Below are 57671 nucleotides of genomic sequence, written 5' to 3'. Positions count from 1 at the left end.
GCATCATTTAGGGATTTAGCATCGATTTCTTTACCACCGAATTGTTGAACGTGTGAACCCTGTTCACTAGCGAAAGCAAATAAACCACCTGTTGAGCGTGGTTGTTGTCCTGAACCGATATATTTACGTCCGTAGATCAGTGAATTGTTAGCTTCACGAATTAATTCTTGTAATCGTAAGTTAACTTGATAATCTAACTCGTCCTCTACGCCGTAAGTATTGACTTGTTGTTGTGTACGAGATACAGAAGCGTATCTAGAGAAGATTTGCGAGAAGTTGAACGATACTAAACGGTCATTAATTTCATTTTTACGGAAAGTATCTTCGCCTTCAGGACGTGGTCTAGCGATTACTTTTAATTCTGCTTTAGCTGTAATTGCTTCAGGTATTGTAGCATCATAACCACGTTGAACAGTGATCTTATTTGTTAATTCATCCACTGATACGACACGTAATACCTCAAGACCATTTTGTACTAATGCATTTTCTGTAAATTTACGTGCCTCGCCTGCTTCTAAGACTAATTCTGTTACATCTGCTGCTGCGGCTGTTTTAACGATACCTGTGTCACTATTTAAATAATCGTTCTGCCATTCGAATTTTGTTTGGGTAAGTGCTTCACCCGTTCCAATAAGACCGAATAACACCGGTGCTTTCGTGAGAATTAAGTCTACGTTCGCCTGCATTTGGCGAACCTGTTGTTGGAAATTATAAGTATTTGCTACTGCCATTTTTGATAGCCTCCTAATTGTTTTTTAATATAAAAAAGCCGTCGGTTTGGAACCAACGACTAATCTACTTCTTCGATTTTAATTCGAGTATTTTGTTATATAATTGCGTAACCTTACCAGCAAGCTTTGGATTTTTTAACGCTTCAGCCTTCGTTTCTGTTAATTCTTTTTCTAACGCTGATAATTCGTTAGCTTTCGGATTGGTTACGGGATTAGAACCGCCTGACGCATCTACTCCGATTACTTGTTTGAACATCCACGGCTTACTTGCTTTTAAAGACTCAACTGCTGACTCTACGCCTTGGATGTTTCCTTCTTCATCGACTTTAATTTCTGACTTATCTAATAGCGCTAACACATCGTTTGGATCATTTGCATTCAGAGAACGTGCAACACTCTTAATTTCCGTATTCAAGATTCGAGCGTTTGCCTTTTCTTGTGCTTTCTGCGCTAATTCCGAAGCTTCAATCGCTTTTTTAGCCGCTTCATCTTTTTCAGCTTGCAAACGTTCCACTTCAGTCATTTCTTGTTTCTTTCGTTCTTCTTCCGCTTGCTCAAATGCAACTAATTTCGCTTTAATATCATCATAGTCTTCGTATTTTTTGCGCTCACGTTCAAGTCGTTTAGTAACTACTTCATCGACCTGTTCTTGTGTAAGAGTTTTCGTATCTTCCTTTATATCTGTTACTACAACATCCTCTTTTACTACTTCACTCATGTTATTGCCTCCAACCGTTTTAAGCCCGTCGGCTATGGTTTTATTCATCCGAAAGTTTAATGCCATTCCGTAAGGCCTATTTACATCACTCTTTATAAGGGTCCTGTGTTTGTCTTTTAAGTTGACGTTCTTGAATAATCTCCATAAACTTCTGTTCTGCATTTTCTTTACCACTTCGTGTAATAGCGCCTTTAATAGATTCAATTTCGTTGGATATTTCTTCTCATAGCTGTTCTATTAGTGCTTTTTGATCTTGCGGTAAAGGTAATCCGAAAATAATCTCGCTAGAGTAATAGTCGTCTATCTTTGCGAGCATTTCCTTATCGTACTTAAAACGTGGGTGCTCTTGTCTCGCTTTCATATATCTAAGGATATATTCGTTTAATGTCTGCAAACGGGATTGCCATATTACCCATGAACGTTGAGTCTTCGATATAATCGAACTAAACATAAGTTGAACGGCCATATCGTTAATACCTCCTGTGTTCATGTCGGCTGTATTTACGATTGGTACCTCCGCTTTTTCATGTAATCGTTTTTGCAAACGGTCAAGATATGCTTCAATTGTTTCCTTAAATTTAAATCCGCTTTCTAATTTACTTGCACTCGGTACTCCGCTTTCTTTATCTCCATCGCCGAGATTCCATTTCGCACCTGGAGCGATTTGTAACGGATTCTTCGGGTCCTCGTCTACATTAACAAGTAGATTAATAGCGAACATCTCAAAACGAATCGCGTCCGAGTAATCCGACATCTTACGGTCAATCTCTTCCGACAGTTCAATCGTTTTTTCTAATTCACTGTAACCGGTAGTTCGACCGCTTAGTTTCTCGGTAGGAACGTGCACTACCGGAATAAAATCGAGACCCATTGATGAACGCTCAACCCTCGACTCCTGTACGCTTAAATCTCCGTCATGAACGGCCTCTTCAATTTCGCAATCATATTTTCCAGCTTCTTCGTGCCATACCAGGTAATACGAGAGTTTCCACAATCGAGTCTGTTCATCGTCAAGCCATGCAATGAAATGCACAGCATCTAACTGATCCTTATCCCATTCGTTGTGTACCGCAATAACTTCCGTTGATGGATGCCAAATGATTTTAAACTCTCCACGTCGGTTATCGAAATGAATACGTGCGTAAACACCCGTTCTAGAAATCGAACGGTCTTTTGCTGCGGCTAACAGCTTTTCGTGCATTCGATTATCGTCCCAAACCCACGTTAATAATCGCTCTTTTGCTTTTGCTCGACTATTCTCCGTCTGCTGCTCTTCACTAGGGGTATAGCCTGGTTGAATCATTAGTGCTGGGTCGTCTAAGACATCGGGTGGGACTGTTACTTTCGGTTCCTTCTCGAATTGCCAAGCCGCAATCGTATCGACTATCTTTCGTGGGTAATTAAGTTCTAATTTCGTAGGCTCATAATCTAGTTGTGACGGCTTTGTATAATCAGACCAAACATTCAAGTCCCCGTCATATCGTTGATATAGCCTGATTTCATCAAGGATTCTTTGCCATTCGGTGTCTCCTAATGCTGTACGTATAGGGACAACATATTCGATTGGATTCATTAGATTTCTATCAGGGAAAATTCGCATATGATACCTCCTTTCTTTAATATCGATAGTTACCCGCGTTCCCAGCTTTACGTTTTGATCGTGAACCACCTGCTGAAAACGCCATGTGTAAAGCATCAGGCCCGTCGTCATAGTTGTGATTCGGATACATTTCAAGCATTTCTAATAATAAGCGTTGATCTCGTTTGAATCTGATACGTCCAGATTGAATATCCGGTAATAATGATTCAATACGTAATGATTTACGAGTTCTTTGTTTTATCTGTTTCATACGCGTAAGAGCTGGATAACCCGCTTTCCTTAAAGCTTCAGATAACTTATCGGCGAACCATTCCTGTGCTTGCTGGGCCTCTACTGCTATTCCCGAATATTGATACTGCAGCGATTTCTCTACCGCTTTTTGCAATAAGATATCTGGATGTACTCGTTCGATAAACGTATCAACGACATAAAAAATACCGTTAGGTGACCGCCCAACGGTTAAAATAACGGAATAATCGCCTTTTTCCTTGCCCATGGCGAAATCAATCCCGCAATAGTATTCTAATTGGTTGTTTTCTATATCCTTATCAGTCCAGTACGTGAAATATTCGGGTTTGAACACCTGCGATTCCTCATCGACAGGATTTCCGAGATATTCTTGGTTGAATGCTCGAGCACCCATCGATTCGCGTTTCTCCATGAAATACTTATAATCATATGCTTGTGGCCATAATACCCGCGTCCCACGTAGCATCTCATCTTTATTTGCTTCGTAAAAGGTGTTGGCTTGATCTACCGCATCTTTTTCGTCTGCATTGTAGATCTTTCGCCACTCTTCCCATAAATCTTCCCGCTCTGACCACGATAAGATAGCCGGGAATTTACGTGATATAAAATCTTTACGCTTGGTTAGTACGTGGTTCAGCAACGAATCATAATGAACAATAGTACCCATGTAAACGCAAATACCACCGAAACCCAACGCTTCAATCATCTCGGAACGGAACCAATGTAAGTTCTTCGCTCGTAACTCTGGCGTATTCGTATTTTCTCCACTTTCTAAGTCGTCCAATATGAAAAGGCCTGGGCGTTCAGATAAATGACGCAAACCACGCATCTGAGTCCCGATACCTTTCGCTTCAACTTTCGTACCAGTAGACGTAATAAATTCATATTTATTATCGACTTCATTCATAGACGGCTTTGGATGTAATATTTCACCGAAATCCTTACGTAACTTTTCATTAAACTTGAGCTGGTTTACCGTCCACTTAATGAAATCACCTGCTACATCTGTCGTTTCGGAAACTTCTACGATATATTTCTGCAATCGATAAACAACTTGGTGACACAAATAAGAATTCGAAAGGTAAGCGGTTTTAGCATGGCGACGTCCTACCGACCAACCTACGTTACTTTTCGTTACTCCTTCAGTGATATCGTCAAGTAAAGAACAAAGCGTTACGTGGAAATCAGCTGCGTTTTCTAACGTCTGTCCCACCGGAATTAAATTCGATTCGTTATCAGGGTTTAGCTCGTCGGAAAAGTATTCGTAAGTAAAACGTAGTACGTCGTGTTCGCAGTCGTGTACTCGTTGTAACTTTTCTAATTCATCCTCCAACACTTCCCATTGTGTGAGATCGTGCTCTAACAAATCGCCTTTTAAAGCGAGTCTTTCATATTCTTTTCGTAATAATAAACGATCATTTATCGCTTGTTGGCGTTCTTGCCTAGCCAACCATTTACCATCAAGCCACGCCATTACTGACCGCCGCCCGTACGCTCTTTTAAGCGGGCAAGACGTTCTTCCATCGTTAAGCCGCCATCCGCTGATTCCGTCTTAACTTCTTGTTTATCGACTAGTAAGCCGCCGAATTTATAGAATAACTCAATACCTTTCATCGAACCTTGGCCCTTTAACATCATATCAAGATGTTTTTGCATTACGTCAGGTAGATGCGACATAAAAGCGTCTGAGGAAAGTAAATTGACGTACTCAATAAAGTTACTATCACGATGACGCCACGTATAAAGTTGGCGCGTGCTGATGTTCGATTTTTCAGCAATTTCTTCGAGGTTTAATCGAACTTGTCCGTTTTCTTTTGCTCTCGCTAATTCCTCCAGATCATCAATTGTATTTGGTTTCGGTAAGAATTTATTAATCGATAATAAAGTTGCTGCCATAATTTGTTCACGAGTAAGTTGCGTCTCAAGGCGTCGTTTTTTATCGCTCATGTAACGTCCTCCTTTCCGTTTTAAACACAAAAAACGTAGACAAAACTCTAACGTTTCGACTACGTAAATTAATTGTATTGTATTTGTATTCGTAATAGATTACGCTTATAGATTCCGAGTAAGTTATCGGGCACTTTCGTTAGACCCGAGGTTTTAAAATTTGTAAGAAATCGTTCGGGACCTGCGCGCCGTCGTTCATTTCGAACGCCCCCGGGCTATTTAACCCACTTCTTTTTATGCAATATTTCATTCATTGTTAGTTTACATAATTCACGTTATATGAAGTAATCAACTTGGTTACAATTACGTATAAACCGTGTCATATCAACGTTCGTACTACTAACCGTAACTGTATACTATTTATATCGTTTATGCATAGATTACAAACGTTGATATCATGCGGTTTATTCATCGAGTAAATAAAGGAATAATGAATACGTTATACAACATCAGGGTCGATGTTTTCGAGACGCCTCCGTCGTGAAGGCGTCGACTGGTAATTCGGAAATACATAGCGTCCTGTTGACGTAATACTAACTGAGTTTCTTCCTATTATATATAACGTAAATGTACCGTTTTATATTAGCTTCCGATAAACGTAATACCACACCGATAGTAATCCATTTAAAAGACTCAGTTTGGACCGTATCTTATCGTTAAATGAACGTATTATATTACGCTTATAATAACGTTAGTAAAAAGATAAAATACATAAGACCTTGCATCCGACTTTTCCGCTTCGCTCCAAAGTCGTCTGCTACTATCCTTTTATTACTTCACCGATAAAGTATCTATTATCGATAATATAATTAATAAGAATAGTAGCGACGAGTGGAGGCGATAGCCGGAACCGAAGTCGCAAGGTTTTATCTTTTACGTTTTTATAAACAACAAGATAAAGAATAGTTTTCCGTTCAAAACCACCTCTATCTATTGTGGCTCTAAGGCTCATGACGTTTTCAATAGGTATCGTTTAGACCGCATATTAGCCCGAAAAGGTATCGTTTAGACCGCATATTAGCCCGAAAAGGTATCGTTTAGACCGCATATTAATCTCTTTTTGCATGTTGTTCAAACATCTTACGTACTGACCTCGTCCAATCTGTCTCGTACTTCTGACGAAACATGACATCGGGGTGTACTAAATAACGGACTGTGCGACCGCTTTTAGTCGATAAGATAGCGCCTTTTCTCTGTAGTTTATTTACGGAATCAGTTACCGTATCTACATCGAGGTTAACTCTCTCTGCTAACTCTTCTCGTGTTAAATGCTTGATTACTTGTGGGTCTTCTTCGTTAGGATTGTCACACAAGTAGTATTCCGTAAAGTGAAAGAACGGTAATATTTTATATAATAAGCCGACTTCGTGTAAGTCCAGATCAGCTACAATATCTCTTGTTTTTACACGATACAACTTCGTAAACTTCTCTCCGTCTCTGACGTAACCCATCGTATGGAAATTAGCGCTGATATAGTACGTATTACTACGTCCTTCTCTAATAACACTAATAACTCCTAACTCTTTCAGACGTTCAAGTATCTTAATTGTAGCCTTCTTACCGCGTTTAAAGATACGTTGGATATCGGCTTGCTTTAATGGATTACCATCCTTAATTAATTTACCGTCACTTTTAAAACGCAAAAAAGGCAAGAGCTTTATGATTGCTCCTGCCTCTGTTAATGTTAATCCCGTAGTGAGTTCTCTTATTGGGTCGTTATAGCTTGCTACCCAATCCCTATCTTTCGTTAATGCACGATATCTCTCCGCCTCAATGACTTGCTTATATCCTTCGGCTTGCTTACGGTTAACTAAACTATATTCTTGTGTACGGTCTTCGCCGGTATTTACATCGATAATTCTTAAAGTAGACATTTCGTTTTCCCCTTCCGTTATAAATACGAAGGGTGGACGGAGCTTACCCGTCTCATTCGTTTCCCTATTAAGTATCCACTTAATAGGATACAAAATAGGGTAAAAGTTAGTAGATAGAATAAAGGATATTAAAAATTAACTCTTATATAGTTGTTATTATTTTTCAAGCAACTCTTTTTCCGTTCTATCAGCGATTGCATCCATAACTTTATGCTGGAACTTTTCCAATTTAATAGCGTATTCTTTTGGATTTAACCACCCCAAATCAACAAACTGTTTATCTTTAATTAAATCATTATACTTTTCTTGGTATTTTTGATAGAACACCCCAATTTCATGATTTTGATAACTTTCTCTAAGTTTTGTTAGGTCTTCTTGTATAGATTGCATTAATAAATAACTATAATCTTTATAAAATTCGTTTGATTCCTCCATTCTGATATGGTCCTGTTCTTCTTCCGAAAATTTTTGATAAACTTCTTCAGCACTCTTAGAGTACTTCCTCAATTCTTCAATTTCCTTGATTGCAATCTCATTCACTTCTTCACTTAAATGAAGTTGTATTTGATTTATGAACTGTTCGCTTTTATACATATAGAAAGAAACTTCAGTCTCTCTTCTGAATTCGTTCAGTAATTCTAAACGAGGGCCGATAGTTCTGCCTTTTTCAATTTGCCACCAATCTTTTTTCACATCGTCTGTAACAAATATAATAGGTTTTTTGTCACTCTTTGCTTTATCAATAATTTGCTTCCAAACAACTAAATCCCCGAATTCATCTGAATATACAATACTATCATACTCTTTTGTTTTATCCTTTTTATCTTTTTCGTCTTCAAAACCAGGTGGAATTTTTTTCTTATAACGCTCTGCTCCTTCTTCGTAAACCTTATTCAATTGTTCTTGTGTATACGGTTCCCCTATTTTACTATCGTATAACTCATTTAATGAGTCTCGTATTTTGTCCTCACTTAATAAATTGGGATGTTTTTCTTTGTCTTGCTTTAAACCCATAATGATTTCATCAAACGACTGTTGCATCTTTTGTGCTATAGTATCCACATTTATCTTAGGATGCCTATTGCTTAATCCTTTTTTAAACTTTGAAATAAACTCTCCAGCTTGCAAATCTATTTTTTCACAAATACTGTCATACGCTAACTGCTGCTCTAAGATAACATTCGCTCTATTAAAATGGTATTCTACTCCTACTTGGTAAGGCATCCATAATCTGTCGCTAATTTTATCTAATATTTCTAATAATTCTTTCACAGTTGTTTCTGAGTATCTGTATAGATTTAATAAGACATTTGTATCAATTACAAAATTACATTTATTAAAAATATCTTTTAATTCTTCTGAATCGTATTTATAAAACTCAGGAAATGCTTTTTTCATAGGAACCTCCAACTTCTAGAATATTCATATATAAATTTATAACATATAACCAAATCTATTTCCATTATTATCAATTATACAACTAATAATTGATAAAGTTTTATACATAACAAAAGAGACCATCAAATTGACGGCCTTAAAATGTCATAACTATTATAGATATTAACAGGCTGTATTTTAACAAATTCACTATAAATACGTTTCTGTTCTTTATTTCTCGACTTAGCGCGATCGCTTCGTAACATTTCATTAATTGTACGCTTTCTTCGTCTAGGTATGCCGTGGTTAAGCGAATCAGCCGCTAGACCAAAAGCCGCCTTTAATGGAACTTCACTACCATTTCCCTTCCGCTGACGAGTACCTTCCTGCCTACGTTGTATTTGCGTATCACTTAAAATCGGATATTCATTGTTTCGTACTTTCATACGATCCGTATCGTGCAACTCTTCGTATAGCAACAAATCTGCTAGTCGTTCGAGTTGTTTCGGTTCAGGTCGTTCTCCTACCGTCCCCACATAAGCATCTGTGAGCGATTTAATTTCTTCCGCACGTACATCCCTATTACTAATCGCGTCAGAATCGCTTTCTCGGATACTAGTAATTAACGTATTTACGTACGTTTCAAACTGCGTTTTGTAATCACCGTTTATATCGAAGATGTATTTTGTATACTCCGTCTGCTCCATTAAGCGACCGCCTTCCTTTCCGCACTTACTATCGTCAATTTATAACCTTCATCTGACCAGGCCCATCGTTCAAACACTGCCGCTACCTTTTGCGCTAACAACCGCTTATACAAATTAACCGTCGGTGCCGTAATACCAAGCGAGATTGCCACGTCCCGCTGTTTCATATCCTCGAAATATACTAATCGCAAGACTTGACGCTGCCTATCCGTCAAGTCCGCTTGTGAGATTGCCGTCTCTAAATCTAGTAATACAATACTCGCGTCATAATCACCGTTGTATCTTCGCTCTTCCATGTATGGTAAGTGTCGTAATAATAAATCGACTGACCTCGGATTATCTAGCGCATAAGTATGTTCTAGCATTCTTTCATTAATTGTAAGGTCACGTTTAACGCTACCCATTTACTCACGCTCCTTTTCTATTCAAAACTATCAAACGTACATGGCTTCGCTTCTAAAATCTCTCGCAAGTGTTCATGCGCATTTTCAACCGTTACATCAATACCCGTAAACTCTTTTATTTCCTCACGTATCTCTTCCGGAATCATTTCGATCAGTACTTTTCCGTAACCAAGATTGTGTACCATTGCGCTGTATACCTTTGGGTAATACAACCGCATCCATTGCATATAGCCGTATTTCACCGGTATCGGGCACATCATGCACAACTTATCTCGTATTTCTACGAGGGTTGGACTATATCTTCGTCTCAGTGAGACGCTTTGCGCTTCGAGAGGAAGCCCATCTTCCTCTCTACTCCTTTCGGATAGTCTCTACACCTCTTCATTTCTCTTTTCTCTTTGGCAACTTCAATTCATTACGCCGTTTCCCTATCGTTTTGACATCGACTTGGTATTTACCAGCCATTTTCATGAGTGACATTCCGTCCATGTAATCCGTGATAAATTCCTCACTATTAAATGGCTTTTGAATACTAGGTCTTTCTTTTTTCATGCGAGTAGGTAATTTTAAGCGATTTCTTTCTCTAGTTACGGTCTTTACATCTACTTGGTATTTTTCAGCTATATCTTTTAAAGGCATCCCAGATAGATAGTCCTTAGTAAATAGTTCTGTATCGAGGATTGATTTATTATTTCTTCTCTGAACACCATGTTTCTCAAGTGTTCTTGTAATAGTTCTCCAACTAACTTCATATTCATTCGCGATCCTCAAGGACGATGCGCCTGATCGATACTTCGAAATTATTTCCTCTTCATCTATTTCATGAAGGTATTTCCCATCGCCACCAGGAGTGGAGTTGTAACCATTTTTAAAAGAATTAAACTTGGAAATATAATAAATTTCTCTTTCATCAATCTGTTCACTAGATATGTTTTCTTCTAAAATCTCCAAGTAAAAATTTTCAACCCCATATTTACGCATTGCGCTGTATATTTTATATTTTTTAGTCTTGTCTCGACTTCTTCTAATATGAGATTTCCATCTCTCCTCGATATCTGTTAGCGTCTGCCCTATATAAATTTTTTCGTTAATTAAATTTTTGATAATATAGATAGTCCCTACTCTCAAGTTTATACCTCCCTCTTATTAACTTATTGTACCAAAATAAGAGGCTATTATTGTAGTTGCAATAAGAGAAATGAATTTGGCACGGTATTGCCAGTAAGTTTCTACACAACCTACTACGGTTTCACCGTTAGCCCTCAATAGAGGACACCGCTGGGCTATAGCGTTCACAAAGTAATAATCTAACATGTTGCCACATTAGACGGCTGCTTTCCAACCAGTACGTGGAGTAAACATTTTAAATCCGATTTTCTCCAAGAAGATTGCCTGTCTTCTCGTCACCGTTTGCGTCTGCCTATCACGCAAACTATCGATATCTAAACCTACCGTTACGATCGCTAATTCATGCTCCACAATGATCTCACCATGATCGTCGGGATATTTCTGTACCAAATTCTTTCGGTATAAATCGTTATATGGGATATCTTCTTGTTCAACGTAATCCCATACGTCTTCTTCATTCCACCAAAGGATCGGTCGTGCTACTAACGACTTCCACTCAGCGATTGAATAGAAAAATTCACCATCACGTAATCCCGCTAAGAGTCGTTGCCGCGACTCATCAGCTCGTAATCCGTTTATAACCAAGTCCCACTTATGTTCTTTTATTGCTCGCTTCATTGGTTCGTGTTTTAATGTACCGCAACACTTTTCCGATAATGGCTGCCCGTTTCGACGGTCGCCCTTCCTTGCGGTGAAATAATCCGAAGATATTCCGCCGTTATCGTCGATTATTCTTTTCAGTGATTTCTTAGGTTTCGTAGTAATTAACCGTAAATTCCAATCGGTTGTTAATTGTTTCCCATATTTCCTCACTTCAGGAAATTCGTTAACTGTATCGTTCCAAATGACGCCTATATCAGAAGGATCACGTCCTAGCTCGGTTAACGCTTTTCGAACTAAGTAGATTGTTAGAACGGAATCTATTCCGAAGCTACACGATACAACTGGATTCTTCGCCCTACTTAACGTCATTTTTAGTAAATCAATCGTACGCCTTTCCTTTTCAGCTAAATCGGTGTGATCCGCTTTATCAGCTTCGAAATGTGCGTACCGTGTAGGCTTGTCCGCCCGTGTCCATTGCCACTTACCGTGATCGTTCTTAAAAGGTCGTACTTGTATGTCGTAAGAATTAACTACGCTCATTGAATCGCCTCCTATAAATGTATTTAAGGTGTTAACTTGCCCGTATATATTTATTAAGACTGACATAGAAATGCTTCTAGTTTTCTGTATTGTACTGTCTTTTAAAAAGGAATATTATGACTTATAATAGTTATTCAAGAACTACTGGGAGGGGTTTTCAAATGTATAAATTTTTACCCGTTGATCACCATGCTTGGAATTTAGATTGTCTCCTTAGATCCTTAGATATTCAAAATTCAAGATATCAATGGTCTCATATATGCAATTGGCTGCACATGGCTTCTAGTATAGAAAGTGTCACTTTAATAACAGAAAAATTCGATAGTAGTTTAGACTTTTGTTCATCTGCCCGAGCTTATGAAAAATCAAGAAGTGCCATGCTATCTCAGCTAGCAGTAAAATTAAGCACCTTCAACTTTATTTGGGGAGCTTTTGAATCACTAATCGAAACCTTAGAACCCCTAATTCCCGGTTGTAACATTAATAAATTCGGAAAAATAAATACTGCACGTTACATACTTAGAAAAACATCAGTTAAAACTATTAATGGATATAGGGCCTCCCTAGATATGTTACTTAACTTATACAATGCCACTGTACGTGATTGCGTAGATCATGCAAATATCAAGTTCAATGAAAAAGGAATATTTATCGTTTATAAGATACGTAATAAATTCGCACATGGAGCTTATGACCTTCCTCAGATTCCAAATGAACCTGAAGATCTTCAAGTGAGTGATATACCTTTAATTGATATTAGCTCTACTATAGTTTTACTAACTATGCAAATGCTCTTAAATTCATATTTTAAAAATCAAAATATCTATTTAACTGAACTGTTTCTCTTCAATGAATTCTATGATGAAGAATCAATTCCGTTAATCCCCTTACTAAGATCTATCCACCTGGAAGATTACGTTGAGATTATTATGCATTCATAGATTTTAAGTGTTACTCCGCAACATAAATTAAGTAAGTCTAACCCTCAGATTAATTTACATAGGGATAATTTTGGTATATGGGTAGATAATAATTCCCATATACTTAATCCCCTATTACAACATAGACTTTAGATCACCAAAAACACCTTCCATAATATCCCTATTACTAACCAGCTGCACTCCGATATCTCGCATAATCGTATCGAACTGATCGTACATATCGCCGATAGCCCCAACGTTATTAATCTCGTAATCTACCTCGAAAGTATCGATATGACTTTCCGTATCATGCACTAAATCAGCTTCAGTAAACACATCGCCCTCTTCTTTCGCCCTAGCAATACGTAAGTCATCCGATGCGTTTACTCGGATAATCACAAAACCTTCGTCCCGTAAACGGCTAAATTCATTCGGTTGTCTCACTCCGTTTACTAACACTTTCGGCTTATGGTTCACTTTGTTTAACGCATCTTCAAAGCAATATTTGTGTACTTTCCCCATCGTCATCTTCACCCAAATATCCGGATCAACCTCACGCAACCACTGACCGAACTTTTGATAGTAAGCGCGGGGTTTCGGGTCGCGTGGGATATGTGGAAACAGTCGATGGAACTCATCCTTCAACACCGCTGAGAAATCAAACTCTTTAAAGCCGAATAACATCCAGGCGTAATGAGATAACTCCGTTTTTCCGGAACGCGCTTTGCCCGTAATAGCGATTTTCTTAGCGTTACATAACATCATTAAAACGCCCCTTTTATTTGATAGAATCGGTCCAATTCCTCAGCAATAGTTTCGATAGATTTACTATCAGATACGTATAAATTTTCGATATTAATCACAATAGGTGCCGCAGGTCGTTGCTTTAACGATTCCTCTAGCACTGATACTTTTTCGTCAAGGTATACGATATCTTCACGTACTAAATCTAGCTGTTCGTCTAGTGCGTTAACACCACCGACAGCTTTCGATGCATCACTACGTGCAGACTCAGTCATTTGTGAGAACGTTAGTATATTTCGGTTGTTTTCTTCTGTTCGTTCTTCTAAGCGTGTTACTTTCGTTTTAAAGTCGTCCAGTATGTCAGATAAACGAGGTAAAAGATCAAGCGTTTCTTGTTCGATCAGTTCAACGATAACAAATTCGGTCGACCATAAAATATCCCCACCTGCATCAGGCTCTTGGATATACACATCTCCGTCGCTGTCGTGACTAAGTACAGTAAGTACGTCCCCGTCTTTGTAAGTTTTTGCACCATTCGGCGCACCATCTACTACTAAAATCTTGTCGCCGTGCTCTGGCTCTTTCGCTAACTCACGATATCTCTTTCCATCAACCACATAGATATTTCCGTCTTTACTTTCGATTTTAGCTACTTCTGCCATATTAACGCCCTCCTTCAAAAAATTCGTCTATCCATGATTCGACTTTCACGACTTCTTTTCGTAGATGCTCCGCTAACTCTGCGATTTCAGCTTGCGCCCCGTTTCCTTTTCTTCGTTTAGCATAGAAGTCTAGCAAACTGCGTAAATTCACCGTCATGACTAGATTCGTAGTTGCTGCGTTAGGTAATACTGATCGAGCATCTTCAGCTGGGATTCCCATACGTCGCAATGAATCGTAAGAGTCTTGAAACTCTCTCATGATATCTTTGAAGTGGCTCACGTGGTCTTCACCTTTGGCTTTAACACTTTCAGGGATTGCATAATCAAACCCACCTGACTTATCACCGCTACCAAAGCGTACGTATCTCTGCGACTGTACCGAAAAGCTAAATCCAGCTCGGTGCCGTGTGAGCTGCGCCAATAAAGCTCGGCTTACACCTTCGATAGCAAACGTGAATGTTATATGCTCCAACGTACTGAGGTGTTTGCTCGCCACGATATGACGCATTAAGCGATCAACTTCCGTACCTTTACCTCCGTCCGTTGCTTTATTGCCGAAGTATCGACCGCCTTCTTTAGCAACTATTTCTGACGGTTTGTTTGCAGAGTAGCACGTGCGAACAGCTGATAACGCTACGACTTGTCCGTCGGTTGCTCCCAATCTATCTAACTCGTTGCCTTCGATTTCAATAAATTCGTTGTAGACGTCAAAACTGTCGTAAAATTCATCGCTTAATTGCGTATGCGCTAGTAACTTAACGTTCACTCTTATCGACTCCTTCTTTTATAAATCAAATAAATAGATCATTAGATTCACCGTAAGTTTTACCGTATAATAACTCATAAGGAGGTTTTGTAAATGCAAAAAATAGCTGAACTTTTTCAAGAAAATGGCCTATTTATCTTAAGATTTGTTTTACCGATTATCATCTCTTTAGCTGCTTTCATTCTTTCTTTTATCGTATACAAGCAAAACAAAAAGAGATTAGATGTTACATTCGAACCAGACTTATTAAAAATAAACTCCATTTACACAGACAACATCTCTATAAAAATGGATAAAGGGTCTTATATCGCTTTTATTAAGGTCGTCAATCCCTCACCTTCCGATATAGGATATTTCGATTTAAGAGTTTTTGATGTTAATAAACCTACAGAAATGTTGGCAACCTACAATGAGTTAATTTTGCGAAGATCAGACTTAGATGCAACTTACTTTGAATATGAATCTATCTATGGAAAAGCAAATTTAAATGCCCCTAAGTCAAATTATGGAGTATTTAAGTCTAATAGTTTTACACGTTTAGATATTCCCTTTACATTAGACCGTGACACAAAAGAGGTTATTATTACTTTTAAGGTCGCTATTAAAGTTAGAAAAAATAACCCCTATGCATACGATAGAAAAAACTTTAAGTTTTACGCATCGAAATACATCATTAGTGAAGTAACACCGTCTTACGGTTCTCCAATTCTCTCTACCCCTTCCGAAAGTTGAAGGTCTTCTTTAAACCCGTAGTAATACGGGTTTTATTTTATGCCTCCATTTTCAAAATCAAATTCAAGTTGCTTCGGATATCCTGTATGATCTACGCCGTTAGCCCAATCGACACCTACTTCGTAACCTTCCTTCGTACTTGTTCCGTCCTGCCTTGCGTGATTCTCTCGATTCTTCTCTAAGTAAATACGATAAACATCTTCCGCTGATAAGCCACATAATAACGACAGACTAATCAAGAAATGCCACATGTCGATTATTTCTCCTTGTAATGCTTCCTTATCGATTGGTTTCTCGTTCTTCCACCACTTCCAATTTACTTCACGTCTGATTTCGTCGATCTCACTTTCCATTGCTAGCGTGATTCCTACGACCCATTCATCGAGTGACTTATCAATATTTCTTTCGGAGATGATTCGGGTATCTAAATCAGATTGTAATTCGAATAACTCATTTAACTTGTCTGTCATTGTACGTCCTCCTTTTGTTTACGTAAGAATTCTCCTATTAATCTAATATGTTGTTCAAATCGTCTTTTTGCGGATTTAATAGGGAATGGTCCGACTCCTTTTTGTGTGAGTAACGGAGAAAATACGAATCCCAGTCGATGTAGGATATATTTCATTTAACGGCCTCTACTTCATAGAAATTTCGATCTTTAGCGCTGTCATAATCTATAAAGTTTTCATTATATAAAAAGTTAATAAACTCGGAGTCTATTTCGCCGAACTCAAATATTTCAACGTGAATTCCTAACTCATCGTAATCATCCAATAGTGATTTCTTTCTAACGCCCTCCGTTACCATTTCCTCGTATACTTTTTGTGCATTATACATTTCCTCAAATGTTATTGCACCATAATCACCATCACCATGAACACTTAGTATAATCATTTTGCTTCCTCCTTTGAAATAATCCCTTTATCGAGTAAATACGCTAGTCCTATCGCACACGCATCACTTTCATCACTCGTCTTAAATTCGCCCCACTCAACGTACCATCTCACACCAGCCTCGACCTCTTCCTTTTCCGCTCGTCCCTTGCCAAGTAGTTTCTTTTTAACGGAAGCCTGTCCGATATTATCATCGACCTTCAAACCGAAATCATTTAACGCACGATCCACCGCATTCCAGGCGCTAAACACCGTATAGTTCGTATGTGGTATTTTACTAGCGAATCCCTCACGGACTATCAAATCATAGGGCGCGTACTTGCGTATAAATAAGTGCGCCCATGACTCGATTGTTTTCGTACGTAAAGCGATTGGTTCAGTCGATTTTGTTTTAACGTGTGATACGTCGATTAGTTTAGGCCTACCATTGATTACGTCAATAACTGCGATTCCGGGTGAGCCTAATGAGGTGTCTACCGAAAGAACTCGGTAGACTTTCCGCTTACTCATTGTCCTCATTGAGGTACTCTAATGGATTGAATCCGCTCCATTCAGTGCCGAGATGTTTCGATACTTCGGCGACCGCTTCAGGCGAAATATCAACTTTCGTAATATCACCTTCTTCAATTTCTCCGTAAACTTCGCTATGTTTACCTAGCACTTCACCAAAGTAGGCTTCCTTGCCAATTGCACTTGATACGTCCTCTTCCGATGCTACGAATAATCCTTCTAAATCTCCACTTCGACCACAATCCCAGTAAAATCTATAAAGATATTTTTTGTTTTCCATTAAATTCCCTCCCGTACTTTATCGATAAACTCTAACGCCCCAATAAACGGAGCTTTCTTCGTATCTGATAAACTCGAACGTTTCACTCGGTTCACTCTCATTTTAATTTCCTCGTACTCTTCCTCACTTAACGACTGCGCACATGCCGACTTATAATTGTTAAATGTCCAATGTTCGATATCTAATTTCGGAGGTTGTTTCGTATTAACTGCCGCTACGATACTAGCAAACTTGTCCAAAACTTCGTTACGCATATCGTCCGTTATCGCAACACCAAACGCTCTGAAATCCGGATACTTCGCGTAATCTTCTTCGTTCATATTCCATGCTTTCTTCGATGCGTTCATGTAAAGGACGATGTAATAATCCAAGTCGTACATTAACGAGTAGCATGTAACTTGTTTGACGTGGTCGGCGCCAGGTTCGCGCAGTGAATATTCGGAAGTTTTACTGTAGGTTGTCTGTTTCGATTTTATTTCGAGTCCGACGCGTGTAATTACGCCATGCTCATCGATGTATTCTAAAATGCCGTCACACGTACCGATTAAAGCGAATTGTTGGTCATTGTGTTCGATTACCTTACGAGTTTTAACAAAATCTTCAAACGCTGGATATCCGTCTTTCGTACGTTCGATTCTGAATCGTGGTTTCTCACTGGTGAACTTCTCGTAATGTCGTTCCGCTAGTAAAATATCACGTTGGATTGCATCTCCAATGTTAGTTCCGATAAATTGCCAGCGTCTTTGCCACGGTTTCACTTCGGCTTGATCACGTGGACTCCGTAACGCCTTTTCGTAAAGCTCTCTCGGACATGAGTTAGCCGAGGATGGTGAGAAATACGGTAGACTTCGATAGTCTAAGTAACTGCCTTTGCTTAATACTTTCGCATAGCTTTCGTGAAGCCAGACGTCTAAAGGCGTATCGTAAGGCTCCGTGTATGAATGCCATGTTTCGAGGAAATTACGGAATTCCTCTGCGATTTCATAAGCTAATATTTCTTTCGTATTCTGACGTAGTAATTGTGCTGCGTTTCTACTCAAATTACCGACTCCCTTCAAATATTGATTTCTAAAGTAATTAATCACCATATCCCATCCAATTATTTCCTTGTATAAAAAATAATCTGTAATGAATTCTAATAGTAGAAAGGCGGTGATTTCATGAATAGCTTTAACACTAGACCAAGTGATGACGGCTCTTATACAAAACCAAAAGGCCCAATCGATCCGATAGGTCCAATCGCACAAGAAGTTGCACGCGAGTTCGGCGTACATTTGGGGGCAGAAACAACATCTCGCGCTAATGGTTCAGTTGGTGGCGAAATTACCAAACGCTTAGTAGCAATCGGGCTTCAGAAGATGTCAGGATCAATTAGTCCTCAACCAGACCCATGGAAAGTTTTACATTAATACGTTTCTTACATAAAGCTACTTATCCCGACCACTCACCAATACATAACGGGATTTTAAGTAGCTTTATTTATTTAATCCTGATTTATTAAAACGATTGCCGGACCGTTAACCACAATACCTCCGACCTCTATCTTTTCGTAAGGCTCAACATGGACGGTAATTACACCTTGTCGTCGTTCTAATTCCTCGCTTAGTTCTTTCGTTGGTACTTCGAATAGATTCATTTAGTCACCCCACTATCTAATTCGACATCCTCCAACGACGTCCAATACTCCTCACCATCCGAATCACATACTCGAACATCTACACCGTGATTTCCTTCACGAGCATCTATTACTTTGAAAGTTCTTATAATTACGCCAGTATCACCGATTAAATCTTCTCGTTTCTTAACTCGTTCACTCATTCCGTTTCCTCCTTAGGTTTACAATTTTCGAAATCCCAATCTGCCGCCGAATACTCGTTCATCCACTCCGGTTCGATTACCGTGTCGCATTCTAGCGGAGTTTCTAGAATAACCGTATTCGTCATAATGTCGTCATACAACGCAATAACTTCAGGTGTTAATTGATCGTTTGGAATCGAATGTTTCATTTCATCGTGTAACGTTAGGTTGAATTCCCAACCTTTCGCAAGAGTACATTCGTAATAACTACGAATCATACAGAACTGTAATACGTTAGCACCCGAACCTTGAATCGTATGGTTGAACGCTTGACGCTCGGCTTTACCTGTCGCTTTGATTAGCTCCCAAAACTCCGAACGTTCTTCCCACTTTAACTTTCGTGATTTCTCACCTAGTTTCGGGTCGTTTTTATCTGAAATGCGCACTTTACGCATGAGTTGGTTTAGTCTTTTCCATTGCTCTTTGTATTTCGGGAATCTACGTTTCTGTCCCCATAATGTAGCGACCCATCCATGTTGGCGAAGATGTTCAAACGTCGCTTCTACCATCTTTTTAAATCCAGGTAATACTTCATTGAATTTTTTATACGCTGTTGCTGCGTGTTCTTCTGTAATTCCGTATACTTGAACGGACTTATAAAACTGTTCGAAAGCCTGACCGTAACCTTCCGCTAAGAATAATTGCTTCATTAATTTCCGGAATGGCGGTACGGCCTTATCAGTACCTTTTACTTTTTTGTAATACGATTCCACGCAATGTTCTTTTGGAACATCGAACAGCAACGACGCGAATTCCACGTAAGGGTCAAGCCCTTTGCGGAACATAATCGCAAATATCTCATCACCGAATTCTGTAGCCATGCGATGCGCTTGTAATCGTGGTTCAATCGAAGATAAATCCGAACCAGCAAACGTATATCCCTTTCGAGGAACAAACGTCTTACGTACTCGCAATCCTTCTTCCGAGCGTGACGGGATGTTCTGTAAATTCGTTCCTTTTTCAACTTGCTCATTACAATCTATTAATCGTTGAAGAATATCTAAAAAGTTACTATCCGTAACTGAACCGGTATAAACATCATTTGGCTTTCCTTTGTAACCACTCGAGCCATAACGACCGGTCGATACCGTTCTAAGTTGCGTATGAATCCGTCCGTCAACATCTAATGCTTTCGGCATCTTCTCAACGTAAGTACCCAGTAGCTTACTGTATTTCGAAAAATACGCTAGTGGTTTAAGCGACTCTTCTTCTTTGAAATAACGTTCTAACACATCATTCGAAACAGCCCGTACTTTCTTCTTATCCTTTACGATTTCTTTCGTACGATCCTTAATACCTAAATGGTCGTATATTAAATAAGCTAAATGATCGTTACTTGATAAATTAAATTCATGTATATAATCCGGTGCGTTCTGCGGAATCGCCTCGGGAAGAGCCTCGGTTTGATACTTATGAATACGAGTCTTTAATTGTTGATACTTCTTAGTCGCTGGATTGGCTGTTTCAATTTCCGCCTGGCACTTCGTTAACATATCTTTTTGTTTTTCAATACGTTTCTTTTGCGCCTCAATCCACTTGTTAATCTGCTCACCTTTAATCGCAAGCGACATCTTATATAGAAAATCATCGTCAATCTCATACGTTTCAAATAACTTACGTTGTGCCTCACCATGAGCTTCACCGTACTCAACTTCCAACTTCGAAAGCTCTTTTAAGTTTAATTCGAAACCGGTACGAACAATCTCTACGTTTACTTCAGGTAAGTATTGACGGATTTCAAAATACGCTTTCGCTAAATCATCCGTCGCTACTAAATTATCAATTTGCCATTTCGTTAATAACCAACCTTTATGAACGTCCTTGATGGCGTATATCCCAACAGTTTCAGCGTCGTATGGTAACGGCGACCCATTTCCGAATAAATCTTCGAAAGTGAAATCGTCCATTTCTAACGCATATCCACCAATTGCTTTTTTGTACTTCGTGAATAGCGGTTTTAAACCGTATGTTTCTTCGTGATCATATAAGATGAATTGTGCGTCCATTGAGTCGAATCGTACGCCTGCTGGTTTAAACCCATCGTTACATAGTAAGTTCAAATCGTACTCTGCGTTATGAAACGATTTGATGTGCGCTGCGTCTTCTATAAACGGCTTAACTACTTCTAACGCTACTGAACGTTTACATTGCTGCTTTTCATTTACATGGCCATAAGCTACGTAATAACCTTCGTTTAATAACGGAAGCCAAAACGAATAACCTCCCGTTAAATCAATCATCTTATCTAAGCCGGAAGTCTCCGTATCCCACACCGTCAATGACAGCGCCGAAGGGATTGTAATACCTCGTTCGCTTAGCTTTCTAAGAATCAACGTATTGTCGAATAGTTTGAATGCCTGTTGAAACCATTCGTTACTACGTTGCAATTCGGTTTCTTTATATAAACGCGAAATCATTTCGCCTAGTTTCGTTTCATCGGTAATAATGTGATAATTACTAGGTTTGTTAACAAGCGTTTGTTGGATACGCTGCTTTCGCAACGCATCCTCACGCTCTTTCTGTACAATACGTCCCATATCTAGGACTTCTTTTTTTGTCAAACGTTTCTCCGATAACCTGCCTATCGTACCGGAAGAAAATGCTTCATATGCCAGTTTAAATAATACGGATTCTTTTTCGTCATTCTCACACATCTGCCAAACGCGTTTGAATGCGTCTTCCATCGTTTCGGTCGCCTTTGCCTTTCGCTCGACCGCTTTTGCCACTCGTTCTTTGGTTTCTTCGGTGTTTTTAACACCCGGTATTTTTAAGTTTAACGTTAATTTCGGCGTCATAACTTACCGCCCCGTTTCCTTGCAATTTAATCGATAGTAAAACTCTACTGCCACTTCGTGATGATCGTCCGCCCACTCTTCGTAGCATCTCCTATCGCAAAATGAATTACCTTCACGATCATCGTATACGTATTCCTTACGGTTGAGTACAGCGTTACAATTTTCGCAAATGCGCATTGTTTAACCTACTGTGTCGAAGCGTTGTTCTACTGGCACGATTAGTTCTACACTCGACCAATTTCCTGAATCACCAGCTAAAGCGACTGTTGAACAAGAATCTACCGTACTATCTCCATACGCTACACCGATTGTTCCTACAGGATTTACACTTCCACAATGGGAAATCGTACGGACAATATCGCCTTTCTTAATCTCGCCAACCTTTCGACCGATAGCCGTCCACTTAGCACGCTCTGCTTTCGCTTTCTTCTCTTCCTCAGCTTCACGAGTAATGTGCTCCGTTTCTTCTTTCGTTAGTGGCTTGAGATCTTTTCTATAAACTCCCCAAAAATCCGATTCGTCAAGATAGTATGCTGTAAAACTAGTACCACTTTCACTTTTTAGTTTTACTACTGTGCCGATTTCAAAACGGTGGCTTGAAGTGTTAGCGATAATTCTCGCAAAGTCGCCTTCTTTCAATAACGCTTGCTTTGCTTCGAGGACTTCAGCTTCGGTTGCTTTTACTAAGTGATTTTCCGAATGGATATCTCCAAAAGTACCGTCTAATAGCTCTGTTGAATATGGGTACAGCTGTCCATCTCGATTATCGTTTGTAATCTTAACGACCTTTCCGAAATTTCCATGTCCTTCTTGAATTATTTTTGCGTAATCACCGATCTTTAACGGCTCATCTTTCGTTGCAGTTGCCGCTTTTACTTCGGCTTCTGTAGCACGTACTAAATCATTTTCATAGTGCCAGCCAGCATAACTACCGTCTAAATGTTTAGTATCAAACGGAACGTTGCTTTCATCATCCTCTGTTACTTTTACAATATCGCCAAATTTAGATTGACCATTATCATCGTGTGTGATAACCTTCGCATAGTCACCAACCTGTAAACGTTTTGACACCGGATCACCTGCATTCTCTACTTCGACCACTTCTTCTGGCATTTCCACCGTTGCTACCTGTTCCGCTTGCAACGCCTGCATACTACGAGTAATCTTTTCTAAGTCAGACGGAGTACCTTCGAGTTTAGTTCCGTCAGGTAAGGTGATTGTAACTACGCCTTCCGCATCGGTTAGTTTGTCGGTAGTAATTACGTGCGATTTACGGAATACGGAATGTTCTCCTTGATTAAAGTAATTCGAATCATCGACATTGTCTTTAAAAACGATATCGTTGTCGTCATCAATGTCTACCACTAAGTAAAATGCTCCTTCTGTTACATCAAGTTCTTGCTCAGATGCTTTCACTATATCTTCTACTTTTGCATCTCCTGTAACTAACGTATAAACAAACCCGTTATATTCCACCGTTTCATTAACCACTTTAACTCCGTCTAATTTAGCCATGTTTAATTTCCTCCTCGTTTTCTTCGTTATTAGTAACTGCCGTTAACTCAATCCATCGTTGACTTGCGCTAGTTTCCGTAGCCCAATACTCACGTTGTCCTGCACACTCGAACATGAATACTCGGTCACCTTCGACTCCTGCGATATAGTCGCAATCATCTTTCGTGTAAGCTTCGCCGTTACCTTTCTTCGCTTGTACCACTAACGCATCGTCGCGATCGTGTCTTACTCGAATCGTTTTTACCTGTATCGTGTACCACTGTTTATTAATCGGATCACGCGCCACTAAATCGTAAACCTCCGGGATGAACGAATTCGCTACTTCCCAACCGAGGTTTAAGAGCGCGAGGGCTACTCGGAGTTCCGAGCAACCGCCCTTAACTGTTGTTTCATGTGCCATATACGCTCCCCCTTAGAACGGTAAATCATCATCTGAGATATCGATTGGTGTACCTTCGTTGTTTGCGGCTGTCGGCAATTTCGATTTATCAATCGCTTCGTCTTCCGCATCTTGTAACAATGTAATGATGTCGTCCTCTTCACGATAATTAGCTAAGTCTTCGTAACCAAATTTAGTACCAATAAACGCTTTAGCCTTTTCGACCTGCTCGTCTGTTGCTTCGCCTGACTCAAGCGAGTAGGACTTATCAACTTGTTTAAAGTGAACCGCTTCACCTACTAACGAGTAATTCGGATTAAACTTACGGCCCATCTTTTCGGCTTTATCGTAGTCAGCAATGATATTATTAATGTGGAACTCAGCCGTATCGATCACGCGGTATGTTTCATACGCTAAATCGTAAACAGGAATCATTGCGTACATCTTACGTTTCGCTCCGACTTTACATGATGGACATTCCGTTTTACCTGGTTTGAAATACTGCGTAATGTCTGCATCTGTTTCACGTGGAGAGTGTAAGCAAGAATGTTTTCTGAATCGGTGAATCGTACGTTTACCGTCGAATGTTTTATCTTCATGTACGAAATAGAAATACCAACTATCCGGATCAGCCAGTAAGATAAACGTACGACCATCTCCGTTTACTTCGCCGTGCTTCCCCATGCGAACATATCGCGTTATGCCTTCTGGAAAATCGTTGTTACCTCCGTTTTGATTTGCTTCTCGTTGTTCCTCACGCTTTTTTAATGTTTCTCTAATACCCATTGAAACAACTCCTTTGTTATAAATTCGAGCTTGGGTGACTCCCACGCCCGTATTACGCAACTTATCGCTTTTGAGCTCTAAACAATCGCTCAAGTTACGCAATACCGACGTGGGGGATACATCGGTAGAAATCGAGAATTTTTGTAGGACGCAACACATCGTGCTGTAATGCCAAACGCCCATATGACGCCACTACCCGTTTACTACACTAAGGGGAAGGAAAGGTTAACGACGGGTAATGACGTTATATCGACATTCGTTAAATTATTTTATAGAAATAATACGTAATATATCGAATGTTGTCGTTAGAATTTACATATAATTAATTTGTAACATACCGTGGTAATACTGTATAATTACAGTGAAGTGCATTGCATTGTAATGTTTTGCATTGCAAAGTATTGCACTTCCGCTTAGCTCCTCGTTAAGCAAAAGTATTGAAATTAATCGACCTGCCAAGTCGGTTAGTTGCAAGTACAAAGGGAAGCATTTTGCCCCCTTCGTACATCAAACAAAATGTGTTAAACTACTTGTCCTATATGCAATGCCTAAGCATATAGAACGTATCTTTACGCAAGAAGGTAGTCTTGGTATGAACCAAACTGTCTCTCGTCGAAGCGCTTTGTCAGGCGCTCGATCTTGCGTATAACTGTCGAGTGATGTAGCCCCAACATTTTGCCGATTGCCGTCGGCGTTGGAGTTTTATTCTCACTCGACAGGAACGATTCGACGATTGCCGTCGTCGTTTCATCATTGACCTCAGCCGGGTCAGATAAGAAGTCGATCAGTTTTCGCTGGTCGGCTTCTTTCTTTTTTGTAACGTGTTCTTCTAAATCGAAGTCGTCAGCGATAGTTTCAAACATTGCCGTGTTCTCTTCCCCATCGCTATCAGGCCCTTCATATAATTCGTACTTTCTTCTCGTACGTAACTTTCGTAATAGTGACTTGTAGTTGTTACCTAGTGATACTGCGAACAGTTTTACGAAATCGCCGCCAGCGTTATTTCGTAAACTTTCCAGTACCTTTTGTATTACATCGTGGAACAATCCGGTTATATCATGTTCGTTTGCCATGTATGTACTCGTACTCCAATACCGAAGCTTGTCCCGATATACCTCCGATAAGCTAGTGTACAAATCCGTAAAGATGAAATCGTCTCCTGTTCGAAGATAATCGTTTGCCATCTTATTGATATTCAATTTTTGTTCTTCTTTCACTTCTTATTCCCCCTTACAATAACTATGACGCACAAGCGGCCAAGCTCGCGCACATTTTTTATAATTTTTTAAAAAGAAATTTTTCGTTTATTGCCAATGTTCAAATTTTAGCATATTACCATGGAATATTTATCAAAGTACACTAAGTACTGGAATTTACACATTGTATACTTTAGTAAACATTTAGAAAAACAAAAAAGAACGATCAATAAGATCGCTCTTCATAATCTTATTCAATTGCTAATTAACCACCCGGTCTTGTTTCTTGTGAACTGTATTGTTGATTATCTCCTTGTACATCTACAAATTCATTAAGCGCAAACACTCCTAGAGCTAGAGTCAAAATTGCGGAAACTCCTAATAAAACTTTTTTCAAACTGAATCTCTCCCTTTAAATTGTTAGTTTTAAAATTAGTTAACATTTGAGTCATACCGGAACGATCGCCTCTGTCGTATATTTCTTTTGCTACTAGACTAGAGAAATAGAAGTTCGAATTTGAAAAGAACCTCTGGAAACATTCGTACAGCCCAAGGATAGATTCTTGATTGCAAGCTCTATACATCAAAAGAAAGTCTCTCTCACCTCTCTCTTCAATATAATCGTTAATTAACTTCACATTTTTTCTATTGTTTTGATACATAACAAGTCTCGCATCTGAATCTATCCCAAGCGGTATCCCTAGGTAAATTTTAACATAATCTAGGTTATCTCTTGTTTGTAAAATTAAATTTTTTACATTGACAGATTTGGCGATTTCGTGACTTCTTTGAAGATATTCTAAACACTTATCTTTATCTTCAACTAAATACGACATCCCTACATAGTATGACGCATCAGAAACTGTTTTCGCGCAAATATTTGCATTAATTATTAAAGAGGCATAATGTCTTGCTAAATCTAGCTCATTTCTATGTAGATAAACTGGAGCTAAAATTTCAGCTAGTCTATGAAGATAACATTCTTTGATAAATAACTTTCGACTATCACTTAAATTCTTAATCATTTCTTCTACCTCTAAAGCCAGATCCAACATAAGATGAATCTTTTTTTGCGCAAAATGATCATAACACTTAAGTATATTAATCAATATCGTGAGCGTACCATCTTCAGTATTTTCAATCTTTTTTAAATGTTCTATTATTTCATAACCTTCTATATCATAATTCATGTATTTATAGATAATTTTATAAACATCTATATAATCTCCTACAATACCAGTTTCTTTTTTGTGTTTCTTAATTAGTTTTTTTAGTAAATTTACATTCCGCGTTATTGCTGCATATTCTAGACTCTGTTGGATTGACTCTGCTGAATCTAATTGCAGGCACCAATCCTCCATCCTCTCACGTTGTTTCTCTGGAAATAGATAATAGGAGAGTCTCAAGAGTTTTCTAAACCCTATGGTACCATCCTTCTTAAACTTAGACATACATTGCTTTGACGCCTCGATTTGTTCACCTACACTTGAAAATGTTAAATCGTCTCTATCATTTATAAAATCGCATATCTCTCTGTGAAACCCCGGCACTTGAAAACCCTCCTATGCTGTATAAGAAAATTTTGGTATAATGTAATTATAATTCCAATGTTTACTTTTGTAAACATAGAATAGGTTGAGAAACTTTTTAAGGACGTGTTAAAATGATTGACTACTCTCCGTTGCATGAGACACTAAAAGAAAAAGAAATGGTAATTAGTGATCTCCGCGGTACCATTCTAAACGCAAGAACTATTGCAAATATTAACAAAGGAATGTCTGTAAATTTGAGTACAATAGAAGAAATCTGTCTGCATCTAGACGTGCCTATAGAAAAAGTAGTTAAAATTATAAACATTCAAGAATAATAGTTTCAAAGCCTCCGATTTAAGAAAGGAGGTGATTACATCGTTTAAAGTCGGAAGGTGCCGTATTCCCGAACTATGTAAAAAGAACGGCATTACACAAGCTGAGCTCGCACTAAAAGTCGGTATTACACCGCAATCCATAACGGATTATGTCAGCCTGCGTAATTTGCCTAACGTAGAAAGAGCGCGTAATATTGCCGCTAAACTACATTGTGACATCGAAGAATTATACGAATGGGAAACGGAATAACATCTATTTACCGGGAAGGTTTCGTATCTTCCCTCCGACCGTCACTACGTGAATTCACGTATATTAATTTTAATCGAACTGGCTCCGCATTATCAACTACAGATATCAACGAAGATGCCCCTTCTTTTATTAGCGCTTCATTCGCATCCTTATATCCACGAACAAATCCATTTGTCAAGCGTATTTTCCCATTTAAATATTTCTCAAGTTCTTTTCGAAGTTTCTCGCCTGCTAGATCGTTATCCGCCACGATAACTAATTCTCCTATCGGGGACTTCAATATTTGCTCTGCCTTTCGTTGGTTAAACGACGAGCCTCCGTTTGCTAATCCGAAAATCCCAGCCGTCATAAACGACATCGCATCTATTTCCGCTTCACAATATACTGCACGTTTAATATTTCGTCTATAAGCAAGATGTAGTCCGTATATCAAATCTCCAATTGGCTTTCCATCCTTTTCGTACCAAAAGACTTTCGAAGAAACCTTCCGATACTTTATATTCGCCAATCTACCGTTTGTATCAAACCACGGAATTACAACCGCCTGCCTAAAACGGTCGTAACCGATCTTCATTTGTCGTTGTACCTCTTCGCTAATACCTCGCTGTCCCAAATATGGATGGCGATAAGCATACTCTTGCAACCGACCAAAATCGAGGGCCTTGCGACCGTTATCAATCCGGAGTTTCGGTGGCTTAAGTACGAGATTATCGTAACCATATTCCACACCGTACATTTCGAGTAAATACTCTTCCGTTTCTTCATACGTCTCATTTCGCAAGTAAGATAACAATCTGGTAAAGTTGCCGCTTTCCCATTCGTTATCAAATGCGCCTGAATCTTTCCACGTACCAGCGTAATCCCCATCTAAGTTAACGAAGAAACTCGGCGTGTGTTCATATCGAAACGGACTTGCCGCAATCAGTTTATCATATGACCACCTTTCGTTAGTCCAAGAAAACTGCCGTAGTTCGTATTCGATGTCTACATTTACGTCCTGCCCACGTATTTGAATACTTGACAAGGTGACCCACCTACCGTTCTTTTAATTTAAAACACAGTCGTAAATTGTTTCGCCACATGCTCACCAGTTTCCATTTCCTTAATAACACCAATTTGCGGCATGTAAATAATTTCAGCCGATTCCCCTTCACCGCCATCACGGCCTTTATTAATACCGATCATGCCTCGTCCTTGTTTTGCGTCAGTATCAACCGCTATCAATAACGCTGCGTCCTCTAGAAGCGCTTTCGTTTTCTTTACTTCACTACGTTTCGGTAAGCGTAATTCTCGTTGGCCATCTTCGTCCTCATTATTATCGACTTCATCCGCCTGTGTGATAGCGAACATAACCACGCCTGTCTTACCGGCTAATCGACGTAACTTCTTCGATGTTTCAGCCGCATCGCCACCAGCCGTTTTAGACGTGTTCTTCTCATAGTCTAGATAATAGAACGGATCGACAATCACTACATCTGCATTCGTCTCAGTTATATCTACTTCTAACTGTCGTAAATCTCTTTGGTGAAAGTCGTCATCATCTACGCCTCGTACAATAATATTACCAGGTAGAATTTCGTTGATATTCGCTAAGAACGTTTTAAACCCTTGTTCAAATTCTTCTGATAGTTTTCCATGACGAATTTCCTTCGAATCAAAACCAGCTTCTAAATTTATACCGTCTAGTTCGGCTACAGTCGCACCAATACGAGAAGAAATCGAAGTGTATAAGCGTACCATTCCCTCAAACCATCCCATTTCCATTAGCCAGATAAGCACGTTCGCTCCTTGGAACGCCATCTCTACGCCCTCTTCGATAGTTGTTGCGGATTTACCACGCCCTGACTTTCCGTAAATTGTGTAGACGTTCGAAGAAACATAGCCACCAATCGCCTTATTTATGAATGGAAAACGAGATTTCCAAATACGATATGACTCGCCCTTTTTACGACGTTCGTATTCTTCTAGAAACCTGTCCCTATCGGTCTTTAGACTTGTTCCCACTTTATCGCGAACATTTGTTCTAATTATAACTCCGTCGACTTTTTCTCGCAACCATTCAAGGAAAGAATTTCCGTCTAGTTGTTCGAATTGGCCCGGCGCTTCGTTTTGTAGTAACCCCATCACTTCGATCTTCGCAGAATAGGATTTTATTTGCTTCGTTAAATACTCGAAACTATCCTCGACATTTGGGACGTATGTGAAACCGTCGACTTCTGCTACTAGCGTACGAAAGTCGGGGACACGCCCTCGATTAGTCTCTACGTAATCTTTAATAAAACGGTACGCTTTACGTTCAGCTTCTGTAACAAAATCTCGTTCTGTTACATGGTTTAATTGTATAGGATTAGCGGTGTCTACCACTTTCGATAAGAGCATTTCTCCGTAGTTCATTAACTACACCTCCACTATATTGTTTGTTGAGCGATTTTTTATTCGGTTGTCAAAGAGCGGTATGATTCCGAGTGTATAAAAGAAACTAACACTAGGCAACATCCTTTGTAATCGCGCTAGATTCTATTTATAGAACAACTGTAACACATATATTTTTTCTTATCTTTTTTAAATCTCTTACATACAAACTGCTTATTTTCTATGTTTTTAATAAAAAAAACGAAACTTTACATCCATTTGCAAAAAAAATGAGTAGTTTTCACTAAAGAAATCAAAAAGCGCGAAATTGTGAACTATGATATAATACCTTGTTTTTTCTACCTCAAATCTTAAAAAGTACAAAACTTTAATTTATGGTATAATTCATATTTTTAATTCCTTTCTCCAGTATTATTGCCCTTCGGTGTTGTCCATCATTAATCATATATTTTCCCGAACCGCCCGCATTCTCTCCGCCATTTTACGTTTCTGATCCTCGCTATACGTCCGTAATCGTTTGATGCTGACGTTCTTCTCTTGTAACGTACATTTCACCGCCAAGATATTGCCGTCATCACTCTCGATAACTGTAACGTTTTCCTCTCCGACTATTTCTAATAGTTTACGAATGTGTTTTGGAACGCAAGAGTATGCGCTCCATTCCTTCGTTTCGTTGTCGAAAGTTAATACCGTTTCTTGTTCTTTTGTTGAGTATACACCCATATCGTTTCCTCCTAATATTCATTTTTATTATTTAAGTCACACATCATTGTCATATTTCCATCTTTTCAGAAACTTAAAAACGTTTTAAAATATTAATAAAGATAACAATTTACATTGGAGGTAAAATCTGTGACTTTATATAACGCACTATTAAAAGATTCCCGTAAAAAAGTAAACTTAGAAACTTACACAACAAAGCACAAAGGCGAACCTATCATTTGTCCGATTTGTGAGGCTGATATACGTGTTGATGCTGACCAATCTCTTATTAAAAGCGCATATTTTATACATCCAAAAAATTCAGTTTGTCCATCTATGAAGAAAAAACGTGTTAATTATTCTGATGCTTTAGGTTCTCAAACTGATAAAGAAAATGGAAAAGACATTATAGAGTTTGTAAAAAATCATACCTTTGATATTTATAGCAAATGTGCCGCTTTAGCAGATGGATTAACTGTTTCTGAATTTAGAGATTTAATTAGGGTTGCTAATGAAAAAGATTTTTGGTACCAGAAGGGATTAACGCCACTATATGTCCCTTATGTTCTCCTAACATTTAAGGATAAATTTATAGAAGCTGAAGGAGGTAAAACACGAAATGATGATTTTTATTTTGTCTTAGAACCTTCAGTTCAAACAATTGATCAACTATGGGGTAAGCCAACAAAAATAAAACAAAAGATTTGGAAAGTGTATGCATCCGAAAAAAATGATTTACAAGAATATATAATTCAAGAGGGTTTAATCCCACCTAGCTGGTTTTCCAACACTCAATCTTATATTGACAAATTATTACAAGACTAACTGATATGAAACGTTTTGCACTATAGTTCCTTCTATCTACTGTTTCATATAATTAACGATAAGTTATTCTTTCTAACATATGCGAATAATGATTTTTAATCATACGCACACTACCTTTGAGTCGATCTCCCTTCGACTTCATTCTTTCAAAACGGGGGTTCTCCTCCGTGTCGTGCAGAGACGTAGCGGGTAGCCTATTTGGTTACTCGCCGTTTTTTTACGTATAATCGTAAAACTTCTTGTCCATACTTTTTAGAGAAAACATCTTATGCCATTTGGAGCGACCTCCAGCACATGATATTTGTACGGCCGCTCCTATAAAAGGATCGGTCATTTTTTTATTTCCGCATCCCTCTTTTCGAATTGCCTTCGAACGGCAAGACCACGCACAAATCTCGCACTCTATCGTATAACCTACGATCAAATACGCTTTCCAACTCGTCGATAGGAATGTTCGACGTGTAGACCGTTGGTAATCCGTTTGTTACCCGATGGTTTATCACCGCATGTAAATCTCCTCGAAATGCTTCGGTTGCACTACGTACTCCAATATCGTCTAGCACTGCGAAAGGTACCACCTTCGCATGACTACCTCGACGGTAGTATTCTTTCGCTGCTTTCTCTGACACTTCTTTCGGTATGTTGGACCGATTAAATTCGTTAAAAAGCGTCTGCCATTCGTTCACATCTAAAAAATATCCAGGTACCTGCAACGATTGCCTATTTCGCTGCAAACTGCCGATGTAGTGTCGGATAAGCCACTCGTTTAAAATTACGGCTGCTGTCGTCGTTTTCCCCGTGCCAGTCTCTTCGGAAAACAAATACATCGATTTAATCTTGTCTTTTGCGTCCGTTACCTCATCTATCTCAAATTGCCGTGAGAAAGTCGTTACATACGCTTCAATCGATTTATATACTTTCGGTTGGGACGCTCGTACAGGCGAATTTTGTAACGTTAAATGACGGTATTCTTTCGGTAAGTTAGTCGCTGCCATACGTCCTCCATTACCGTTATGTCCATGTAGTGCGATGTAGGAAAAACATTGACGGTTACATGATTCGCTTTTGTATAGCGAACAATAATCGGATAGAATGCATTGCATTATACCGTCACCCCTTTACGGTCGATACGTTCTTTTTCGAACTTCACCTTATAGTACTCAGTTACTGCGTCAGCATCTTCACCGGCTAATATTGCGCCACATCTTCGTATATCTAATCCAATCCCATGCGGACAGTTTTTGTAGCAATGCTCTTCAATCGCTCCGATATACGGTAAATCCTTGTTTGGACAATCGTAACAATACGTATCTAGCAATCTCGAAGTTTCTTGACGTGCTTCTTGACGCTGCCCTTTCGTATAAATTGACGGACCATTCGATGCTTGCTCTCTAAAATGTACTTCTGATCGGACTTGTCCACTTCGTTCTTGACCACATTTCGGACAACCGTGACCTCTTCGTAAATGTGAAAATAGTATCGTAAATACTTCGTTTGGATGGTGCGGACATTTATATCGCATTTTCGTTCTATCATTTACGTAATTCTTTTCTAGTAATTTGTAACCTCGTGATTCAAACGTTTCTTTTACGAGTTCAAAAGAATGTCTACGTTTTAAAATCCCACAATATCGACAACCACTGCCGTTACGTAACTCTGCATAACTAATCGATAACTCTTTATCCGGATGATGCGGGCATTTATACCGCATCTTTGCTGTACCTATTACGTATTCAGTTTCCAACAACTCATAACCACGTTCTTCAAACTTCTCTTTCACTTGTTCAAACGTTAATTTAGGTCGTGCCATTTCTTTCCCTCCATCTCTACTAATACTACTTTCACATTTTTCGGTTAGTGCTCACATATTCAAAAAATAATTTCTCCATTATAAATAATCGATAATTTCTTCCGTACTTACTGATATATGTTCCGTATTCCGAGATAAATGTGCACCTTTTCTACGAATTTCTCCAAGAACTCTCGGCAACAACCTGGATCGCATATACGAATACATAAACGCAAAGTTTAATCCGGGATACTCCCTTGTCGGCTTATAGTCGGCGAAACATGCGTCGATGAATAGTTTTGTTGCTTCCGGTTTATATTCGGCGATGAACGTCTTCAACATACGACCTTCCATCGCATAGCTGCGAGTGACATACGGAATTTTATAACGTTCCTCATGTACATGCTTTAGGTACTCTCGGAATGTCGTTACGTTCCACTTTTCGATTGGTAGGTTGCGGAAATCTTTCGTTGATATGCGTGTCATTGGTTCCCCTCCTCGGCAAATAATTGCGCATGTAATTCCTCGTTAGACGCCTGCCATAAGTCCCGCCCGTCTTCCGTTTTGAATACGTTGCGACGGATTAGCGCCTCGATGTAGATTTCTTTCAGTAATAAATCGTGTAACATTCGTTTATTTGTTAGTCCTCCTTGGTCTTCTAATAGTGGGTATATTTACCGCTAATAGTTTCTGAAGATTCGCGCTATCATTTAATTATCGAGCAGACATTACTCGATGCGTCTTCCTAATAGACGTATTTACTCCATCCCTTTCGAATCTCTGTCGTTACAGAGGTTCTTTTTTTCTATGTTTTCGACATATGTCGTTATGAATTTTCTCAATACGATACATATAGTCTTCGACCGACAAAAATGTTAATATATGGCTACACCTTTTCTTTTGACCTATATTCTTAGGTCTTTTTTTCTGACCGGTATCATATATCTGCGTTAGTTACCGCCTATCCTACCGATAACACTCCTTGTTATATACATTCGTAGATTCCTAGATTCTTATCTCGTTATTTGAGTGTAAAATTTACGTCAGTAACCTTTTGTAACCTTGCGTTCTTGTTGACGTTCAATGACTCCGGTTACACTTCCGATGCTACACTCGACTCTCTGCTTAACGCCTTTTAGCGTGTGCATGACCGACTGTAAAACCGCTTGATCGTCCTTTGCCTTACGACGTTCTTTACGAATACGTTTCAGTTCTTTCAACATGTGATTACCACGTGCTGTAGTAAACGTCTCAATTTCAATAGTATGTAAAATATCTTGCTGCGCTATATCCGTTTGTGACCTGCGTATATTCGTTTGTTGCATGTCGGACTCTAACGATTCTAGTTCCGATAGGATACGTTGTAATCGTTTCGTTACGTCTCTCACCGTAAATACCTCCTATTCACTTTCCTTCAGTTCATTTACTAAGTTTTCTAAGCTATACTTGACGTCTTCTAATGTGCGGTAACCGCCGATTATTTTTCCATTTGTATTTATGTGAAACAAGATATTTTCTAATCGTTTAATAAGAATCTTTTTATCCATATAAATCGTTCCTTCCGATAATTATTTAGAACCTTACAACTTCGCATACGCTCGTTGTATCTCATCATCTATTAGCGACATTCTTTTATTTAAGTAATTACCGCTGAATATATTAATGATGGAAGGATATTTCGCTAGAAATAGACTTCAAGGTTTTAGCTCTTAATCTTTTTCTAGTTAAAAGATAGTTCTTGTTAAGAGTTAGTTCTTGTTAGTGTGAACTACAACCATGTGTGGAAGTCACCATATGTGGTCATGCGTCACATGGACTGATAGATTCCGGTTCATTTCCGAATATTGTTAGCTGACTAATCGGTAGAATCGTATAAACCGTATTCTCCCATTGTTGTGTACGTTCGTGTCTACGTCTCTCTTTAACGACTAACGGCTTTCCATCCCAACGATATTCACATAGCTTTTTGATGCGTCTATTGGCGCTCTCACGGCTTATATTAAGTCGTTTTGCAATCATATCTTGCGTTGGATAACATTCGCCATCTTCATCCATGAATGAAGCTAATACGCAAAGAGTCGTCCATCTTTCCGGACCTAAGTCTGCTATTAAACCGGAGTGTACTGCGTCGACATACATCTTAAGGAAGATTCGTGTCTCTCGTTTTCCACTCGTAATTGAATATTCCGTTTGGGCTTCGATTGATACTAAGTTGCTATTTTCGCTCACTGTACTCACTCATTTCCACCTCCGTGTAATGCCTTGTGAACTCCTTACATTTACTATGACGCGGGACTTTTTAACTTCGCGCACTTTTCATAAATAAATTTCGGATTTATTTTTCTCATCGCTTATATAAACGTTTAGGCTTTTGAAATTGAGCCAATGTTTTTACGTTTTTCTACTTTTTATGCCCCTATACAATTTGTGACTTTAGTTTTAGAATACAGGTAATGGAAGATATAACCTCTTTCTTGTGACTTTTTAAGGGAGGACATAAGATTGAGTGGTACAGTAAGTAAAAATAAGGATACAGGTAAATGGGATTTTGTCTTCGCTATTAAAGATCCAATGACAGGCAAGCGTAAACAGATACGGCGTAGAGGTTTCGCTTCTAAAAGAGAAGCAAATGAAGAAATGACGCTCTTAAAGGCTGATTTTCTTAACGATGATTTTCTTAAGCTTTCCCATATGTCATACGAAGCATTTATGGAACAGTGGTTTAAAGAAAGGCAAAATCAGCTTCAAAAATGTACCTTTCGAGCAAATTACACGCATTACTTAAATATAATAAAACCTCGTCTCGGTCACTTGAGGATTCAAGACATTACAACAATGCATCTACAAAATTACATCAACACGTTAATAGAGGAAAATTATTACTCAAAAGGTACAATAAATTTAGCTTTCAGTTTTATAAGAACCTCTTTGAAAAGAGCGAAGGTACTTAAACTTATAAAGAATAACCCAGCAACCGATGTTGTTTTACCTAGAATAATTAAAACTGAAATGGAAGTATGGACGTTGGATCAGGTAAATTACTTTTTGAGTGGAAGTAAGACAATGGGGAACGCTACGAGATTTCGTATTAGCTTTTCAATAGCGATATTTACTGGAATGCGTCAAGGTGAGATTTTGGGGCTACGTTGGAAAGATATCGACTTTGAAAATAATAGAATTTTTGTCAGACAAACGTTGTCTGAACGTGGGGAATTAAAATATGGAGCAAAGAATAAAACTAGTATACGTACAATTCATATTCCGAATATTTTAGTAGAAGAGTTAAGAACTCACCGTAAGTTCGTCGAATATGAAAAAGAAAAAGCCGGTGATAAATACACCGACCTAGACTTAGTTCTCCCCTCGAAATATGGAAAACCTTTAGATTCTCGAAGCATACGTAGATCATTTTACAATGTAACCGAAAAACTCGGCTTACCTAGAATTAGGTTCCATGATTTACGACATACTCATGCTACGCTATTAATTCAACAAAACGTTAATGTAAAACTAATTTCAGAACGACTAGGTCACGCCGATATAGGTACGACATTAAATACGTACAGTCATGTGTTACCTGATATGCAACGTTCTGTAGCCGAGAAGCTCGATGAAGTATTCCAAAAGTGTGACCGCTAGTGTGACTCGACCTTCAAATTGCGAAAAAACGAGTGGAAAAATCGATGGTTAAAGGTATTACTTCACCACAAACCTTGTCTGACTACATCCATCCTTCTGCTTCGTTACTTCTAATACAGCTGGCATTGCGTTTTTCAGCTCTTGAACGTGTGAGATGACACCGATAAATCGGCCTGATTTTTGTAAGTCAATTAAGGCATCTACTGCTTTCGTTAATGATTCTTCATCTAATGAACCGAACCCTTCATCGATGAACATCGTTTCGATGGAAATACCGCCTTCATATGCTTGAATGACATCTGCCATTCCTAGCGCTAAGCAAAGTGATGCGTTAAATTTCTCTCCGCCGGATAATGTTTTTACATCGCGCGTTTGGCCAGTGTATGCATCGTACACATCTAAACCTAATCCACTTTGACGGTTTCTTTTTTCAACTCGCTCACTTCGTTTTAAATAAAATTGTCCATTTGATAATTTACGTAGTCGTTCGTTTGCGATTTGAACAATTTGTTCTAAATACTCAATTAAGATGTAACGTTCAAATGATATACGACTTTCGTTATCACCTTTCATTACTTCATATAAATCAACAAGTTCTTGGAAGGCTTTTTCTTCCTCGTGAATTTGTTCGTCAATACGTCTAATGTTTTGATGTAAATCAGAAATATATGTTACCGCATTTTGCGCACGTTGACGTTTTTCTTTAATGATATCGAGATTAATTTCTAGTTCTTTTATGTGTTCACCTAAAGATGTAATATCCATATACTCTTTATCTTTTAATTCTGAGTTTAACTCTTCAATTTGTTTTGCAAGCACTTCAAGCGATGAATAATAACCTTGAATTTCTTTTTGTAACATCTCCATCTCGGGATCGCTTAATTTGGCTTTTTTATACGTGAATTCATCTGTAAACCCGCTTTGTTCTAGCTCTTTCATAAAGCGTGCGAAAGTCTCTTCTTTCTTTAATTTTGCACTTTCAAATTGATTAGAAGCACCTTTTTGTTCTGCTTGAATACGTATATTTTCATTTTGCCAATGCTGATACGCTTCCTGCACTTTCTTCCATTCGTCCTCCATTAACCTAAGTTCCTGCATAGCTTGGTCAAACTGTGCTTTCCAAGCTTGTACTGTTTGTAAGTTTTCTGGAATATTTCGTTTATCATGTTCATATGACGTACGAAGTTGCATACACTCCATTTCTGTACGGTGCTGCATTGTTTCCAATTCTCGTTTTTGTTTCTGAAGTTCTTCTATTTTTTCTTCTACGCTTTTCATGTTCGCAGCAATCTGCTTACGTGTTTCTTCACTTGCTTTTAACGTATTAACATCTGCAGCTAATTGTTTTCCTTTTTGAACAAGTGCACTATATGTTTCAGCTAATTTTTCCGAATTGTAGCCGCGCTTCACAACTTCTTCTATCACTTGTTCATATTGTAGTCGATAGAAATTCCATTTCTCCTCTACTTGCACATGGAATTTTTCAGCAATGTTCTTCTTATCTCTTAAATCGTTTAACTCTTTTTCATCGATCGCATTACTTTGCTCTGTAGCTTTTTGTGGATGACTCGTACTACCACATACCGGACAAGATTCACCGTCATGTAAATGAAGAGCTAATATACCAGCTTGTTCACTTAACCAGCGGCGCTCCATGTTTTCATATGCACGAACTGCCACTTGCATTTTATTATTTGCCGCTTCTTTTTCTTGCTCGAATTTTTGTTTTTCTTGCCAAACATCATATGCTTGTTTTAAAACTTTTGCATCTTCTCGCATATTCGTTAGTTCTTCCACTTTAGCTACATATTGCTCAAGTGCTTGTTCTAATTGCTGCAATTCATCAGACATTCTCTGTTTTTGGTTTGTATGCTCTTCTAGTTGTTGATCTAACTTTTGCATACTTTCTTTTAATTTCCCTATTTGAATTTCGGCATTTTGTAAATTCAGCTTTCTCTCAGCTAATGATTCAATAATCGCTTGTAACTCTTCTAATCTTTGAACAAGTTTTTTAGCCTCTTCTCGTTCAGCTTCTTTATTCTTTACTACTTCATACTTCTCCTGAGCAAGTTCAAAGCTATTCATTATCTGTTCTTGTTTGACGATTATCTGTTTTAACAAACTTTCAGCTTTCTGCTCATTTTCCATCGCTTCTTCATACCATTGTTCAAATGGTAATAAGCGCTTTGCTTGTTCCGCACGTTTAAAGAATTTTTCTTTCCTTTCAATTGCTGCACGGTTCTCTTGTAAAGTGTTATATTTCTCATTCTTTTGTTGTAAATCTATAAATTTCTCATTTACAGATTTTGCTGCATGAAAACGTGTTTCTGCATCCTTTAATTGCTTCGTTTGAACATCTTGTTCTACTTGTAATTGCTCAACCTCTGCCTTATACACGGTTGTTTCTTGTTCTAACGCTTCTACTACTTGATGCGTATTTACATGTTCTTGTGCCACTAATGTCTCTAATAATGCTCCATCACGGATTGGTAATTTAAAAACATTACGGAAATAGAGCTCTCTCTCTTTTTGTTTTTCTTGTAAGACGTCTTTCCATTGTTTTCTCTTTTGATCAAGTAACTCACGCATTAATTTATAACGATCCGTTTTAAAAATACGACGTAAAATCTCTTCTTTGTTTTCCGTCTCAGATGTTAATAGTTTTCGGAATTCCCCTTGGGGTAACATAACAATTTGGCTAAATTGATGTTTACTTAACCCAATTAAATCTTCCACTTTTTTGTTTACGTCTGTTACATGAAAACGATCGACGGCTGGAACGTTTTCTCCATCAATAACTTCATATAATTCTACTGCATGTCCTGTAATAGTCTTATTCCCTTGTTTTTTATGTCCAAGTTGTCGTTTTATTTCATAGCGTTTCCCTTTTAACTGAAAGGTTAATTCAACACTTGTATAAACATTATCATCAGCAAATTGACTTCGAAGCATGCTCGTATCACTACGTTCTTCTCCACTAGCCTCACCATATAACACATAACAAATCGCATCAAAAATCGTTGTTTTTCCAGCTCCTGTATTCCCAGAAATAGCGAAAATACGATGTTCTCCAAGATCTTCAAAATCGATTATTTCTTTCTGTTTATATGGCCCGAATGCTGTCATAATAAGCTGAATCGGTCTCATCCTCGTTCACCTTCCCGTTCTTGCACTGTTTGTAATACATCTATAAATAGGCGTTCTTTCTCTTCTGATAAATCTAACCCCTTCATTTCTTTATAGAAAGCCTTTAAAAGAGATAAATCATCCGTTTTATGTCTTGAAACAGTTACTTCATTTGTATCTGTGAGTTCTCGCCTTTGCATCGCTCTTTCAACGTGCATTGCATTTGGATATACAGATCGTATTTTCTCCATCGGCTGTAAGACAGGGTTTTCGTCTAATAATTTTACAAATACGTAATCTTCACTTACTGGGTGCTGTAATAATTCATCTATTTTCGCTTCTACTGTTCGCATTTTACGACGTGGTGAAAGTAATCTTTTTTCAATTGCTACTTCACCAGTTTCATTCAGTTCTACAATGTAATAACCTTTTTTATGTTTCTCTTCAGAAATTGAATAGGCAAGTGGTGAACCTGAATATCGAATCGTCTCATTACGTACGAAATGCGCTTGATGTAAATGTCCAAGCGCTGTGTAATGAAACTTATCAAAATAATGACTATTTACATATTCAGCACCACCAATTGAAAGTGGTCGTTCTGCATCACTTGTATTCTCCTCCGCTTCTCCTGAAGAAGTTACAAATGCATGTCCAACAAATACATGTCTAGCTTCTTTATCCATCGTTTCAGAGAGCTCATTCATAAAAATGCGCATCGCATCATCATGAGAACGTACGTCTTCATTTTTCAACACGTGCCTCACTATGCTTGGGTCTGCATACGGTATTAGATGGAAGTGAACCTCTCCATATTCATCATTTAGTACAACAGGTTCATACGGGAATTGAAATTGACCTGCAATATGTAATCCTTGTTTTTTCATTAAACTACTTCCAAAATGGATACGATCCGGACTATCATGATTACCAGCTACCGCAATAACTGGTGTTTGCAAATCAATAACTATTTTTTGCAGCACATCATTTAATAAGTCTACTGCTTCTGTAGGTGGAATTGCTCGGTCATATAAATCCCCTGCAATAATTACAGCATCTGGTTTTTCTTCTTCAACAGCCTGTACAAACTGATCTAATACAATCTTTTGGTCTTCAGTCATATACACGCCATGAACAAGCTTACCTAAATGCCAATCCGCTGTATGAAATAACTTCATATTTTTCTACTCCTTTTAATTTACTGATTTTAGTGAAACGAGTTGATAGTTTATTGTAGTTTTTCCGTTCTCCCACTCTAGCTTCAATATCGTTGCACTTCCAATTCTTTCTTCATTTGATTTATATAAAGGCAATATTTCTTGAACTGTAAATAAGTGATAGCCATCCAATATTAATTGAAATATATTTTCTTCAATATGTAATCTTACTTCTTTTTCATTTGAAATAATTTTTGTGTGCATCTCAAATTTCATGATAGATACAACCCCTTTTTATAATCTCTACATTTTAATAGTATAGTGGCTATGCAAGATTGACAAGTACATACACAGCAAAGTACACACTTTTCTATTGTTATATGCTTTATGTATTTTATATAAAATACGGTATGTGAAATTTTATATTTTCCCCAAAATAAAAATGCCTATTATGACATCTTTATTTTTGTATAAAGTCTTTCATTACATAATATAAAACGGTAATTAAGACGATTGCGACGAAAAATGAGAACACTGCGACAATGTAGCCATCTTTATTTAATAAAATACAGAATGAAATAGATATTATAAAAATCGGAAATACGAGACGTACTTTATCCTTCACTTCTTCTGTCGTATCTGTATGATGAAAATACTGCGTTATTCCTATCATTAAAAAAGACAAAATAATAACCGACAATAGTAAAGGTCCTGGCATTCCGATTTCTCCTTTCTCTATTTCTAATTCAGTGTAAAATTTTTTATTACAATTGTACGATTTATTTTTTCTTCAAACACACTTTTAGAATTGATAATGAACATTTCACACCTATATAATAGCGCTTTTATCATTATAACTTCAAATAATTACACTTACAGTAATGTTGTAATATTCCCCCTCAGTCTCTGAAATCCTGCAAAGATAACTCGTCAAAATATGCAGTGACCAAATTAATATTTACCGTCAACTTTTGACAAAATTTATAAAGGACATTTCAGTACATATCAAGAATTAAGAATAAGAAGATATGTAAGGGAGGATGCATTATGACTGAACAAGTTTTATTTTCTGTTAGTGAAAACGGCGTTGCGACAATTACTTTAAACCGTCCAAAAGCACTTAATTCTTTATCTTATGACATGTTACAACCTATCGGACAAAAACTTAAAGAGTGGGAACACGATGAGCGTATTGCACTTATCGTGTTAAAAGGAGCTGGCACAAAAGGTTTTTGTGCAGGCGGCGACATTAAAACTCTTTATGAAGCGCGTTCCAATGAAGTGGCATTGCAACATGCAGAACGTTTTTTTGAAGAAGAGTATGAAATTGATACATATATTTATCAATATACAAAACCGATTATTGCTTGTTTAGATGGAATTGTAATGGGCGGTGGTGTCGGTCTTACAAATGGTGCGAAGTATCGCATTGTAACTGAGCGTACGAAATGGGCAATGCCAGAGATGAATATTGGCTTCTTCCCAGACGTCGGAGCTGCATATTTCTTAAATAAAGCGCCTGGATATACAGGACGATTCGTTGCTTTAACAGCATCTATTTTAAAAGCTTCTGACGTATTATTTATTAATGCTGCTGATTACTTTATGACATCTGATTCATTACCAGAGTTTCTTACTGAACTTGAAAGTGTAAATTGGCATAAAGAAGATGATGTACATACTAATTTAAAAGAAGTTATTCGTACATTTGCAACTGCTCCAAACTTAGAAAGCGAGCTTGCTCCTTCATTAGAAGTAATCAATTCACATTTTGCTTTCGATACAATTGAAGAAATCATCCATTCATTGGAGAAAGATGAAAGTTCCTTTGCTCTAAAAACGAAAGAAACACTGTTATCAAAATCCCCTATTTCACTAAAAGTAACATTAAAACAGTTTATTGATGGAAAAGATAAATCCGTTGAAGAATGTTTCGCTACGGACCTTATACTTGCTAAAAATTTCATGAGACATGAAGATTTCTTCGAGGGAGTACGCTCCGTTGTCGTTGATAAAGATCAAAATCCGAATTATAAATATAAACAGTTAAGTGACGTTTCAGAAGAAGATGTGAATCGTTTCTTTAACTTACTTAATGCATAAAATGAAATTGTCATGAGGGGATGTTTTGTTCATCCCCTACCTAACTTCTTTGCTTCAGCTAAATCTTGTGCGGTGAAAATCTTACTACCCGCAAATAGCGGGATAAAATCGAAGCTATATAGTAGTGTAATTACAGCTACTATATAGCCTTTTTTATTTAATTATTTTTAACAAAATTTAATTTTATTAAATCCATTTTTGTGCTACACTGATTTTAATCAAATATTCTAAAAATAAAAAGGAGGGGCGGCTATGATAGAAAATTATCTTCTTTTCATCATTATGTCTATTTGCCTTATCATTTTACCTGGTCCAGATACAGCAATGGCTACGAAAAATACATTGGTTGCTGGTAAAGTCGGTGGAGTGAAAACAGTGTTTGGTACATGTATTGCACTATTAATTCATACTTTAGCTGCTGTAATTGGTCTTTCTGCACTTATTGTAAAGTCAGCTCTTTTATTTTCTATTTTCAAGTACGTTGGGGCTCTATATTTAATTTATATTGGTATTAAAGCCCTTTTAGCAGTAAGAAATAAAGAAGGCATTGATACGAACGATATATCTTTAAATAATGAAGATGAACACACCTCTTGCTTTCGACAAGGGTTTCTTACGAATTTATTAAACCCTAAAGTTGCAGTATTCTTTTTAACGTTTTTACCGCAATTTTTAAATCCAAATCATAATACGTTTATCCAACTACTCGTAATGGGCCTTACTTACCTCGTTTTAACAGCCATTTGGTTCGCTTTTTATATATTTTTAATTGATAAAATTAGTGCTTTTATGAAAAAACCGAAGACGCAGCGTTATATTCAAGGGTTAACGGGAGTCGTCTTAATTGGTTTTGGTATTAAACTTGCTTTTGAAAAAAGTAATTAACAAGATGAAAACCACCACTATTAATAGTGGTGGTTTTCATTTAATAACTAATTTGGCTGTTTATTTTATATTAAAACCAGCGCTCAGTTACAACTTTTTTACGTGTATAGAATTGAACGCCATCTGTACCATTTGTACCTAAATCACCAAAGAATGACGCTTTATTTCCTGCAAATGCGAAGAATGCCATTGGTGCTGGAACATTTACGTTTACACCGATCATACCAGCATCGATATTATCACGGAACGTTTGTGCATGTTTACCGTTTGATGTATAAATAACTGCACCATTTGCAAATTTAGATTGATTTGTTAGTTTAATACCTTCTTCTAAATCTTTAACTCGTACAATGCTTAATACTGGAGCAAAAATCTCATCTTGCCAAATTTTCATTTCTTGATTCACGCCATCAAAGATTGTCGCACCTACAAAGTAACCTTCTCCAACTTCTTCATTAATTTTACGGCCATCTACTAATAAAGTTGCCCCATCTGCTACACCGCTATTAATGTAGCCTAAAACGCGCTCTTTATGAGATTCACGGATTAATGGTCCAACATAGTTCTCTTCGTTAAAGCCATCGCCTACTTTTAATTTTTTCGTTTCTGCTACTAATACATCAATGAATTCATCAGCAATTTCATCCACTACTGCTACTACTGAGCATGCCATGCAGCGCTCTCCACTACTTGCAAATGCAGATCCAATTACACCTTGTACTGTTTTCTCAAGATTGCAATCTGGCATTACAATCGCATGGTTTTTCGCACCTGCTAACGCTTGTACACGTTTTCCGTGTTTCGTACCTGTTTCATATACGTAACGAGCTACCGGCTCAGAGCCAACGAACGAAACAGCCTGAATATCTTTATTTTCTAAAATGCTATTTACAACATCTTTTCCGCCTTGTACTAAATTTAATACGCCTTTTGGGAAACCTGCTTCATAGAATAATTCTACAAGTCGCTCCGCTAAAAGTGGCGTTCTTTCAGATGTTTTTAATACGAATGTATTACCGCAAGCAATTGCAAGTGGGAACATCCATAACGGAATCATCATCGGGAAGTTAAATGGCGTAATACCAGCAACAACTCCGATTGGGTAGCGCCAAATCGATCCATCAATTCCGCTAGCGATATTCGGAAGTGCTTGACCCATCATTAAATTTGGCGTAGATGTTGCAAGTTCTACCGCTTCAATACCACGCTGTACTTCACCTGTTGCATCCGTTAGCGTCTTACCATTTTCTAGCGTAATGATTTTTGCAAGCTCATCTTTATTTTCTTGTAATAGCTGTAAATATTTATATAAATTTCTTGAACGATTTGGAACTGGTACTTTAGACCATGTTTCGAATGCTGCTTTTGCCGCTTCAACAGCTTTTTCAACATCTTCTTTTGGAGATAGTGGAACGTAAGCGATAATTTTTCCAGTCGCTGGATTTGGAACTGCTTCTACTTCCGTACCTGTCGATTCAACCCACTCACCGTTAATGTGATTTTTTACTCGTTTAATTTCAGTTGTAATCATTGTATTCTCTCCTTTGTATAATTTATTTTTGATTAGAAATTAATTGCTCGCTAACTTTCTTATATAAAGCAGCCATATCGTTTTCACCATATCCAGCTTGACTCGCTTCGTCATATACGTTTAGTAACATTTCGCTTACCGGTAAATGGAGTTCGCTTTCCTTAGCTAAGTCAACTGCAAATCCTAAATCTTTCTTCAATAAGTTCACAGTAAATCCTGGCTCGTAGTTTTCAGGTGCTATAAAACTTTTATAATTACGTTCATAAATTCTACTTTGACCGTAACTTACATTTAAAATATCAAACATTTTATCTAAATCCATATTGTTCTTTTTCGCTAATGTTAAAGCTTCACTCACACCAGCTGTATAAAAACCAATTAATAAGTTATTAATTAACTTAACAGTTGTACCACTATCAATCTGCTCACTAACGTGGAAAATGTTCGCGCCTAGTACGCCCATGATAGATTCCGTTTTCTCATATACCTCTTTTGATCCACCAACCATAAACGTTAATGTTCGGTTTTCGGCTCCGATTACACCACCGCTCACAGGTGCTGCTAAAAAGTCTACTTTCTTTTCCTTTGCAGCTTCCTCTAATTGTTTGTTTAACTGCGGCGATACCGTACTTGTATCAATGAAAACTACATTCGAGTGACCATTTTCAAATAATCCTTCTGCTCCAAAATATACCGCTTCAACAGCGCGAGGTGAAGGTAAACTTGTAAAAACTACATCACATGTTTCTGCTAGTTTTGAGATTGATAGACCGATAATTCCGCCTTCTTTTTCAAAGGACGCTTCCGCCTCTTTATTTAAGTCCACGCCATATACTGTGTAACCTGATTTAACTAGATTTTTTGACATTGGAAGACCCATGTTACCTAAACCGATAAAACCAATCTTTTTCATATCGCTTTCCCCCTATTTACACAATATATTTCCCGCGATTTATAATAGCTTTCGCAATTTCTCTCTTCTTCGTAAATACGTTCGTGTATAAAGGCACTAATAATTGACGGATTTCAGCTAAAATCACATTTCTATCTTGTTCTTTTGTGACAGCTGCTGAAAGTACAGAAATCGCCGCTTCTTCTACTTTACGGTATCCTTCTTCACAAATAACATCCGTTATGAGTTGCTTCGTACGTTCTTTTTCCTCTCCATTTTTACGTACCGCTTTTCTCGTACGTAAAAACGCTGATTCCATGATGTACACGTCCGTCAACATATTTGATATTACACGTGAATATTCTTGTTCTTGGTCAATTTTTAGACCTGGAGTTTTAGAGAGCGTTTTCAAAGATTGTTTCAACAATTTTTTCGCTAATAAAATGTAACGATGGTTTCTTTCTACATTTGCTACATTACTTTCTACTTCAGTATCTTCTAATTGTTCGATTTGTTTCATTAACATTTTAGCAACTGTTAATCTATTAATTTCGTTCGTTCCTTCAAAAATACGACTAATTCTTGCATCACGATATAATCGTTCTACCTCATACTCTTGCATATAACCGTAACCACCATGAATTTGTACAGCTTCATCTACGATATAAGCAAGTGTTTCAGAAGCATTTACTTTATTCAGTGCACATTCAATTGCAAATTGAGACATTTTCTTCATAAGATCTTCATCGCTCTCATGAATTGCTTCATCGATTACACCTGCTGTACGATAAGCTGCACTTTCGGCTCCATATGTAGCAATAATCATATTTGCAATTTTCTCTTGAATCATCGTAAAGTCTACTAATTCCGTTTGGAACTGTTTTCGCTCTTTTCCATATTGAACCGACAAACCAATTGCTTGTTTTGCTGTTCCAATATTCCCAAAAGCAAGTTTAAGTCTAGCAAAGTTAAGAATATTAAGGGCTACGTGATGCCCTTTCCCAACTTCCCCTAAAACATTTTCAGCAGGGATGACAACATCTTCTAAAATAAGAGTCGCTGTTGAAGAACCTTTAATCCCCATTTTCTTTTCTTCTAATCCAATAGATACACCTTCACATGTTCTTTCGACAATAAACGCTGTCATTCCTTTATTTGTCTTCGCAAAAACAACGTATACATCTGCCATATGAGCATTTGTAATCCATTGCTTCTCACCATTTAACTTCCAAGCTGTTCCCTCTTCATTCAATATGGCGCTTGTTTTTGCACTTAATGCATCCGAACCAGCATTTGGCTCAGTTAAAGCATAAGCCCCAATCCATTCTCCCGATGCGATTTTCGGTAAATATTTTTCTTTTTGCTCTTTCGTTCCATAATATATGTAAGGCAATGTACCTACACCAGCGTGTATATTAAAAGAAACGCTAAACGCACCAGCGTAACCCATTTTCTCTGCTACAAGACCTGAGACAGCCTTTCCTAACTCGAACCCGCCATAATCTTCTGGTACCTCAATGCCTAATAATCCAAGTTCCCCAGCTTTCTCAAATAATTGACGAGAAACTTTATAGTTATGTTGTTCAATATTCTCCATTTGTGGAACAATTTCTTGTTTAACGAATTGTTCTGTCGTTTTTGCGATTAAATCTTCATCACCTGAAAAATCTTCTGGTGTAAAGTAAGTATGATTTATATCTTTATTAAGTGAAAAAAATTCATCCCATGGTAACTTCGTTTTCTCCATATGTATCCCCCTATCATTCGGCTTTCATAGCTTTTTGCTTATGCTCGTCTACGATGAGTGGAATATCTTTTTTGAAAATAGAAGGCGATGATTTTTCACATCAAGCATTTTATTTTGCCAAAGATGTATTTTCATCGCCTTCGCTGCTTTATCTATTGATCTTCTGATAATACTGTTTTTGCAATACCAGTATCTAACTCTTCAAAGTCATGATATGAAATTGTTTCGTATAATTCACTTCTCGTTTGCATATTAGAAAGTGCATCTTTTTGAGAACCTGTTTCTTTAATTAAAGCAAACACATTTTCATATGCTTTCGCTGCAACGCGAAGTGAAGTTACAGGATAAATAACCATTTGGAAGCCCATATTCGCAAATTCCTCTGCACTATAATATGGAGTTTTTCCGAATTCAGTCATATTCGCAAGCAAAGGTGCATTTACCTTACTATTAAATAGACGGAATTCTTCCTCTGATTGAAGCGCTTCGGGGAAAATTGCGTCTGCACCTGCTTTTACATATGCATTTGCTCTTTCAATTGCTTCATCTAATCCTTCAACGCCGCGAGCATCAGTACGTGCTACAATGTATAAGCTCGGTGCAACTTCTTTAATCGCTTTAATTTTTTGAACCAATTCTTCTGTAGTAACAAGTTTCTTACCATTTAAATGTCCACATTTTTTTGGTAATTGCTGATCTTCAATTTGGACAGCTGCTACTTTCGCTTCCACCATTTCTACAGCTGTTCTCGCCACATTTAGTACACCACCAAATCCTGTATCAATGTCAACAAGAACAGGTAAGTCTGTAGCTCTTACTAAATCTCTTGCTCTCTCAGCCACTTCAGTAGACGTCACGATACCTAAATCTGGTAAGCCTTTACTTGCAGTATAAGCAGCTCCTGATAAATAAAGAGCTGAAAAACCTGTATTTTTTGCAACAAGAGCTGCCATTGCATCATGAGCACCTGGAATTTGCAAAATTTCATTTGCTTCTACTAAAGCTCGGAATCGATTCGCAAGCTCCTCTTGTGTTGACTGCTTTTTCACAACCCAAGCCATTCTAAATTCCCCCTATTATTAAATTAAGAATAGATCTACAAATTCGTTTACATTCATATTTTCTAGTTTTTCTTCATTTAAACAAACTTCATGAATTTGTTCTTGTTGCTTACTAGAATAATGACCTGCCATATTTGCAGTGAATTTTTGAACAACTTTTGGAATTGCTTCGTCTCTACGGAAGCGGTGACCAAGTGGATATTCACATTCCACATTTTCTGTTACTGTGCCATCTTTAAAGTGAACTTGAACAGCGTTGGCGATTGAGCGCTTGTTCGGATCAAGGTAATCTAAACTGTACTGTTTGTTTTCAACAACAACCATCTTATTACGTAATTCATCTACACGTGGATCGTTTGCTACTGCATCTTCATAATCGTCTGCAACGATATCTCCTTTTAATAAACCAATTGCCGTAATGTATTGTAAACAATGATCACGATCAGCTGGGTTATTTAATGGACCTTCTTTATCAATAATACGAATTGCTGATTCATGAGTTGTAATTGTAATACGGTCAATTCCATCTAATCTCTCTTTAATTTCCGGATGCAACTTCACTGCACATTCTGCAGCCGTTTGTGCATGGAATTCTGCTGGATATGACACTTTAAATAATACATTTTCCATTACATATGACTCTAGTGGTCTTGCTAATTTTAATTCTTGTTTATTGAATAATACATCTTGGAATCCCCATCCTGGCGCAGATAATGCTGTTGGATAACCCATTTCACCTTTTAGAGCAGTCATTGCAAGATGAACACCGCGGCTCGTTGCGTCACCTGCAGCCCATGATTTACGTGAGCCCGTATTTGGAGCATGACGATATGTACGAAGACTAGAATTATCAATCCACGCATGTGATAATGCATTAAAGATTTCTTCACGTGTTCCGCCAAGCATTTTCGCAACTACTGCAGTTGTTGCTACTTTTACATATAATACATGGTCAAGACCAACTCTGTTTAAGCTGTTTTCTAAAGCAAGCACGCCTTGAATTTCATGTGCTTTAATCATCATTTCTAATACTTCACGTACTTTTAAAGCTTCTTTTCCTTCTGAAATACGAACACGGCTAATATAATCTGCAACTGCTAAAATTCCGCCTAGGTTATCAGATGGATGTCCCCACTCTGCTGCAAGCCAAGTATCGTTATAGTCTAACCAACGGATCATACATCCGATATTAAATGCACCTTTTACTGGATCTAGTACATAAGACGTACCTGGTACACGTGTACCATTTGGCACGATTGTTCCTGGCACAACTGGTCCTAGTAATTTCGTACATTCTGGATATTGCAGTGCTAAAATTCCACATCCAAGTGTATCAAGTAATACGTAACGAGCTGTACTGAATGCTTCTGCACTAGTAACCTCTTTATTTAATACATAATCGGTAATCTCTTCTAATAATGCATCTTTTTGCTTAATTTCATTTGTTTTAATCATGCTATTCTTCCCTTTCTGTCGAAAATTCGTTATTATTAATGATGGGTGTCGGTCAAACACCCATCTGGCGGGCGGCGCTAACAACTCCCCAGTTGTTCTTATTTACTAAGTACATGTCGCTCGCCAATATAATTTACACGAGGACGGAACAAACGATTATTTGCATGTTGCTCAATAACGTGCGCACATAACCCCACTGTTCTAGAGCTAAAGAAGATTGGTGTGTAAAGTTGAATTGGAATACCTAGCATCCAATATACTGGAGCTGCATAATAATCAAGATTTGGATAAATTCCTTTTTCTTTTTCCATAATCTTTTCTCCAGCTTCACACATTTCATATAGTGTATAATCACCTTTTACATCACATAACTGTTTTAAAGCTTCCTTCATCATAAGTGCTCTTGGATCCATCTTCTTCATATAAACACGGTGTCCAAAGCCCATAATTTTTTCTTTGTTATATAGTTTCTTCTGTAATAACTCTTCAAATTTCTCAACATTACCAGCTTCTAAAAGCATGTACATAACCGCTTCATTTGCACCGCCATGTAAACTTCCTTTTAAAGATGCAACTGCACCTGTTAGAGCACCGTATAAATCTGATTGTGTTGATGCAATAACGCGAGCTGTAAATGTAGAGTTTGGCATTTCATGCTCACTATATAAAACAAGGGAACGATCAAAGATCTTTTCCTCAAGTTCAGTTGGTTTTTTACCAGTTAACATATAGAAGAAATTCGCACTATAAGATAATTCTTTAAGAGGTTCAATTGGCTCCTCATTATTTAAAATATGATAGCTATTTGCTACAATGTTTGGCACTTTACTTAACAGCTTGTACCCTCGGCTTTTATTCACTTCTAACGAGCGGTTTTCGATATCATTATCGTAACCAGCTAACGCTGACACACCTGTACGTAATCCATCCATGGGATGCGTCTCTTTAGGCAATGCCTTTAGTACGTTGAATACACCTTCTGGTACTGCATATTCTTCTTTTAATTTCTTTTCAAGTGTTACTTTTTCATCTTCATTCGGTAGATGTTCCTCCAATAAAAGGTGCACAATGTCTAAATACTCTTTTGTTTTTGAGAGTTCGATTAAGTCATACCCTTGAATTACAATTTCACCTTTTACTGTGTCAAGAAACGAGATTTTCGTCTCCGCTGCCACTATACCATCTAATCCCGGGGAAAATTTTTCTTCAGCTTTCATCATTATTTCCTCCAATCCTAATAGATCTTCGTGCACATAACTGTAAGCCTTTACAATATTGTGAAACTACATTTCTATTTCAATGTATCAGAGTTTTTAGAAGATTTCAATTTATTTTATAATGATAAGTTTCCTACACTTTTCTTACTGTAACAATACAATTTTTTGAAAATAATTCTTATATTTTATAAAGAAAGGATAGACTTCTTTGCGTATTTTCAAAAACAAAATATAAAGATTTTTCATATAACACCGCCAAATATACAATTATTCTAATTTTATTTGAGAAATAGAAAAAACGAGCTGTACATAAATACAGCTCGTTACTATATGATATTTATTTCACTATCTCTTAAATATAATTTTTATATAAAACTTATTCATTTTTAATAAAGTTATTATTTTACATAATTAAATTGAATTTCTTCCATTTCCTCATGATAACTTACAAATAAATCATAGTTTTGAAAATACCAAAGATCATCAGAATCTACAAAAAATATAATACCTTCCTTCTCAACTGACACTATTTCGCCATCGGGTTTCTCAGCAACAACCCCTAAAGAATATCCGGGCTGAATTGAACTATCCCCTCCGTACCTTACAGTAAAACGTACAGATTCACCGTGCTTTATACGTAATTCTTCCTGGAACCATTGCAGAGCTTTACGATCAATTGAAATTCTCATCTTTATTCCTCCAGTTTACGCAAACTCTTTTTTTCCTAATCGTTGTTTTACAAAGAAGACGAAAATAATTAAGGCTATCAATGCTGAAATTGCACTCCCTGAAAATAAAATACGATAACCAAACATTTGTGAAACAACTCCAAGTAAAATAGCACCTAACCCGATTCCTAAATCAAACGCTGTAAAAAATGAAGCATTTGCAACTCCTCTTTTACTCGGATCGACAATTGTAAGCATTGCCGCTTGCAAAGCTGGCTGCGCTGAACCAAATCCAATACCGTATAATGTTGCTGCGATAATTACACCTATCAAACCATTTGAGATAGTTAAAACAACTATAGCTAAAATAGTAATACATAATGCTGGAAGTAGGATGAATACTTCTCCATACTTATCTAATAGTTTCCCTGAAATTGGTCTTACAATTGTTAATGCAATTGCATATACAAGAAAGAAAGTTCCCGGGTTTACATGAATTGATGATGCAAATAACGGTAAAAAGGTTGTTATTCCTCCATATGCAAACGATAAAAAGAATACTACAATCGTGATTGTTAATACGGATTTCTCAAATAGCTGAATTTTCCCTTTTTCTTTTTGTGGCGTAAATGGGATCTTCGTTATTAATGATAATACAACTGCCATAAAAGATAACAACGTCGCTAATAAAAATAGACCATCAAATGAATAATTTTGCACAACCCATAATCCAATCATAGGTCCAATCGCCATTGCAATTGTCATCGCCATCCCATACCACCCCATACCTTCACCGCGGCGTGAATCTGGAATAATATCCGTTATTGCTGTTCCAACAGCTGTTGTAGAAACAGCCCATGTTACTCCGTGAATAACACGTAAAACAGCTAAAAGGACAATAGTCGATGCTATATTATAGGAGTACATCGTTAAGCCAAAAAAGATGAGTCCGAAAATAATAAAGGATCTTCTACCATATTGATCTAACATTCCTCCAATAATCGGTCGTATTACAACAGCAGCTATTGTAAACATCCCCATCATAAGTCCAACTTGCGATTCATTGCCACCTATCTCTTTAATAAAGAGCGGGAGCGTTGGAACAAGTAAATAAAATCCTGTAAATAAAAATAACATTGCGAAAGTCATTTGAATAAATGATTTCGTCCATAATCGTTCCATAAAAATACCTCCATACACTCGTAAAATATTACGATTAACACCCTCATTGTATATTTTTTTTATCTCTTTTCCCTCCGCAAATAGACGTATCTTTTCATATTAAATAGTCCACCATCAGCTTACATTAGTCTTAAGACTTTGTACGCATGTTTTAAACGAAAGTCCTATATATGTACCTTTATACGTGTGAAAAGAATATACTAATTTATTAACTCAACTTAGGAGTGAATATTTCATGTGGGTATTATTAAGAGTAACTGCCGTAGTTCCTTCGACTCCTGGGATACATGTTCCTGCAGTTCATACAGCTAGCTCCGATGTAGGAATTGAACTTCCCGCAACTTGGCAGCAATATCAAATTCCCGGTCAAGTTACCCCATCATTTTGGCATCATGGTACACACCCCAGTAGTACTCCCATTCATAGCCATAGTTATCCTCCACTACCTCAGGCTCAAGTCTTTTATCATTTCCCATCAATTTATTTTCAAAATTTTCATGGTACGTTTAACATTTAAAACACATCATTTCATAGCTACTACATTTAAACGAAAAAAGCACTTAAGATTGTAATTTCCACAAATCTTAAGTGCTTTTTAATATTTTTTATAAATTTTTCTTATTGCCCATTATTAGCAGGGGTCTCTCCTGCATTACCGCCAGTCTCTGGTGGTGTGGTCGCTGGTGGAGTTGTATTTCCTTGACCTCCTCCATTATTTGCCGGAGGTGTCGTATTTCCTTGACCTCCTCCGTTATTTGCTGGAGGTGTCGTATTTCCTTGACCTCCTCCATTATTTGCTGGAGGTGTCGTATTTCCTTGACCTCCTCCATTATTTGCTGGAGGTGTCGTATTTCCTTGACCTCCTCCGTTATTTGCTGGAGGTGTCGTTCCTTGGCCATTTCCATTATTTTGTTCTTCTTGTTTCTTTTGCTCTTCTAGTTTCTTTTGTTCTTCTTGCTTCTTAAGTTCCTCTTGTTTCTTTTGTTCTTCTTGTTTTTTCAGTTCTTCTTGTTTCTTTAATTCTTCTTGCTTTTTCTCTTCTTCAGTTTTTTGCTGTTGATCTTGTTTTGGTTGCTCCGTTGTATCCGGTACGCTAGTATTTGGCGATGAATCACGTTTTTCACCTTTTATACGTAGCTCACTACCTTCTTGAATAACACTACTTGGCATTTTAAAGCGTGATTTATCTGTAGCCATTTCGCTCATCATTTCTTTAAAGATCAACTGTGCAATTTTCGTATTTTTACTACTAATATACTCGTCTTTACCATCTTTCATATACCCAGTCCATACTGCCATCGTATATTGCGGTGTATATCCAGCGAACCAACTATCACGAGTTGCACTTTCTGGAATTTTATATTGAGCTAATTGCTTTGATGAATAGTTTGTCGTACCCGTTTTACCAGCTACATCTAAAGAGCCTACATTTGCCGATGTACCAGTACCTGATGTAACTACAGAACGAAGCATATCAGTAATCATGTATGCGGTAGAATCTGTCATAACTTGTTTTGGTTTTTGTCCAAAACTTTGTGACTTACCGTCTGGATAAACGACTTTCTTAACAAAATGCGGTTTCGTATATTTACCTTCATTACCAAATGCCGCATAAGCACCCGCTATTTCAGTTGGCGATACTTCATTTGTACCAATCGCTGTCGATTCTGTCGGTGCTGTATTAAATGTAATACCTAGTTTCTCAGAGAATTCTTTCGATTTACTAATCCCTACTTCTTTTGCAGTTTTAATTGCAGGAATATTACGCGACATTTTTAATGCTTCACGCATTGTAATTGGACCCATATGACTTCTATCTGCATTTCGAACTTCTTGACCCGTTGAATACTTAAATGGAGAGTCATCGATTTGATGATACGTAGCCCATTTTAAATATTCAATTGCAGGAGCATAGTCGAAAATTGGCTTCATCGTTGAACCAGCTGCACGATCTAATTCAATTGCCATATTATGCCCTTTAAATACAGCTTTATTTTCTCCACGGCCACTACCTATAGCACGAACTTCTCCTGTTTTCGTATCCATAAATGTGAATGCACCTTGGAATTTATCGTTTGGATAATCAATGATATTATTATTTAAAATATTATCAGCAAGTTTCTGTGCTTTCGGATCTAACGTTGTATAAATTTCTAAACCGTCAGAACCAATATTAGCATCTGGCAATTCTTTTTCTACTTCTTTCACAACTGCATCCATAAATGCAGGGTATGGCATTGTTTGTAGTTGAGCTGCAGGCTTGAGTCCCTTTTCTACGTCAACTTTTATTGCTTCTTCCATTTCCTGTTTTGTTATATATCCATGTCGATTCATTAAGTTTAGAACAACATTTCTTCTTTCTGTTGCTTTTTGAACATTTTCTTTTTTCGTTGGATCATAGTTATTCGGTGCTTTCGGTAAACCTGCAAGCATCGCAACTTCTGGTAATGTTAAGTCCTTCAATTCTTTACCATAGTAGTTTTGTGCTGCTGTTGCGATACCATATGAACGATTACCTAAGTTAATTTTATTTAAGTACATCTCTAATATTTCATGTTTTGAATACTGTTGTTCTAGCTTATAAGCTAAATATATTTCTTGCGCCTTACGCTTTGGTGTTTTGTCCATTGATAAGAAGTAGTTTTTAATAACTTGCTGTGTTATCGTACTTCCACCTTGAGAGCCATAATCTCCTTTAAGACTCACTAAAACAGCACGGGCAGTACCTTTAAAGTCTACTCCGCTATGCTCATAAAAACGTGAATCTTCTGTCGCTAAAAATGCATTTTCTACTAATTTAGGTATTTGATCATACGTAACATTCGTCCTTTTTTCTTTTCCATATTCATATACCAAATCCCCGTTTTTATCATAAATTTTTGAGGATAACGGATTAACAAGTTTTGCTTTTTCCAGTTTTGGTGCGTCCTTAATCATTACGAAAAAGGTAGCAACCCCCGCCACTAAACCTACAATACCAAGTAATAAACAAGTAATTAAAAACTTGCGGAAAAATGATGTTTTACCTTTTGGTTTTTGTGTTTTAGAAGCTGGTTGTTTTTTCTTTTTAACTTGTCGTCGCTCCTCGCGAGAACGATAATTTTCTGACATGTTACTTTCTCCTGCCTTTCAATTCTCCCGTTGATTTAATTTAAAATATTGAGGTCACTTTCGTAAATACGTTTAGGCAAGAAAGTGTACTGACCTGGAGCATTCAATATTTTCCCAATTCACAGATTACAAATTTTAGAATGGCTCTTATACATACTATTTTCACTTCTAATTTTCTAAT

Annotated in this window: 62 protein-coding genes and 1 pseudogene (1 of these 63 running past the window's edge); 10 read left to right on the top strand and 53 right to left on the bottom strand. The window is 37.7% G+C overall.

Annotated elements, in window-relative coordinates:
- The 12 genes and pseudogenes from GBN78_RS08450 to GBN78_RS08395 form a co-directional block, all read right to left on the bottom strand.
- Window positions 1–731, bottom strand: partial view of an SU10 major capsid protein gene (locus GBN78_RS08450; protein WP_152127222.1) — the 5' portion only. 394 nt of this gene lie to the left of the window's left edge; only the first 731 of its 1125 coding nucleotides appear in the window; the start codon lies at window positions 729–731; its stop codon lies beyond the left edge, outside the window.
- A 64-nt stretch (window positions 732–795) separates the two neighbouring features.
- Window positions 796–1449, bottom strand: a complete 654-nt coding sequence (locus tag GBN78_RS08445; RefSeq protein ID WP_152127220.1) for a phage scaffolding protein — start codon at window positions 1447–1449, stop codon at window positions 796–798.
- Window positions 1450–1534: 85 nt separating this feature from the next.
- Window positions 1535–3049: pseudogene (locus GBN78_RS08440) on the bottom strand (phage portal protein).
- 16 nt (window positions 3050–3065) lie between these two features.
- Window positions 3066–4772: a phage terminase large subunit gene (gene terL, locus GBN78_RS08435; RefSeq protein ID WP_152127219.1), complete on the bottom strand. Its 1707-nt coding sequence runs from the start codon at window positions 4770–4772 to the stop codon at window positions 3066–3068.
- Entirely contained in the window at window positions 4772–5275 is a 504-nt protein-coding gene (locus GBN78_RS08430; protein ID WP_226798475.1) for a phBC6A51 family helix-turn-helix protein, read from the bottom strand. The genes terL and GBN78_RS08430 overlap by 1 nt, the downstream gene beginning before the upstream one ends.
- 1019 nt (window positions 5276–6294) lie before the next feature.
- The gene (locus tag GBN78_RS08425; RefSeq protein WP_152127217.1) at window positions 6295–7119 is read right to left on the bottom strand and encodes a hypothetical protein; all 825 of its coding nucleotides are present in this window, start codon (window positions 7117–7119) and stop codon (window positions 6295–6297) included.
- Window positions 7120–7275: 156 nt separating this feature from the next.
- A complete protein-coding gene (locus GBN78_RS08420; RefSeq protein WP_152127215.1) occupies window positions 7276–8517 on the bottom strand; it encodes a PIN-like domain-containing protein in 1242 nt (413 codons plus the stop codon).
- Between the two features lie 122 nt (window positions 8518–8639).
- Window positions 8640–9203 (bottom strand): hypothetical protein, encoded by a 564-nt coding sequence (locus GBN78_RS08415; RefSeq protein WP_152127212.1) that lies wholly within the window; start codon window positions 9201–9203, stop codon window positions 8640–8642.
- Window positions 9203–9607, bottom strand: coding sequence for a sigma factor-like helix-turn-helix DNA-binding protein (locus GBN78_RS08410; RefSeq protein WP_152127210.1), 405 nt, complete (start codon window positions 9605–9607; stop codon window positions 9203–9205). Before GBN78_RS08410 ends, GBN78_RS08415 begins: the two co-directional genes overlap by 1 nt.
- A gap of 17 nt (window positions 9608–9624) precedes the next feature.
- Window positions 9625–9867: a hypothetical protein gene (locus tag GBN78_RS08405; RefSeq protein ID WP_226798474.1), complete on the bottom strand. Its 243-nt coding sequence runs from the start codon at window positions 9865–9867 to the stop codon at window positions 9625–9627.
- Window positions 9868–9988: 121 nt separating this feature from the next.
- Window positions 9989–10735 (bottom strand): GIY-YIG nuclease family protein, encoded by a 747-nt coding sequence (locus GBN78_RS08400; protein WP_193224727.1) that lies wholly within the window; start codon window positions 10733–10735, stop codon window positions 9989–9991.
- Between the two features lie 195 nt (window positions 10736–10930).
- Complete coding sequence (locus GBN78_RS08395; RefSeq protein ID WP_226798473.1) at window positions 10931–11878, bottom strand: phosphoadenosine phosphosulfate reductase family protein; 948 nt, start codon at window positions 11876–11878, stop codon at window positions 10931–10933.
- 161 nt (window positions 11879–12039) lie between these two features.
- Between GBN78_RS08395 and GBN78_RS08390 the strand changes: the two genes are divergently transcribed.
- Window positions 12040–12819, top strand: coding sequence for a hypothetical protein (locus GBN78_RS08390; RefSeq protein WP_152127206.1), 780 nt, complete (start codon window positions 12040–12042; stop codon window positions 12817–12819).
- 114 nt (window positions 12820–12933) lie between these two features.
- Here GBN78_RS08390 and GBN78_RS30605 read toward each other — a convergent pair whose 3' ends face one another.
- From GBN78_RS30605 to thyX, 3 genes are all read right to left on the bottom strand, one after another.
- Window positions 12934–13320 carry a hypothetical protein gene (locus GBN78_RS30605; protein ID WP_226798472.1) on the bottom strand — a complete coding sequence of 129 codons (387 nt, stop codon included), beginning with the start codon at window positions 13318–13320 and terminating at the stop codon, window positions 12934–12936.
- A 242-nt stretch (window positions 13321–13562) separates the two neighbouring features.
- Window positions 13563–14204, bottom strand: coding sequence for a hypothetical protein (locus tag GBN78_RS08380; protein WP_152127202.1), 642 nt, complete (start codon window positions 14202–14204; stop codon window positions 13563–13565).
- 1 nt (window position 14205) lies between these two features.
- Window positions 14206–14970, bottom strand: a complete 765-nt coding sequence (thyX, locus tag GBN78_RS08375) for an FAD-dependent thymidylate synthase (RefSeq protein ID WP_152127200.1) — start codon at window positions 14968–14970, stop codon at window positions 14206–14208.
- A gap of 93 nt (window positions 14971–15063) precedes the next feature.
- On the opposite strand from thyX, the gene GBN78_RS08370 reads away from it, so the two are divergent.
- Complete coding sequence (locus GBN78_RS08370) at window positions 15064–15702, top strand: hypothetical protein (protein ID WP_098886888.1); 639 nt, start codon at window positions 15064–15066, stop codon at window positions 15700–15702.
- Window positions 15703–15734: 32 nt separating this feature from the next.
- Here GBN78_RS08370 and GBN78_RS08365 read toward each other — a convergent pair whose 3' ends face one another.
- The 6 genes from GBN78_RS08365 to GBN78_RS08345 are packed head-to-tail and all read right to left on the bottom strand — an operon-like array spanning window position 15735 to window position 18425.
- A complete protein-coding gene (locus GBN78_RS08365; protein ID WP_152127198.1) occupies window positions 15735–16172 on the bottom strand; it encodes a dUTPase in 438 nt (145 codons plus the stop codon).
- Window positions 16169–16327, bottom strand: coding sequence for a hypothetical protein (locus GBN78_RS30135; protein ID WP_193224726.1), 159 nt, complete (start codon window positions 16325–16327; stop codon window positions 16169–16171). Before GBN78_RS30135 ends, GBN78_RS08365 begins: the two co-directional genes overlap by 4 nt.
- A complete protein-coding gene (locus GBN78_RS08360) occupies window positions 16324–16596 on the bottom strand; it encodes a hypothetical protein (RefSeq protein WP_152127197.1) in 273 nt (90 codons plus the stop codon). Before GBN78_RS08360 ends, GBN78_RS30135 begins: the two co-directional genes overlap by 4 nt.
- Complete coding sequence (locus tag GBN78_RS08355) at window positions 16593–17105, bottom strand: crossover junction endodeoxyribonuclease RuvC (RefSeq protein ID WP_152127195.1); 513 nt, start codon at window positions 17103–17105, stop codon at window positions 16593–16595. The genes GBN78_RS08360 and GBN78_RS08355 overlap by 4 nt, the downstream gene beginning before the upstream one ends.
- A complete protein-coding gene (locus tag GBN78_RS08350) occupies window positions 17098–17385 on the bottom strand; it encodes a hypothetical protein (protein WP_152127192.1) in 288 nt (95 codons plus the stop codon). Before GBN78_RS08350 ends, GBN78_RS08355 begins: the two co-directional genes overlap by 8 nt.
- Complete coding sequence (locus GBN78_RS08345; RefSeq protein WP_152127190.1) at window positions 17385–18425, bottom strand: hypothetical protein; 1041 nt, start codon at window positions 18423–18425, stop codon at window positions 17385–17387. The genes GBN78_RS08350 and GBN78_RS08345 overlap by 1 nt, the downstream gene beginning before the upstream one ends.
- 120 nt (window positions 18426–18545) lie before the next feature.
- Between GBN78_RS08345 and GBN78_RS08340 the strand changes: the two genes are divergently transcribed.
- Window positions 18546–18794: an alpha/beta-type small acid-soluble spore protein gene (locus tag GBN78_RS08340; protein WP_086389064.1), complete on the top strand. Its 249-nt coding sequence runs from the start codon at window positions 18546–18548 to the stop codon at window positions 18792–18794.
- A gap of 74 nt (window positions 18795–18868) precedes the next feature.
- Here GBN78_RS08340 and GBN78_RS08335 read toward each other — a convergent pair whose 3' ends face one another.
- From GBN78_RS08335 to GBN78_RS08300, 9 genes are all read right to left on the bottom strand, one after another.
- Window positions 18869–19021, bottom strand: a complete 153-nt coding sequence (locus GBN78_RS08335) for a BC1881 family protein (RefSeq protein WP_016123180.1) — start codon at window positions 19019–19021, stop codon at window positions 18869–18871.
- A complete protein-coding gene (locus GBN78_RS08330) occupies window positions 19018–19203 on the bottom strand; it encodes a hypothetical protein (RefSeq protein ID WP_152127188.1) in 186 nt (61 codons plus the stop codon). Before GBN78_RS08330 ends, GBN78_RS08335 begins: the two co-directional genes overlap by 4 nt.
- Window positions 19200–22037: a DNA polymerase gene (locus GBN78_RS08325; protein ID WP_152127186.1), complete on the bottom strand. Its 2838-nt coding sequence runs from the start codon at window positions 22035–22037 to the stop codon at window positions 19200–19202. Before GBN78_RS08325 ends, GBN78_RS08330 begins: the two co-directional genes overlap by 4 nt.
- Before the next feature lie 3 nt (window positions 22038–22040).
- A complete protein-coding gene (locus GBN78_RS30130; protein WP_176328017.1) occupies window positions 22041–22214 on the bottom strand; it encodes a hypothetical protein in 174 nt (57 codons plus the stop codon).
- A 3-nt stretch (window positions 22215–22217) separates the two neighbouring features.
- Entirely contained in the window at window positions 22218–23552 is a 1335-nt protein-coding gene (locus GBN78_RS30600) for a hypothetical protein (RefSeq protein WP_226798471.1), read from the bottom strand.
- Window positions 23545–23838 carry a hypothetical protein gene (locus GBN78_RS08315; RefSeq protein WP_226798470.1) on the bottom strand — a complete coding sequence of 98 codons (294 nt, stop codon included), beginning with the start codon at window positions 23836–23838 and terminating at the stop codon, window positions 23545–23547. The genes GBN78_RS30600 and GBN78_RS08315 overlap by 8 nt, the downstream gene beginning before the upstream one ends.
- A 126-nt stretch (window positions 23839–23964) precedes the next feature.
- Window positions 23965–24717 carry a single-stranded DNA-binding protein gene (locus GBN78_RS08310; protein WP_152127184.1) on the bottom strand — a complete coding sequence of 251 codons (753 nt, stop codon included), beginning with the start codon at window positions 24715–24717 and terminating at the stop codon, window positions 23965–23967.
- Window positions 24718–25286: 569 nt separating this feature from the next.
- On the bottom strand, window positions 25287–25934 hold the full coding sequence (locus GBN78_RS08305; protein WP_086389060.1) for a MarR family transcriptional regulator: 648 nt from the start codon (window positions 25932–25934) through the stop codon (window positions 25287–25289).
- A gap of 311 nt (window positions 25935–26245) precedes the next feature.
- A complete protein-coding gene (locus tag GBN78_RS08300; protein WP_086389059.1) occupies window positions 26246–27463 on the bottom strand; it encodes an AimR family lysis-lysogeny pheromone receptor in 1218 nt (405 codons plus the stop codon).
- 113 nt (window positions 27464–27576) lie between these two features.
- Between GBN78_RS08300 and GBN78_RS08295 the strand changes: the two genes are divergently transcribed.
- Window positions 27577–27780, top strand: a complete 204-nt coding sequence (locus GBN78_RS08295) for a helix-turn-helix domain-containing protein (RefSeq protein WP_000568403.1) — start codon at window positions 27577–27579, stop codon at window positions 27778–27780.
- A 31-nt stretch (window positions 27781–27811) separates the two neighbouring features.
- The gene (locus tag GBN78_RS08290; RefSeq protein ID WP_226798469.1) at window positions 27812–28030 is read left to right on the top strand and encodes a helix-turn-helix transcriptional regulator; all 219 of its coding nucleotides are present in this window, start codon (window positions 27812–27814) and stop codon (window positions 28028–28030) included.
- A gap of 7 nt (window positions 28031–28037) precedes the next feature.
- Here GBN78_RS08290 and GBN78_RS08285 read toward each other — a convergent pair whose 3' ends face one another.
- The 3 genes from GBN78_RS08285 to GBN78_RS08275 all read right to left on the bottom strand — a co-directional run bounded on the left by GBN78_RS08285 (window position 28038) and on the right by GBN78_RS08275 (window position 31126).
- Complete coding sequence (locus tag GBN78_RS08285; protein ID WP_152127182.1) at window positions 28038–29054, bottom strand: toprim domain-containing protein; 1017 nt, start codon at window positions 29052–29054, stop codon at window positions 28038–28040.
- Window positions 29055–29080: 26 nt separating this feature from the next.
- Window positions 29081–30424, bottom strand: a complete 1344-nt coding sequence (locus GBN78_RS08280) for a DnaB-like helicase C-terminal domain-containing protein (protein WP_152127180.1) — start codon at window positions 30422–30424, stop codon at window positions 29081–29083.
- 420 nt (window positions 30425–30844) lie between these two features.
- Window positions 30845–31126, bottom strand: coding sequence for a hypothetical protein (locus GBN78_RS08275; protein WP_086389056.1), 282 nt, complete (start codon window positions 31124–31126; stop codon window positions 30845–30847).
- Between the two features lie 129 nt (window positions 31127–31255).
- On the opposite strand from GBN78_RS08275, the gene GBN78_RS08270 reads away from it, so the two are divergent.
- Window positions 31256–31930 carry a hypothetical protein gene (locus tag GBN78_RS08270; protein WP_152127178.1) on the top strand — a complete coding sequence of 225 codons (675 nt, stop codon included), beginning with the start codon at window positions 31256–31258 and terminating at the stop codon, window positions 31928–31930.
- A gap of 338 nt (window positions 31931–32268) precedes the next feature.
- Here GBN78_RS08270 and GBN78_RS08265 read toward each other — a convergent pair whose 3' ends face one another.
- From GBN78_RS08265 to GBN78_RS08240, 7 genes are all read right to left on the bottom strand, one after another.
- Complete coding sequence (locus tag GBN78_RS08265; RefSeq protein ID WP_152127176.1) at window positions 32269–33033, bottom strand: P-loop NTPase family protein; 765 nt, start codon at window positions 33031–33033, stop codon at window positions 32269–32271.
- Window positions 33033–33740, bottom strand: coding sequence for a DUF723 domain-containing protein (locus GBN78_RS08260; RefSeq protein WP_152127174.1), 708 nt, complete (start codon window positions 33738–33740; stop codon window positions 33033–33035). Before GBN78_RS08260 ends, GBN78_RS08265 begins: the two co-directional genes overlap by 1 nt.
- A gap of 78 nt (window positions 33741–33818) precedes the next feature.
- A complete protein-coding gene (locus GBN78_RS08255; protein ID WP_073339440.1) occupies window positions 33819–34205 on the bottom strand; it encodes a hypothetical protein in 387 nt (128 codons plus the stop codon).
- Window positions 34202–34348 (bottom strand): Fur-regulated basic protein FbpA, encoded by a 147-nt coding sequence (fbpA, locus tag GBN78_RS08250; RefSeq protein ID WP_073339438.1) that lies wholly within the window; start codon window positions 34346–34348, stop codon window positions 34202–34204. Before fbpA ends, GBN78_RS08255 begins: the two co-directional genes overlap by 4 nt.
- Window positions 34349–34762: 414 nt before the next feature.
- Window positions 34763–35107, bottom strand: a complete 345-nt coding sequence (locus GBN78_RS08245; RefSeq protein WP_086389052.1) for a hypothetical protein — start codon at window positions 35105–35107, stop codon at window positions 34763–34765.
- Between the two features lie 12 nt (window positions 35108–35119).
- Window positions 35120–35266, bottom strand: a complete 147-nt coding sequence (locus GBN78_RS30125) for a hypothetical protein (RefSeq protein WP_176328016.1) — start codon at window positions 35264–35266, stop codon at window positions 35120–35122.
- Window positions 35267–35519: 253 nt separating this feature from the next.
- On the bottom strand, window positions 35520–35957 hold the full coding sequence (locus GBN78_RS08240) for a helix-turn-helix domain-containing protein (RefSeq protein ID WP_086389051.1): 438 nt from the start codon (window positions 35955–35957) through the stop codon (window positions 35520–35522).
- Window positions 35958–36221: 264 nt separating this feature from the next.
- On the opposite strand from GBN78_RS08240, the gene GBN78_RS08235 reads away from it, so the two are divergent.
- Entirely contained in the window at window positions 36222–37358 is a 1137-nt protein-coding gene (locus tag GBN78_RS08235; protein WP_086389050.1) for a site-specific integrase, read from the top strand.
- Window positions 37359–37415: 57 nt separating this feature from the next.
- Here the strand turns inward: GBN78_RS08235 and GBN78_RS08230 are convergent, their stop codons facing one another.
- The 4 genes from GBN78_RS08230 to GBN78_RS08215 form a co-directional block, all read right to left on the bottom strand.
- Window positions 37416–40505: an AAA family ATPase gene (locus GBN78_RS08230; protein ID WP_152127172.1), complete on the bottom strand. Its 3090-nt coding sequence runs from the start codon at window positions 40503–40505 to the stop codon at window positions 37416–37418.
- The gene (locus GBN78_RS08225) at window positions 40502–41659 is read right to left on the bottom strand and encodes an exonuclease SbcCD subunit D (RefSeq protein WP_000765150.1); all 1158 of its coding nucleotides are present in this window, start codon (window positions 41657–41659) and stop codon (window positions 40502–40504) included. The genes GBN78_RS08230 and GBN78_RS08225 overlap by 4 nt, the downstream gene beginning before the upstream one ends.
- Window positions 41660–41674: 15 nt before the next feature.
- Window positions 41675–41914, bottom strand: coding sequence for a DUF2584 family protein (locus GBN78_RS08220; RefSeq protein ID WP_000667346.1), 240 nt, complete (start codon window positions 41912–41914; stop codon window positions 41675–41677).
- A 184-nt stretch (window positions 41915–42098) separates the two neighbouring features.
- Entirely contained in the window at window positions 42099–42356 is a 258-nt protein-coding gene (locus GBN78_RS08215) for a hypothetical protein (RefSeq protein ID WP_001119404.1), read from the bottom strand.
- A 329-nt stretch (window positions 42357–42685) separates the two neighbouring features.
- Here GBN78_RS08215 and GBN78_RS08210 point away from each other — a divergent pair, with 329 nt between their 5' ends.
- Window positions 42686–43741, top strand: a complete 1056-nt coding sequence (locus GBN78_RS08210) for an enoyl-CoA hydratase/isomerase family protein (RefSeq protein WP_000139776.1) — start codon at window positions 42686–42688, stop codon at window positions 43739–43741.
- 252 nt (window positions 43742–43993) lie between these two features.
- The gene (locus GBN78_RS08205; RefSeq protein ID WP_000572358.1) at window positions 43994–44626 is read left to right on the top strand and encodes a LysE family translocator; all 633 of its coding nucleotides are present in this window, start codon (window positions 43994–43996) and stop codon (window positions 44624–44626) included.
- Between the two features lie 70 nt (window positions 44627–44696).
- Here GBN78_RS08205 and GBN78_RS08200 read toward each other — a convergent pair whose 3' ends face one another.
- The 8 genes from GBN78_RS08200 to GBN78_RS08165 all read right to left on the bottom strand — a co-directional run bounded on the left by GBN78_RS08200 (window position 44697) and on the right by GBN78_RS08165 (window position 54379).
- The gene (locus tag GBN78_RS08200) at window positions 44697–46157 is read right to left on the bottom strand and encodes a CoA-acylating methylmalonate-semialdehyde dehydrogenase (protein WP_000633347.1); all 1461 of its coding nucleotides are present in this window, start codon (window positions 46155–46157) and stop codon (window positions 44697–44699) included.
- Window positions 46158–46179: 22 nt separating this feature from the next.
- Window positions 46180–47070 (bottom strand): NAD(P)-dependent oxidoreductase, encoded by an 891-nt coding sequence (locus GBN78_RS08195; protein WP_000719411.1) that lies wholly within the window; start codon window positions 47068–47070, stop codon window positions 46180–46182.
- Window positions 47071–47086: 16 nt separating this feature from the next.
- The gene (locus tag GBN78_RS08190; protein ID WP_000415985.1) at window positions 47087–48796 is read right to left on the bottom strand and encodes an acyl-CoA dehydrogenase family protein; all 1710 of its coding nucleotides are present in this window, start codon (window positions 48794–48796) and stop codon (window positions 47087–47089) included.
- Between the two features lie 152 nt (window positions 48797–48948).
- On the bottom strand, window positions 48949–49857 hold the full coding sequence (gene prpB / locus GBN78_RS08185) for a methylisocitrate lyase (protein WP_000312639.1): 909 nt from the start codon (window positions 49855–49857) through the stop codon (window positions 48949–48951).
- A gap of 18 nt (window positions 49858–49875) precedes the next feature.
- Window positions 49876–51312 (bottom strand): 2-methylcitrate dehydratase, encoded by a 1437-nt coding sequence (gene prpD, locus GBN78_RS08180; RefSeq protein ID WP_030025555.1) that lies wholly within the window; start codon window positions 51310–51312, stop codon window positions 49876–49878.
- Between the two features lie 98 nt (window positions 51313–51410).
- A complete protein-coding gene (gene mmgD / locus GBN78_RS08175; protein ID WP_002041090.1) occupies window positions 51411–52532 on the bottom strand; it encodes a citrate synthase in 1122 nt (373 codons plus the stop codon).
- A gap of 395 nt (window positions 52533–52927) precedes the next feature.
- The gene (locus GBN78_RS08170) at window positions 52928–53218 is read right to left on the bottom strand and encodes a HesB/YadR/YfhF family protein (protein ID WP_001222842.1); all 291 of its coding nucleotides are present in this window, start codon (window positions 53216–53218) and stop codon (window positions 52928–52930) included.
- Between the two features lie 15 nt (window positions 53219–53233).
- Window positions 53234–54379 (bottom strand): MFS transporter, encoded by a 1146-nt coding sequence (locus tag GBN78_RS08165; RefSeq protein WP_152127170.1) that lies wholly within the window; start codon window positions 54377–54379, stop codon window positions 53234–53236.
- 235 nt (window positions 54380–54614) lie between these two features.
- Here GBN78_RS08165 and GBN78_RS08160 point away from each other — a divergent pair, with 235 nt between their 5' ends.
- Entirely contained in the window at window positions 54615–54896 is a 282-nt protein-coding gene (locus GBN78_RS08160; RefSeq protein ID WP_000270092.1) for a hypothetical protein, read from the top strand.
- Window positions 54897–54997: 101 nt separating this feature from the next.
- Here the strand turns inward: GBN78_RS08160 and GBN78_RS08155 are convergent, their stop codons facing one another.
- On the bottom strand, window positions 54998–57490 hold the full coding sequence (locus GBN78_RS08155; RefSeq protein ID WP_001293943.1) for a PBP1A family penicillin-binding protein: 2493 nt from the start codon (window positions 57488–57490) through the stop codon (window positions 54998–55000).
- Window positions 57491–57671: the final 181 nt, after the last annotated feature.

This window comes from Bacillus sp. B2-WWTP-C-10-Post-4, from assembly GCF_009183805.1.
Classification (GTDB): domain Bacteria; phylum Bacillota; class Bacilli; order Bacillales; family Bacillaceae_G; genus Bacillus_A; species Bacillus_A cereus.
This window is presented reverse-complemented; position numbering and strand designations above follow the sequence as displayed.

Bases quoted from the DNA above. Each gene is read 5' to 3' on its own strand.
- GBN78_RS08445 (WP_152127220.1), bottom strand. From the start codon at position 1,449: ATGAGTGAAGTAGTAAAAGAGGATGTTGTAGTAACAGATATAAAGGAA.
- terL (WP_152127219.1), bottom strand. From the start codon at position 4,772: ATGGCGTGGCTTGATGGTAAATGGTTGGCTAGGCAAGAACGCCAACAA.
- GBN78_RS08425 (WP_152127217.1), bottom strand. From the start codon at position 7,119: ATGTCTACTTTAAGAATTATCGATGTAAATACCGGCGAAGACCGTACA.
- GBN78_RS08420 (WP_152127215.1), bottom strand. From the start codon at position 8,517: ATGAAAAAAGCATTTCCTGAGTTTTATAAATACGATTCAGAAGAATTA.
- GBN78_RS08415 (WP_152127212.1), bottom strand. From the start codon at position 9,203: ATGGAGCAGACGGAGTATACAAAATACATCTTCGATATAAACGGTGAT.
- GBN78_RS08410 (WP_152127210.1), bottom strand. From the start codon at position 9,607: ATGGGTAGCGTTAAACGTGACCTTACAATTAATGAAAGAATGCTAGAA.
- GBN78_RS08405 (WP_226798474.1), bottom strand. From the start codon at position 9,867: ATGATGTGCCCGATACCGGTGAAATACGGCTATATGCAATGGATGCGG.
- GBN78_RS08395 (WP_226798473.1), bottom strand. From the start codon at position 11,878: ATGAGCGTAGTTAATTCTTACGACATACAAGTACGACCTTTTAAGAAC.
- GBN78_RS08390 (WP_152127206.1), top strand. From the start codon at position 12,040: ATGTATAAATTTTTACCCGTTGATCACCATGCTTGGAATTTAGATTGT.
- GBN78_RS30605 (WP_226798472.1), bottom strand. From the start codon at position 13,320: ATGGGGAAAGTACACAAATATTGCTTTGAAGATGCGTTAAACAAAGTG.
- GBN78_RS08380 (WP_152127202.1), bottom strand. From the start codon at position 14,204: ATGGCAGAAGTAGCTAAAATCGAAAGTAAAGACGGAAATATCTATGTG.
- GBN78_RS08370 (WP_098886888.1), top strand. From the start codon at position 15,064: ATGCAAAAAATAGCTGAACTTTTTCAAGAAAATGGCCTATTTATCTTA.
- GBN78_RS08365 (WP_152127198.1), bottom strand. From the start codon at position 16,172: ATGACAGACAAGTTAAATGAGTTATTCGAATTACAATCTGATTTAGAT.
- GBN78_RS30135 (WP_193224726.1), bottom strand. From the start codon at position 16,327: ATGAAATATATCCTACATCGACTGGGATTCGTATTTTCTCCGTTACTC.
- GBN78_RS08360 (WP_152127197.1), bottom strand. From the start codon at position 16,596: ATGATTATACTAAGTGTTCATGGTGATGGTGATTATGGTGCAATAACA.
- GBN78_RS08355 (WP_152127195.1), bottom strand. From the start codon at position 17,105: ATGAGTAAGCGGAAAGTCTACCGAGTTCTTTCGGTAGACACCTCATTA.
- GBN78_RS08350 (WP_152127192.1), bottom strand. From the start codon at position 17,385: ATGGAAAACAAAAAATATCTTTATAGATTTTACTGGGATTGTGGTCGA.
- GBN78_RS08340 (WP_086389064.1), top strand. From the start codon at position 18,546: ATGAATAGCTTTAACACTAGACCAAGTGATGACGGCTCTTATACAAAA.
- GBN78_RS08335 (WP_016123180.1), bottom strand. From the start codon at position 19,021: ATGAATCTATTCGAAGTACCAACGAAAGAACTAAGCGAGGAATTAGAA.
- GBN78_RS08330 (WP_152127188.1), bottom strand. From the start codon at position 19,203: ATGAGTGAACGAGTTAAGAAACGAGAAGATTTAATCGGTGATACTGGC.
- GBN78_RS08325 (WP_152127186.1), bottom strand. From the start codon at position 22,037: ATGACGCCGAAATTAACGTTAAACTTAAAAATACCGGGTGTTAAAAAC.
- GBN78_RS30130 (WP_176328017.1), bottom strand. From the start codon at position 22,214: ATGCGCATTTGCGAAAATTGTAACGCTGTACTCAACCGTAAGGAATAC.
- GBN78_RS30600 (WP_226798471.1), bottom strand. From the start codon at position 23,552: ATGGCTAAATTAGACGGAGTTAAAGTGGTTAATGAAACGGTGGAATAT.
- GBN78_RS08310 (WP_152127184.1), bottom strand. From the start codon at position 24,717: ATGGGTATTAGAGAAACATTAAAAAAGCGTGAGGAACAACGAGAAGCA.
- GBN78_RS08295 (WP_000568403.1), top strand. From the start codon at position 27,577: ATGATTGACTACTCTCCGTTGCATGAGACACTAAAAGAAAAAGAAATG.
- GBN78_RS08280 (WP_152127180.1), bottom strand. From the start codon at position 30,424: ATGAACTACGGAGAAATGCTCTTATCGAAAGTGGTAGACACCGCTAAT.
- GBN78_RS08275 (WP_086389056.1), bottom strand. From the start codon at position 31,126: ATGGGTGTATACTCAACAAAAGAACAAGAAACGGTATTAACTTTCGAC.
- GBN78_RS08265 (WP_152127176.1), bottom strand. From the start codon at position 33,033: ATGCAATGCATTCTATCCGATTATTGTTCGCTATACAAAAGCGAATCA.
- GBN78_RS08260 (WP_152127174.1), bottom strand. From the start codon at position 33,740: ATGGCACGACCTAAATTAACGTTTGAACAAGTGAAAGAGAAGTTTGAA.
- GBN78_RS08255 (WP_073339440.1), bottom strand. From the start codon at position 34,205: ATGACACGCATATCAACGAAAGATTTCCGCAACCTACCAATCGAAAAG.
- fbpA (WP_073339438.1), bottom strand. From the start codon at position 34,348: ATGTTACACGATTTATTACTGAAAGAAATCTACATCGAGGCGCTAATC.
- GBN78_RS30125 (WP_176328016.1), bottom strand. From the start codon at position 35,266: ATGGATAAAAAGATTCTTATTAAACGATTAGAAAATATCTTGTTTCAC.
- GBN78_RS08230 (WP_152127172.1), bottom strand. From the start codon at position 40,505: ATGAGACCGATTCAGCTTATTATGACAGCATTCGGGCCATATAAACAG.
- GBN78_RS08225 (WP_000765150.1), bottom strand. From the start codon at position 41,659: ATGAAGTTATTTCATACAGCGGATTGGCATTTAGGTAAGCTTGTTCAT.
- GBN78_RS08220 (WP_000667346.1), bottom strand. From the start codon at position 41,914: ATGAAATTTGAGATGCACACAAAAATTATTTCAAATGAAAAAGAAGTA.
- GBN78_RS08215 (WP_001119404.1), bottom strand. From the start codon at position 42,356: ATGCCAGGACCTTTACTATTGTCGGTTATTATTTTGTCTTTTTTAATG.
- GBN78_RS08210 (WP_000139776.1), top strand. From the start codon at position 42,686: ATGACTGAACAAGTTTTATTTTCTGTTAGTGAAAACGGCGTTGCGACA.
- GBN78_RS08205 (WP_000572358.1), top strand. From the start codon at position 43,994: ATGATAGAAAATTATCTTCTTTTCATCATTATGTCTATTTGCCTTATC.
- GBN78_RS08200 (WP_000633347.1), bottom strand. From the start codon at position 46,157: ATGATTACAACTGAAATTAAACGAGTAAAAAATCACATTAACGGTGAG.
- GBN78_RS08195 (WP_000719411.1), bottom strand. From the start codon at position 47,070: ATGAAAAAGATTGGTTTTATCGGTTTAGGTAACATGGGTCTTCCAATG.
- GBN78_RS08190 (WP_000415985.1), bottom strand. From the start codon at position 48,796: ATGGAGAAAACGAAGTTACCATGGGATGAATTTTTTTCACTTAATAAA.
- prpB (WP_000312639.1), bottom strand. From the start codon at position 49,857: ATGGCTTGGGTTGTGAAAAAGCAGTCAACACAAGAGGAGCTTGCGAAT.
- prpD (WP_030025555.1), bottom strand. From the start codon at position 51,312: ATGATTAAAACAAATGAAATTAAGCAAAAAGATGCATTATTAGAAGAG.
- mmgD (WP_002041090.1), bottom strand. From the start codon at position 52,532: ATGATGAAAGCTGAAGAAAAATTTTCCCCGGGATTAGATGGTATAGTG.
- GBN78_RS08170 (WP_001222842.1), bottom strand. From the start codon at position 53,218: ATGAGAATTTCAATTGATCGTAAAGCTCTGCAATGGTTCCAGGAAGAA.
- GBN78_RS08165 (WP_152127170.1), bottom strand. From the start codon at position 54,379: ATGGAACGATTATGGACGAAATCATTTATTCAAATGACTTTCGCAATG.
- GBN78_RS08160 (WP_000270092.1), top strand. From the start codon at position 54,615: ATGTGGGTATTATTAAGAGTAACTGCCGTAGTTCCTTCGACTCCTGGG.
- GBN78_RS08155 (WP_001293943.1), bottom strand. From the start codon at position 57,490: ATGTCAGAAAATTATCGTTCTCGCGAGGAGCGACGACAAGTTAAAAAG.